The organism is Methanoculleus horonobensis (assembly GCF_001602375.1).
Taxonomy (GTDB): Archaea; Halobacteriota; Methanomicrobia; order Methanomicrobiales; family Methanoculleaceae; genus Methanoculleus; species Methanoculleus horonobensis.
Map to the genome: position 1 here is coordinate 1 of NZ_BCNY01000007.1, position 55,377 is coordinate 55,377.

57 protein-coding genes (1 of these 57 only partly in view) are annotated in these 55,377 nt (G+C 63.4%); 26 read left to right on the plus strand and 31 right to left on the minus strand.

What is annotated here, in order from left to right; genetic code table 11:
* Positions 1-199 precede the first annotated feature (199 nt).
* On the plus strand, positions 200-1,078 hold the full coding sequence (locus MCUHO_RS00545) for a S16 family serine protease (RefSeq protein WP_235808103.1): 879 nt from the start codon (positions 200-202) through the stop codon (positions 1,076-1,078).
* 43 nt (positions 1,079-1,121) lie between these two features.
* The gene (locus MCUHO_RS00550) at positions 1,122-1,733 is read left to right on the plus strand and encodes a hypothetical protein (protein ID WP_067072257.1); all 612 of its coding nucleotides are present in this window, start codon (positions 1,122-1,124) and stop codon (positions 1,731-1,733) included.
* Between the two features lie 530 nt (positions 1,734-2,263).
* Here the strand turns inward: MCUHO_RS00550 and mutL are convergent.
* Positions 2,264-4,021 carry a DNA mismatch repair endonuclease MutL gene (mutL, locus tag MCUHO_RS00555; protein WP_067072267.1) on the minus strand — a complete coding sequence of 586 codons (1,758 nt, stop codon included), beginning with the start codon at positions 4,019-4,021 and terminating at the stop codon, positions 2,264-2,266.
* Positions 4,018-6,639 (minus strand): DNA mismatch repair protein MutS, encoded by a 2,622-nt coding sequence (gene mutS / locus MCUHO_RS00560; RefSeq protein ID WP_067072269.1) that lies wholly within the window; start codon positions 6,637-6,639, stop codon positions 4,018-4,020. Before mutS ends, mutL begins: the two co-directional genes overlap by 4 nt.
* A 145-nt stretch (positions 6,640-6,784) precedes the next feature.
* Here mutS and MCUHO_RS00565 point away from each other — a divergent pair, with 145 nt between their 5' ends.
* The 7 genes from MCUHO_RS00565 (at position 6,785) to MCUHO_RS00595 (ending at position 12,980) form a co-directional block, all read left to right on the plus strand.
* Positions 6,785-8,038, plus strand: a complete 1,254-nt coding sequence (locus MCUHO_RS00565; protein WP_067072271.1) for a 3-isopropylmalate dehydratase large subunit — start codon at positions 6,785-6,787, stop codon at positions 8,036-8,038.
* A 3-nt stretch (positions 8,039-8,041) separates the two neighbouring features.
* On the plus strand, positions 8,042-8,533 hold the full coding sequence (locus MCUHO_RS00570) for a 3-isopropylmalate dehydratase small subunit (RefSeq protein ID WP_067072273.1): 492 nt from the start codon (positions 8,042-8,044) through the stop codon (positions 8,531-8,533).
* Positions 8,518-9,639, plus strand: coding sequence for an isocitrate/isopropylmalate dehydrogenase family protein (locus MCUHO_RS00575; RefSeq protein WP_067072275.1), 1,122 nt, complete (start codon positions 8,518-8,520; stop codon positions 9,637-9,639). The genes MCUHO_RS00570 and MCUHO_RS00575 overlap by 16 nt, the downstream gene beginning before the upstream one ends.
* 716 nt (positions 9,640-10,355) lie before the next feature.
* Positions 10,356-11,525: a nitrogenase component 1 gene (locus tag MCUHO_RS00580; RefSeq protein WP_067072277.1), complete on the plus strand. Its 1,170-nt coding sequence runs from the start codon at positions 10,356-10,358 to the stop codon at positions 11,523-11,525.
* 94 nt (positions 11,526-11,619) lie between these two features.
* Positions 11,620-11,829, plus strand: a complete 210-nt coding sequence (locus MCUHO_RS00585; protein ID WP_067072279.1) for a hypothetical protein — start codon at positions 11,620-11,622, stop codon at positions 11,827-11,829.
* Positions 11,830-11,897: 68 nt separating this feature from the next.
* Positions 11,898-12,377: a GNAT family N-acetyltransferase gene (locus MCUHO_RS00590; RefSeq protein ID WP_067072281.1), complete on the plus strand. Its 480-nt coding sequence runs from the start codon at positions 11,898-11,900 to the stop codon at positions 12,375-12,377.
* A 15-nt stretch (positions 12,378-12,392) separates the two neighbouring features.
* Positions 12,393-12,980: a PH domain-containing protein gene (locus MCUHO_RS00595; protein WP_067072284.1), complete on the plus strand. Its 588-nt coding sequence runs from the start codon at positions 12,393-12,395 to the stop codon at positions 12,978-12,980.
* Positions 12,981-13,007: 27 nt separating this feature from the next.
* On the opposite strand, the gene MCUHO_RS00600 is transcribed toward MCUHO_RS00595, so the two are convergent.
* The 3 genes from MCUHO_RS00600 to cfbC all read right to left on the minus strand — a co-directional run bounded on the left by MCUHO_RS00600 (position 13,008) and on the right by cfbC (position 15,404).
* Positions 13,008-13,481, minus strand: a complete 474-nt coding sequence (locus tag MCUHO_RS00600; protein WP_067072286.1) for a universal stress protein — start codon at positions 13,479-13,481, stop codon at positions 13,008-13,010.
* A gap of 77 nt (positions 13,482-13,558) precedes the next feature.
* Positions 13,559-14,626: a nitrogenase component 1 gene (locus MCUHO_RS00605; protein ID WP_067072288.1), complete on the minus strand. Its 1,068-nt coding sequence runs from the start codon at positions 14,624-14,626 to the stop codon at positions 13,559-13,561.
* Positions 14,586-15,404 carry a Ni-sirohydrochlorin a,c-diamide reductive cyclase ATP-dependent reductase subunit gene (gene cfbC, locus MCUHO_RS00610; RefSeq protein WP_067072290.1) on the minus strand — a complete coding sequence of 273 codons (819 nt, stop codon included), beginning with the start codon at positions 15,402-15,404 and terminating at the stop codon, positions 14,586-14,588. Before cfbC ends, MCUHO_RS00605 begins: the two co-directional genes overlap by 41 nt.
* 227 nt (positions 15,405-15,631) lie before the next feature.
* Here cfbC and MCUHO_RS00615 point away from each other — a divergent pair, with 227 nt between their 5' ends.
* Entirely contained in the window at positions 15,632-16,252 is a 621-nt protein-coding gene (locus MCUHO_RS00615; protein WP_067072292.1) for a hypothetical protein, read from the plus strand.
* 194 nt (positions 16,253-16,446) lie between these two features.
* Here the strand turns inward: MCUHO_RS00615 and MCUHO_RS00620 are convergent, their stop codons facing one another.
* From MCUHO_RS00620 to nfi, 4 genes are all read right to left on the minus strand, one after another.
* Positions 16,447-17,904 carry a TrkH family potassium uptake protein gene (locus tag MCUHO_RS00620; protein WP_067072294.1) on the minus strand — a complete coding sequence of 486 codons (1,458 nt, stop codon included), beginning with the start codon at positions 17,902-17,904 and terminating at the stop codon, positions 16,447-16,449.
* Positions 17,905-17,987: 83 nt separating this feature from the next.
* Positions 17,988-19,007 carry a phosphoribulokinase gene (locus MCUHO_RS00625; RefSeq protein WP_067072296.1) on the minus strand — a complete coding sequence of 340 codons (1,020 nt, stop codon included), beginning with the start codon at positions 19,005-19,007 and terminating at the stop codon, positions 17,988-17,990.
* A 101-nt stretch (positions 19,008-19,108) separates the two neighbouring features.
* Positions 19,109-20,299: an FprA family A-type flavoprotein gene (locus MCUHO_RS00630; RefSeq protein ID WP_067072298.1), complete on the minus strand. Its 1,191-nt coding sequence runs from the start codon at positions 20,297-20,299 to the stop codon at positions 19,109-19,111.
* 161 nt (positions 20,300-20,460) lie between these two features.
* Complete coding sequence (gene nfi, locus MCUHO_RS00635) at positions 20,461-21,177, minus strand: deoxyribonuclease V (protein ID WP_067072300.1); 717 nt, start codon at positions 21,175-21,177, stop codon at positions 20,461-20,463.
* Positions 21,178-21,349: 172 nt separating this feature from the next.
* Between nfi and MCUHO_RS00640 the strand changes: the two genes are divergently transcribed.
* Complete coding sequence (locus MCUHO_RS00640; protein ID WP_067072302.1) at positions 21,350-21,547, plus strand: rubredoxin; 198 nt, start codon at positions 21,350-21,352, stop codon at positions 21,545-21,547.
* Entirely contained in the window at positions 21,528-23,147 is a 1,620-nt protein-coding gene (locus MCUHO_RS00645; protein WP_067072305.1) for a thiamine pyrophosphate-binding protein, read from the plus strand. The genes MCUHO_RS00640 and MCUHO_RS00645 overlap by 20 nt, the downstream gene beginning before the upstream one ends.
* Positions 23,148-23,503: 356 nt before the next feature.
* On the opposite strand, the gene MCUHO_RS00650 is transcribed toward MCUHO_RS00645, so the two are convergent.
* From MCUHO_RS00650 to MCUHO_RS00670, 5 genes are all read right to left on the minus strand, one after another.
* Positions 23,504-24,247 carry an MIP/aquaporin family protein gene (locus MCUHO_RS00650; protein WP_067072307.1) on the minus strand — a complete coding sequence of 248 codons (744 nt, stop codon included), beginning with the start codon at positions 24,245-24,247 and terminating at the stop codon, positions 23,504-23,506.
* Between the two features lie 68 nt (positions 24,248-24,315).
* A complete protein-coding gene (locus MCUHO_RS00655) occupies positions 24,316-24,525 on the minus strand; it encodes a DUF2180 family protein (RefSeq protein ID WP_067072309.1) in 210 nt (69 codons plus the stop codon).
* 11 nt (positions 24,526-24,536) lie between these two features.
* Positions 24,537-26,036: a DUF2193 domain-containing protein gene (locus tag MCUHO_RS00660; RefSeq protein ID WP_067072311.1), complete on the minus strand. Its 1,500-nt coding sequence runs from the start codon at positions 26,034-26,036 to the stop codon at positions 24,537-24,539.
* A 397-nt stretch (positions 26,037-26,433) separates the two neighbouring features.
* Positions 26,434-27,435, minus strand: a complete 1,002-nt coding sequence (fen, locus tag MCUHO_RS00665) for a flap endonuclease-1 (protein ID WP_067072313.1) — start codon at positions 27,433-27,435, stop codon at positions 26,434-26,436.
* A gap of 49 nt (positions 27,436-27,484) precedes the next feature.
* Positions 27,485-27,799 carry a hypothetical protein gene (locus tag MCUHO_RS00670; protein ID WP_048113340.1) on the minus strand — a complete coding sequence of 105 codons (315 nt, stop codon included), beginning with the start codon at positions 27,797-27,799 and terminating at the stop codon, positions 27,485-27,487.
* Between the two features lie 57 nt (positions 27,800-27,856).
* On the opposite strand from MCUHO_RS00670, the gene MCUHO_RS00675 reads away from it, so the two are divergent.
* Positions 27,857-28,762 carry a presenilin family intramembrane aspartyl protease PSH gene (locus MCUHO_RS00675; protein WP_067072315.1) on the plus strand — a complete coding sequence of 302 codons (906 nt, stop codon included), beginning with the start codon at positions 27,857-27,859 and terminating at the stop codon, positions 28,760-28,762.
* Here MCUHO_RS00675 and MCUHO_RS00680 read toward each other — a convergent pair.
* Positions 28,701-29,681, minus strand: a complete 981-nt coding sequence (locus MCUHO_RS00680; RefSeq protein ID WP_067072317.1) for an NOG1 family protein — start codon at positions 29,679-29,681, stop codon at positions 28,701-28,703. The two genes, MCUHO_RS00675 and MCUHO_RS00680, sit on opposite strands and share 62 nt — an antisense overlap.
* Before the next feature lie 48 nt (positions 29,682-29,729).
* Here MCUHO_RS00680 and MCUHO_RS00685 point away from each other — a divergent pair, with 48 nt between their 5' ends.
* The 3 genes from MCUHO_RS00685 to MCUHO_RS00695 all read left to right on the plus strand — a co-directional run bounded on the left by MCUHO_RS00685 (position 29,730) and on the right by MCUHO_RS00695 (position 31,418).
* Positions 29,730-30,611, plus strand: a complete 882-nt coding sequence (locus MCUHO_RS00685) for a CBS domain-containing protein (RefSeq protein ID WP_067072319.1) — start codon at positions 29,730-29,732, stop codon at positions 30,609-30,611.
* 143 nt (positions 30,612-30,754) lie between these two features.
* The gene (locus MCUHO_RS00690) at positions 30,755-30,964 is read left to right on the plus strand and encodes a histone family protein (protein ID WP_011844756.1); all 210 of its coding nucleotides are present in this window, start codon (positions 30,755-30,757) and stop codon (positions 30,962-30,964) included.
* A gap of 202 nt (positions 30,965-31,166) precedes the next feature.
* Positions 31,167-31,418: a PRC-barrel domain-containing protein gene (locus tag MCUHO_RS00695; RefSeq protein WP_067072321.1), complete on the plus strand. Its 252-nt coding sequence runs from the start codon at positions 31,167-31,169 to the stop codon at positions 31,416-31,418.
* 513 nt (positions 31,419-31,931) lie between these two features.
* Here MCUHO_RS00695 and MCUHO_RS12490 read toward each other — a convergent pair.
* A complete protein-coding gene (locus tag MCUHO_RS12490) occupies positions 31,932-32,516 on the minus strand; it encodes a hypothetical protein (protein WP_153019967.1) in 585 nt (194 codons plus the stop codon).
* Positions 32,517-32,595: 79 nt separating this feature from the next.
* On the opposite strand from MCUHO_RS12490, the gene MCUHO_RS00705 reads away from it, so the two are divergent.
* Complete coding sequence (locus MCUHO_RS00705) at positions 32,596-33,348, plus strand: hypothetical protein (protein ID WP_067072323.1); 753 nt, start codon at positions 32,596-32,598, stop codon at positions 33,346-33,348.
* A 192-nt stretch (positions 33,349-33,540) separates the two neighbouring features.
* Here MCUHO_RS00705 and MCUHO_RS00710 read toward each other — a convergent pair whose 3' ends face one another.
* The 5 genes from MCUHO_RS00710 to MCUHO_RS00730 all read right to left on the minus strand — a co-directional run bounded on the left by MCUHO_RS00710 (position 33,541) and on the right by MCUHO_RS00730 (position 39,047).
* Complete coding sequence (locus MCUHO_RS00710) at positions 33,541-34,245, minus strand: phosphoglycolate phosphatase (RefSeq protein ID WP_067072325.1); 705 nt, start codon at positions 34,243-34,245, stop codon at positions 33,541-33,543.
* Positions 34,239-35,213: a DNA repair and recombination protein RadA gene (gene radA / locus MCUHO_RS00715; protein WP_067072327.1), complete on the minus strand. Its 975-nt coding sequence runs from the start codon at positions 35,211-35,213 to the stop codon at positions 34,239-34,241. The genes MCUHO_RS00710 and radA overlap by 7 nt, the downstream gene beginning before the upstream one ends.
* A gap of 99 nt (positions 35,214-35,312) precedes the next feature.
* Positions 35,313-36,602, minus strand: a complete 1,290-nt coding sequence (locus tag MCUHO_RS00720) for an OB-fold nucleic acid binding domain-containing protein (RefSeq protein WP_067072330.1) — start codon at positions 36,600-36,602, stop codon at positions 35,313-35,315.
* 7 nt (positions 36,603-36,609) lie between these two features.
* Entirely contained in the window at positions 36,610-37,902 is a 1,293-nt protein-coding gene (lysA, locus tag MCUHO_RS00725) for a diaminopimelate decarboxylase (RefSeq protein ID WP_067072332.1), read from the minus strand.
* Positions 37,899-39,047: an LL-diaminopimelate aminotransferase gene (locus MCUHO_RS00730; protein ID WP_067072334.1), complete on the minus strand. Its 1,149-nt coding sequence runs from the start codon at positions 39,045-39,047 to the stop codon at positions 37,899-37,901. Before MCUHO_RS00730 ends, lysA begins: the two co-directional genes overlap by 4 nt.
* Positions 39,048-39,160: 113 nt before the next feature.
* Between MCUHO_RS00730 and nifS the strand changes: the two genes are divergently transcribed.
* Genes nifS through MCUHO_RS00760 form a run of 6 tightly spaced genes read left to right on the plus strand, consistent with a single transcriptional unit; the run spans position 39,161 to position 42,625 of the window.
* A complete protein-coding gene (gene nifS, locus MCUHO_RS00735) occupies positions 39,161-40,363 on the plus strand; it encodes a cysteine desulfurase NifS (RefSeq protein ID WP_067072336.1) in 1,203 nt (400 codons plus the stop codon).
* Positions 40,363-40,806, plus strand: a complete 444-nt coding sequence (locus MCUHO_RS00740; protein ID WP_067072338.1) for an iron-sulfur cluster assembly scaffold protein — start codon at positions 40,363-40,365, stop codon at positions 40,804-40,806. Before nifS ends, MCUHO_RS00740 begins: the two co-directional genes overlap by 1 nt.
* A 25-nt stretch (positions 40,807-40,831) precedes the next feature.
* Positions 40,832-41,149, plus strand: coding sequence for a divalent-cation tolerance protein CutA (cutA, locus tag MCUHO_RS00745; protein ID WP_067072340.1), 318 nt, complete (start codon positions 40,832-40,834; stop codon positions 41,147-41,149).
* Complete coding sequence (fdhD, locus tag MCUHO_RS00750) at positions 41,149-41,898, plus strand: formate dehydrogenase accessory sulfurtransferase FdhD (protein ID WP_067072342.1); 750 nt, start codon at positions 41,149-41,151, stop codon at positions 41,896-41,898. Before cutA ends, fdhD begins: the two co-directional genes overlap by 1 nt.
* Positions 41,895-42,368, plus strand: coding sequence for a DUF1890 domain-containing protein (locus tag MCUHO_RS00755; RefSeq protein WP_067072343.1), 474 nt, complete (start codon positions 41,895-41,897; stop codon positions 42,366-42,368). The genes fdhD and MCUHO_RS00755 overlap by 4 nt, the downstream gene beginning before the upstream one ends.
* On the plus strand, positions 42,347-42,625 hold the full coding sequence (locus MCUHO_RS00760; RefSeq protein WP_067072345.1) for a DUF1894 domain-containing protein: 279 nt from the start codon (positions 42,347-42,349) through the stop codon (positions 42,623-42,625). Before MCUHO_RS00755 ends, MCUHO_RS00760 begins: the two co-directional genes overlap by 22 nt.
* 51 nt (positions 42,626-42,676) lie before the next feature.
* On the opposite strand, the gene MCUHO_RS00765 is transcribed toward MCUHO_RS00760, so the two are convergent.
* From MCUHO_RS00765 to MCUHO_RS13090, 3 genes are all read right to left on the minus strand, one after another.
* Positions 42,677-43,228 (minus strand): cache domain-containing protein, encoded by a 552-nt coding sequence (locus MCUHO_RS00765; protein WP_067072347.1) that lies wholly within the window; start codon positions 43,226-43,228, stop codon positions 42,677-42,679.
* A 111-nt stretch (positions 43,229-43,339) separates the two neighbouring features.
* Entirely contained in the window at positions 43,340-44,623 is a 1,284-nt protein-coding gene (locus MCUHO_RS13085; RefSeq protein WP_084385844.1) for a PGF-pre-PGF domain-containing protein, read from the minus strand.
* Entirely contained in the window at positions 44,530-45,273 is a 744-nt protein-coding gene (locus tag MCUHO_RS13090) for a kelch repeat-containing protein (protein ID WP_328585618.1), read from the minus strand. Before MCUHO_RS13090 ends, MCUHO_RS13085 begins: the two co-directional genes overlap by 94 nt.
* Positions 45,274-45,691: 418 nt before the next feature.
* Here MCUHO_RS13090 and MCUHO_RS00780 point away from each other — a divergent pair, with 418 nt between their 5' ends.
* Together MCUHO_RS00780 and MCUHO_RS00785 are read left to right on the plus strand one after the other, a co-directional pair.
* Complete coding sequence (locus MCUHO_RS00780; protein WP_067072353.1) at positions 45,692-47,680, plus strand: hybrid sensor histidine kinase/response regulator; 1,989 nt, start codon at positions 45,692-45,694, stop codon at positions 47,678-47,680.
* A 107-nt stretch (positions 47,681-47,787) separates the two neighbouring features.
* The gene (locus MCUHO_RS00785; RefSeq protein ID WP_067072355.1) at positions 47,788-48,273 is read left to right on the plus strand and encodes a TspO/MBR family protein; all 486 of its coding nucleotides are present in this window, start codon (positions 47,788-47,790) and stop codon (positions 48,271-48,273) included.
* Between the two features lie 118 nt (positions 48,274-48,391).
* Here the strand turns inward: MCUHO_RS00785 and MCUHO_RS00790 are convergent, their stop codons facing one another.
* The 7 genes from MCUHO_RS00790 to MCUHO_RS00820 form a co-directional block, all read right to left on the minus strand.
* Positions 48,392-48,994: a CDP-alcohol phosphatidyltransferase family protein gene (locus tag MCUHO_RS00790; RefSeq protein WP_067072358.1), complete on the minus strand. Its 603-nt coding sequence runs from the start codon at positions 48,992-48,994 to the stop codon at positions 48,392-48,394.
* The gene (locus MCUHO_RS00795) at positions 48,991-49,503 is read right to left on the minus strand and encodes an adenylate kinase family protein (protein WP_067072360.1); all 513 of its coding nucleotides are present in this window, start codon (positions 49,501-49,503) and stop codon (positions 48,991-48,993) included. The genes MCUHO_RS00790 and MCUHO_RS00795 overlap by 4 nt, the downstream gene beginning before the upstream one ends.
* Positions 49,500-50,558: a histidinol-phosphate transaminase gene (hisC, locus tag MCUHO_RS00800; RefSeq protein ID WP_067072363.1), complete on the minus strand. Its 1,059-nt coding sequence runs from the start codon at positions 50,556-50,558 to the stop codon at positions 49,500-49,502. The genes MCUHO_RS00795 and hisC overlap by 4 nt, the downstream gene beginning before the upstream one ends.
* Positions 50,542-51,666 carry an aspartate aminotransferase family protein gene (locus MCUHO_RS00805; RefSeq protein WP_067072365.1) on the minus strand — a complete coding sequence of 375 codons (1,125 nt, stop codon included), beginning with the start codon at positions 51,664-51,666 and terminating at the stop codon, positions 50,542-50,544. Before MCUHO_RS00805 ends, hisC begins: the two co-directional genes overlap by 17 nt.
* Positions 51,667-51,673: 7 nt before the next feature.
* Entirely contained in the window at positions 51,674-52,591 is a 918-nt protein-coding gene (gene guaA / locus MCUHO_RS00810) for a glutamine-hydrolyzing GMP synthase (protein WP_067072367.1), read from the minus strand.
* A gap of 9 nt (positions 52,592-52,600) precedes the next feature.
* Positions 52,601-54,190 carry a CTP synthase gene (locus MCUHO_RS00815; protein WP_067072376.1) on the minus strand — a complete coding sequence of 530 codons (1,590 nt, stop codon included), beginning with the start codon at positions 54,188-54,190 and terminating at the stop codon, positions 52,601-52,603.
* 137 nt (positions 54,191-54,327) lie between these two features.
* Positions 54,328-54,738, minus strand: coding sequence for a PaaI family thioesterase (locus tag MCUHO_RS00820; RefSeq protein ID WP_067072378.1), 411 nt, complete (start codon positions 54,736-54,738; stop codon positions 54,328-54,330).
* Positions 54,739-55,001: 263 nt separating this feature from the next.
* On the opposite strand from MCUHO_RS00820, the gene MCUHO_RS00825 reads away from it, so the two are divergent.
* Positions 55,002-55,377, plus strand: partial view of a hypothetical protein gene (locus MCUHO_RS00825; RefSeq protein WP_067072380.1) — the 5' end (the start) only. The gene runs 800 nt beyond the window's last position; the window shows 376 of its 1,176 coding nt (coding positions 1-376); the start codon lies at positions 55,002-55,004; its stop codon lies off the right edge, out of view.

Consider the following 55,377-nt stretch of genomic DNA (forward strand, 5'->3'; position numbering starts at 1 on the left):
GCGGTGCTCGAGCTCTGTTCCTTCGGAACGTCGCCACTCGCACCTTGCGGTGCTCGAGCTCTGTTCCTTCGGAACGTCGCCACTCGCACCTTGCGGTGCTCGAGCTCTGTTCCTTCGGAACGTCGCCACTCGCACCTTGCGGTGCTCCCGCTCCGTCTCTAACGAGCCGTCGCGGTCAGAAAATTATATATCCGGATGCATGGTATTCGGGCAGCATATGCGCATACGGGAGAAGACCCTGACGATTCTGCTCGTTCTGTCGCTTGTCGCGAACGTCTTCCTCCTGGCCGTCGCGCTCATGCCGGCGGACGACTTCTCCCCGGCGCTCTCCAAACCCGATTATGGTGAACCGCTCCCGACCACGACCGCCGCCCCTCTCCTCCCCGCGAAGGTTGTCGAGAACGGGAGTGCCGCCTCGATGCAGGTGCCGGTCATCCTCCAGAAGATCGAGGTCGACCGGGGCGGGCCGTTCTTTTATGAGGAGATGATCGAAGAGGGGGCGATGGTGAACGTCTCGGTCGAGGTCGTGCCCGGGAAAGGGCGGGTGCTCGTCCAGACGACGCCCCTGATGGGGATCGTCTTTCAGGACGCCGCGAACCTCGCGGTCGTCGTCGCCGCCAACCGATCCCGTGCGGATCTGACGCGGAGCGACATTATCTTCAGCATCCAGGGGCCGGAGGACATTTCCGAGATCGACGGCCCCAGTGCGGGGGCGCTGATGGCCGTCCTCCTCCTCTCGGTGCTGGAGGATTTTGCGCTCAACGAGAGCGTGACCGTGACGGGAACCATCGACGAGGAGGGGAGGATCGGCCCGGTCGGCGGGGTTCTCGAGAAGGCCGAGGCTGCTCGCCGCGGAGGGAAGACGCTTCTCATCATCTCGGACGAGAACGACCGGATTATCGAGTACCGGGAGGATACCCGATCGTTCGGCGGACTGAGGGTTGCGAGGCAGTTGCCGGTCATGGTGGATACGAAAGAGTATATCGAGGAGAACCTCGAGATCCGGGTGGAGTATGCAGATACCCTCGACGACCTGCTCGTCAGTCTTCGTGCCCCCGCACCCGGCCGGGCAGCCTGACTGAAGGGTATTTATCCTCTCCCGGGCTACATACCCGGATACTATGAGACCAGAGAGACTGCTGATCGCCGGGGTCTTCGTGGTTGCCCTGGCTGTTGTCCTGGCGGTCCTGCTGCCGGGGCTCTCCTCGCCGCAACCGCCCAATCCCGGCCCGACCCAACCTCCGACCCCGGTTCCGGCTCCTACCCCGACCCCGGCGCCCGTTCCCGGGAACGGCACCTACGTCAACACCACCTACGGGTATGCCGTCACCTGCCCGGAGGGGTGGTTCTACACCGAGTCCGGCGAGAGCGTCTGGTTCTCCTCGCCGGATAAGCACGAGGAGGTTCGCGTGAACACGAACCCGATCACGGCCCAGGGGGACGTCGATACGGAGAGTGTTCTCGAAGCGCTGAACGCGACCTACGTCGAGGATCTTCGCGCCGGGATCGGCGCCGAATGGGTATCGACGGAGAAGATCTCCCTTGACGGTGTCCCGGGATACGAGTCAGTCTTCTCCGTCCCCATCGTCGATGAAGACCGGTACACCTTCGTCGCCCGTTACGCCGTTAAAGACGGCGTCATTTACTCGGTCATGCACACGGTCTTCCCCCCCGGGTACGATGCTTACAACGCCGATGCGGCTCCGACGGCGGAGTCGTTCCGTTTCCTCTAATTTTTTTGCCGGACGCTGATCCGGAGAGATCGGTGAGGTTATCCCGGAATGCCTCTGCCGGGAGGCGCTACGCTCGCACTTCGAAGATCTCTGTCTTCTCGAACTCCGGCTCGAAAACAGTATCTGAAAAGAAGGTGGCGGGTAAATGGGTTGTCGAGAGGCAATCACCTTCGGCAGGACGTTTAGGGGTGTATCCCCGTCACCTCTTCTTCCCCGGCATGATATCGCGGATGACCGGAGGGGGAGGGCCATTGAAGCGAGAACATCGATCTACGATTCGATAGTCCGGCCGCATCTCAGGGCCTGTGCTGGTTCCCCTCTCTCATACGGAGGCGAATCTGCTGGACTGGTGTCATATAGTTCAATCCATTTCGTCTGCAGCGGAAGCCCGCTGCGACGTATAAGTATACTGATTTCCCAGGATAAATCCATTGTGATACGGAATTTTGGGTTTTTAGGTCTTTTAACCCCATCGATTTTGAAAAAGTGGGTTTTTTTTGGGTGTTTTTCATCACAACGGTCAGGTGATCTCATCCCCGCCTGAACATCCCGTCGAGTTTGCGTCTGTCGAACGCCACGACCGTCGGCCTCCCGTGCGGGCAGGTCCAGGGGGTCTTCGTCCGGGCGAGTTGCATGAGGAGACGTTTCTGCTGCTCGGGCGTGAGGCTGGCGCCGGCCTTCACCGCCCCACGGCATGCGACGATGCAGGTGACCGCCTCGCGCCGGTCGGGGCTCCTTCGCGACTCTTCGGCAAGGAGGTCGGCGATCGTCTCCCGGACCGTCCCGGGATCCTCGACCGCCCCGAGTGCGGCGGGCACCGCACGGACGGCGAAGGTGTCCCGGCCGAACTCCTCCACCACGAACCCGCCGTCCGCGAGGAGGGGGATCGCGTCACGGAGCGCGGCGGACTCCTTCGGGGGGAGCGAGAGGACGACCGGCATGATCAGTTCCTGCGACCCGGCCGCCGTATCGCGGTTCTCCGTGACCTGGTCGTAGAGAACCCGCTCGTGGGCTGCGTGCTGGTCGATGAGGTAGAGGGTGCCGTCGGTTCCCTCCGCCACGATGTAGGTCGCGGCCACCTGTCCGATCGGTTCCATCGCGGGGAGGAGGTTCTCTCCGCCTTTTGTCTCCGTCCGGCGGAGTTGCCTGTCGGAGAGGGTGAGTTCCCGGTGGCCGGCCGTGTAGGGCGCCCCGGCCTCGGCGACCGGCGGCGAGGACGGCGCCGGTTCGATCCCCTCCGGGACGATCTGCTGCTGCACCGGCTCGTCCGGGGTCTCGCGTGCGAGGTCGTGACCGGCGAGCGCCTCCTCGACGGCGGCCGCAATCGCCCCCGTGATCTCCCGCTCCCGGGAGAGACGAACCTCCCTTTTCGTCGGGTGGACGTTGACGTCCACAAGATTGGTGTCGATCGAAAGTTCGAGGAACGCCACCGGGTAACGGTCCTTCGGGAGGAGGGTGCCGTAGCCTTCCCGGACGGCGGCGGCGATCTGCCGGGAAGAGATGCTTCTCCCGTTGATGCTGACGGAGATCTGCGAGGGGCTTCCCCGGCTCTCCGACGGCCGGGAGATGTAGCCGCCGATACGGAGGAACGGCAGCCGTCCTTCGACGGGGACGAGCGACCGGGTGAGTTCGGCGCCGTAGAGCCCTGCGATGGTGTTTAAGATCCCGTCCGATCGCTGGGTCGCCATCCGCTCTTTCCCATTATGCACCACCCGGAAGGCGACCTCGCCGTGGGCGAGGGCGAGACTCTCCACGACCGCGTAGATGTGGGCGAGCTCGGTGTTCCTGCTTTTTAAGAACTTCCGGCGGGCGGGGGTGTTGTAGAAGAGGCGTTCCACCGCGATCGTCGTCCCCTCCGGTGCTCCAACCTCGCTCTTCTCCACGACCTCGCCGCCCCTGACGACGATCCGCGTCCCGGCGAGCGCTTCCCCTCCCCGGGGGCGGGTGACTATAGTCACCTCCGCGACGGCGGCGATGCTCGCGAGCGCCTCCCCCCGGAACCCGAGGGTTCGGACAGCACAGAGATCGGCGATATCCCGGATCTTGCTCGTCGCGTGGGGAGTGAACGCGAGGATCGCCTCCTCTCCGGTCATGCCCTCCCCGTTATCGGTCACCCGGATCTTCGTGATCCCCGTCATGTCCGAGGAGACGTCGAGAAGGATGCTCGTCGAACCCGCGTCGATCGCGTTCTCCAGAAGTTCTTTCACCACCGATGCCGGCCGCTCCACGACCTCGCCGGCGGCGATCTGGTTCACGGTGTCGGGGTCGAGGACGCGGATCTTCGTCATCGCTCACTCCTCTCCCCGTTCGCGATCCTCTGGAGCCTGTTGAGGGCGTTCAGTGCCTCGATTGGAGTCATCTCGTTGGGGTTCATCTCTTTTAATTCTCTGACCGCCGGGTTCTCCTCTACGACTCCCTCGCCGGGGTCGACGAGGAGCATCTGGGTGTAGCGGGGAGCCCGGACCCCGGCCGGGAACTCCCGCGTCGACGCTTCCTTCAGGAGTTCCATCGCCCGGTCGGTCACCTTCTTCGGGATCCCGGCAAGGTGGGCGACGTGGACACCGTAACTCCGGTCGGTCGCGCCGGGGATGATCTTACGGAGGAAGACGACGTCCTGCCCGGTATCCTTCACCGCGAAGTGGAAGTTCTTCACCCGTTTGAGCGATCCTTCAAGGTCGATCAGGTCGTGGAAGTGGGTTGCAAAGAGCGTCCTCGGCCCCGCGACCGCCTTCCCGTGCAGGAACTCCACCACCGCCCGGGCAATCGAGCACCCGTCGAGCGTGCTCGTTCCCCGCCCGATCTCGTCGAGGATGACGAGACTCTGCGCCGTCGCGTTGTTTAAGATGTTCGCGAGTTCCAGCATCTCGACCATGAACGTGGACTGTCCGGAGGCGAGGTCGTCGAACGCCCCTACCCGGGTGAAGACCCTGTCCACGATCCCGACGGTGGCGTGCCGGGCCGGGACGAAACTCCCCATCTGGGCCATGATGCAGCAGAGCGCCACCGCCCGCATGTAGGTGGACTTGCCCGCCATGTTCGCCCCGGTGATGATCGTGATCTGGTCGCCGGCGGAGTCGAGCTCCGTGTCGTTTGGGACGAACGGCACCGGGAGGTGCCGCTCCACCACCGGGTGGCGGCCGTCGCGGATGACGATCCGGCCGCTCTCCTCGATCGCCGGGCGGGTGTAGCCGTAGCGGGCGGCGACCTCGGCGAGCGCCGCATAGACATCGAGGAGCCCGACCGCCCGGGCGGTCGCCTGGAGGCCGGCGACCTCCGCCGTGAGCGTCCGGACGAGTTCGGTGTAGATCTCTGCTTCGAGCGCTCCGAGCCGCTCTTCGGCGGTCGCGATCATCGCCTCCTTCTCCCGGAGGTCGGGGATCGTGTAGCGCTCGCCGTTTGCGGTCGTCTGCCGCCGCTCGTACTCCGGCGGCACCAGGTGCAGGTTCGGTCTCGTCACCTCGATGTAGTACCCAAAGACCCGGTTGTAGCCGACCTTGAGGGATTTTATTCCGGTTCTCTCCCGCTCCTGCTGCTGGAACTCCGCGATCCAGTCCTTCCCGGACGTCGCGAGGTGCCGGAGTTCGTCGAGTTTGGCGTTGAACCCTTCCCGGATCATCCCGCCCGCCAGTGCGCGTGCCGGGGGGTCGTCGACGATCGCCCGGCCGACGAGGTCGACGACGTGAGCGTGATCGCTCATCGCGGCGAGGGCCTCGCGAACCAGGGCCGGTGCGCTGGGAGGAATGAGCGATTTTGCGTCCGGTATCGTACAGAGAGAGTCGCGGAGCGTCGCGAGATCTCTCGGTCCGGCGTTCCCGTAGGCGATCCTTCCCGCTATCCTTTCTGTGTCGGCGAAGTCGCCGAGGGTCGCGCGAAGCGCCTGCCTCTCGAGCGCGTGCTCGAAGAACCACTCAACCGCGTCGAGCCGCGCCTCGATGGCGGCCTTCCCGAGCAGGGGGGCGATCAGGAACGACCGCATCGTCCGGCTCCCCATCGATGTCTCCGTGGCGTCGAGCGCGGCAAGAAGGGTGTTTGCGTCGCCGACTCCCTGGATGGGCGCGGTGATCTCGAGGTTCCGGAGAGTGATCGCGTCGAGCGCCATATTCCCCGACGGCACCCGCGTCGAGAGCCCCGAGATGTGGGAGAGGGGTGACTGCTGCGTATCCTGAGCGTAACGGAGCGCCGCTCCGGCCGCGGCGATCGCGCCCGGCATCCCTGCGCACCCGTAGCCGTCGAGCGTCGTCGTCCCGAACTGCTTGCAAAGCTGCTCGCACGCCGCGTCGACCTCGAAGGCGTCGTCGCGGTAGCGGCTCACCGTCACCCCGAGGGCTTCGAGCCGGGTGGGGAGGCCGTCTGCGAGGCTCTCGGGGACGATCACTTCTGACGGGCGGTACCTGACCGTCTCCGAGACGATCTCGGCGTAATCGCGCCCGCCGCCCCCGGAAGAGACGAAGAACTCGCCGGTCGAGACGTCCAGGAACGCGAGGCCGAAGGTCTCTCTCCGGTCGGGGGCGACCGCCATCAGGTAGTGGGCGCCGGCCGAGGCGAGCATCGAGGAGTCGATAAGGGTTCCCGGGGTGATCACCCGGGTGACATCCCGCTTCACGATGCCTTTTGCGGTCTTCGGGTCCTCCACCTGGTCGCAGATCACCACCTTGTAGCCCCTGCCCACCAGGCGGGCGATGTAGCCTTCGGCGGCATGATGGGGGACGCCCGCGAGCGGCATCCGGTCGCCGTTCTTGTCCCTGCCCCGGGCCGTCAGGGTGATGTCGAGTTCGCGAGCCACCACGCCGGCATCTTCGCCGAAGGTCTCGTAGAAGTCGCCCATCCTGAAGAAGAGGATGGCGTCGGGGTACCGGGCTTTCGCTGAATAATACTGCCGCATTGCCGGGGTCGGTCCGTCGGTCATCGCTTCTCCTTATAGAATCCGCACGGGGCCACATAAGGGTACTGTCCCGGAAATCGGACGGAACTGGCCCCGATTAACTGCACCACTCCGGCGGCCCCGGACAAATTAAATACGTCCGGAACGCGTACCTGGAACACGATACTGTATGTCGGCGACTATCGCAGAAAAGATATTTTCGCAACGGTGCGGGAGACCCGTCCGCGCGGGAGAGGTTGTGATGGCACCCGTGGATGCAGCAATGATCCACGACATCACCGGCCCGCTTGCGGTCAGGGTCTTTCGCGAGATGGGTGGAGAGCGTGTATTCGATCCCGAGCGGATCATTATGCTCTTCGACCACCAGGTACCCGCCGACTCGATACCCGCCGCCGAGAACCACGTCTTTATGCGGCAGTTTGCTGAAGAGCAGGGGATCCACAACTACGACCTCCTCGAGGGCGTCTGCCACCAGGTCGTGATGGAGAAGGGACGGGCGGCGCCGGGTGAGATCATCGTCGGCACCGACTCCCATACCTGCACCTACGGTGCGGCGGGGGCGTTCGCGACCGGGATCGGTTCGACCGATATGGGGTTCGTCCTGAAGTTCGGGGCGCTCTACTTCCGGGTGCCCGAGAGCGTTCTGGTCGAGGTCGAGGGTGCGTTCGGCAAAAGAGTCGGAGCAAAAGACCTCATCCTCTCCCTCGCCGGCGACATCGGCGCCGACGGGGCGACCTACATGGCGCTCGAGTTCACCGGCCGGGCGATGCGCGAGATGAGCATGGCAGGCCGGATGACCTGCGCGAATATGGCGATAGAGATGGGGGCGAAGGCCGGGATCGTCCAGCCCGATGCGGCCACCTGGGACTACGTCGCCGCCCGCCGCGATATCGAGCCGTTCGACCTCGCGGGCGATGAAGACGCCGCATACGCGGAGCGTCGCCGCTACGACGTCACCGACCTCGCCCCGCAGGTCGCCGTCCCGCACAACGTCGACAACGTCGTGGATGTGACGAAGGTCGCGGGAACGAAGGTCGACCAGGTCTTCATCGGCTCCTGCACGAACGGCCGCTACGAGGACCTCTTCGAGGCGGCGGAGGTGATGGGGGACGCCGACCGGTTCGCCGACGGCGTAAGGGTGATCGTCATCCCGGCCTCGCGGACGGAGTACTTGAAGGCCCTCCGGGCGGGACTGATCGAGCGGTTCGTCGAGGCGGGAGCCCTTGTGGAAGCGCCGTGCTGCGGCCCCTGCATGGGCGGGGCGTTCGGCCTCCTCGCCCCCGGCGAGGTCTCGCTCTCGACGTCGAACCGGAACTTCCGGGGGAGACAGGGGAGCGCCCAGGCATTGGTCTACCTCTCCTCGCCGGCGACGGCGGCGGCGAGCGCCCTCTACGGCGAGATCACCGATCCGAGGGAGGTGTGAATCATGCGAGTCTGGAAGTTCGGCAACGATATCGATACGGATGCAATCATACCCGGGCGGTTCCTCACGATCTATGATCCGGCGGAGCTCGCGAAGCACGCGTTCGAGGGAACGAGGGACGAGTTCGCGAAAGAGGTGCGGGAGGGCGACGTCGTCGTCGGCGGCAGCAACTTCGGGTGCGGCTCCTCCCGCGAGCACGCGCCGCTCGCGCTCCTCGGCGCCGGGGTGAAGGTCGTCGTCGCGAAGTCCTTTGCGCGGATCTTCTACCGGAACGCCGTGAACACGGGTCTCCTGCCCCTGGTCTCTGCCGGGGCGGAGGGCATCCGTGACGGCGATGCCGTCACGGTGAACCTCGCCGACGGCTACATCGAGGCGAACGGCAAAAGGCTCCCCATCGAGCCGGTGCCTGGGTTCATGAAGGAGATCGTCGATGCCGGTGGCCTGGTGGCCTACGCGAAGAACCTGGACGAGGTGAAGAGATGCAGCACCGAGTAGCCGCAATCGGCGGGGATGGGATCGGCCCCGAGATCGTCGCGGCGGGGAGAGAGGTCATCGACGCCGCCGGCGAGCGCTACGGGTTCGATATCGCGTGGACAGACTTCGATATCGGGGCGGAGCGCTACCTTGCGACCGGCGACCTCCTGACCGAAGAGGATATCCGGGGACTCTCGAAGTTCAACGCGATCTATTTCGGGGCGATCGGCGACGACCGGGTGAAGCCCGGGATCCTCGAGAAGGGCATCCTGCTTGCGATCCGGTTCCACTTCGACCAGTTCATCAACCTCCGGCCGATCAAGCTCCTCGACGGCGTGGCAACGCCGCTCGCGAACAAGCGCCCGGAGGATATCGACTTCGTCGTCGTCCGGGAGAACACCGAGGACTTCTACGTCGGGATCGGTTCGCGGTTTGCGGGACGTCGCGAGCAGAAGGCCCTCGAGGTCGTCCGCGACATCTACAGCGTCAGGTTCGGCCTCGACGTCGAGACCGACGCCGACGAGCTCGCCTACCAGATCGGCGTCGTCACGCGAGAGGGTGCCGAGCGGGCGATCCGCTACGCCTTCGACCTCGCCGTGAAAAGAGAGAATAAGGTCACGTCGGTCGACAAGGCAAACGTCCTCTCCGATATCTACGGCCTCTGGCGGGACGTCTTCACCGACGTCGCCGCCGGCTACCCCGACGTCAAGACGGAGTTCAACTTCGTCGACGCCGTCACGATGTGGTTCGTCAAGAACCCCGAGTGGTTCGACGTCGTCGTCACCCCGAACATGTTCGGCGACATCATCACCGACCTCGGTGCCATGATCCAGGGCGGGCTCGGGCTCGCCCCCGGCGGAAACATCAACCCGAAGGGCACATCGATGTTCGAGCCGATCCACGGCTCCGCGCCGAAGTACCGCGGCCAGGACGTCGTGAACCCGCTCGCCACCGTCTGGGCGGGCTCGATGCTCCTCGACCACCTCGGCGAGCACGAGGCAGCGGCGGCGGTTCTCCGGGCGATCGAGAGGAGCATCCTCGACGGATACGTCACCCGGGACATGGGCGGCGCGAAGAAGACAAGCGAGGTCGGGCAGTATCTTGCCTCGCTCGTGAAGACGGTGTAGGGCCGCCGGCCTGTCGTCTCCTGTTTTTTTTTTGGCTTTGCTCAAGCCCCGCCTGCTTGCGCCAGACGTTTGCAACCCAGAGGAACTCTTGGGCACGACTTTCCACCGGGTTGCGCACTTGCGGTGCTCGTGCTCCGGATGTTGGTTGTGTCCATCGCATATCGCCATGACTGCCCCCGCCCCGAGGGGCGGGGTGCGACGGGCCATAGGGCCGGAGTTTGAGCACCGAAGGTGCGGAGTGCGACGGGCCATAGGGCCGGAGTTTGAGCACCGAAGGTGCGGAGTGCGACGGGCCATAGGGCCGGAGTTTGAGCACCGAAGGTGCGGAGTGCGACGGGCCATAGGGCCGGAGTTTGAGCACCGAAGGTGCGGAGTGCGGCACTCCGCTAGGAGTGGAGTTGAAGCACCGTCAGGTGCGATTGAGGAGCGCGAAGCGCGGGTGGGGTGGGGTTGATGGGATGTGCGGATTGTAGCGAGGTGGAGACAGGGGAGGGGGAGACCCCCTCCCCGTCAGCCCCACCCCCAGTGGCGATAGCCACCACGGTCCACTGCATGGGAACACGCTCGAAGAAAAAACTGATTCCAGGGACAAGCCTATTCTAGTATTAATTTCGCCAAGGTAGGGAGGATGACCCGAAAACGGTTTCAACAAAGGAAGCCATTTCCCTCAAGGTACTGTCTTTTATATCCCCGCACCGCCATGATCTTGTAGAACGATGCAGGAAGAGCAGCAGACACCGTGCGAGAACCCCCTCTGGCCGTGTGCGATGACCGGGGCGGTCGCCTGTCTTGCGGGATTCGAGGATATCGCCGTCATCGTCCACGGTTCGAGCGGGTGCTACTTCTACCCCGCGTCGCTCGTCGGGGTTCCCATCCACGGGACGTTCCTCGTCGAGAACGAGATCATCTTCGGGACGGAGTCCCGCCTCGCGGAGGTGCTCCGGGAGCTCGCCGGCCGCTACGCCCGGATAGCCGTGGTCAACACCTGTGTGCCCGCGATCATGGGGGAGGATATCGGCGACCTTGCCGATGAGGGGCAGATTATCGTCGTCGACAGTCCCGGGTTCCTCGGCGATCTCGAGGCCGGCTACCGCCGTGCGCTCGACACAATAGCGCCGGTGGTCGACCCCGACGTATTCGGCGTCAACATCGACGGCGTCTGCCGCACCGACCCCTTCTGCCGGGGGAACGCCCTCGAGGCGCGGCGCCTGCTCAGCCTTGCAGGCGTTCCCATCGCCACCACCTTCTGCCTCGACCGCTACGCCGCGACCCGCCGGGCGGCCCCGTTCACCGTCGAGACGAACCCGGATATTGCGAGCGGTGTCGGGACCGCCTGCGGCTCGCTCCTCGGCCTCGATGCGGTTCGCGAGACCTTCGAGCGGCTTGGCGCGGAGATCGACGGCGCTGATGTCCGTCCGGTCATGGATGAGATCGCGTGGGCCGATGCCCGGATCAGGAAGGCCTGCGAGAAGTACCTCCGGAGGTTCGACCCTCCCCGCGTGGCGATCGCCGGCGGCGATGCGTATGCCTCGTTTGCCGCCGACCTCCTCGACCGGTATCTCGGCGCCGAGATCGCCTGCGTCGCCGCCCGGAACGGTTCCGGTTCCTCCGGCGACGGCACCACCCGCACGACCGACTTCTCGGTCATCCGCGGGATGATCCTTGACGCCGAACCCGACCTGATCCTCGGCTCCTCCTACGAGGCGTCGATCGCTCCCGACGCCGCGTTCGTCGGGCTGACGCTGCCGCTCCGGGACAGGGTCGCTCTCTCTTCCCACGCGGTCGCCGGGGTGGAAGGGGCGCTCCGGCTGATGGAAGAGGTGCTCAACGCCTGCATCACCCGGAACCGGACAAACCGCGGCGATCCCTTCGCGCCTTCCCGGTGAGCAGCCATACCTGCCATAAGATATTTATCAACCGGCGGATACCGGGGAACCGGTTCGTCCGCAGGGCGGGCCGGTACGAGAGGGAGGTTTTGGCATGACACATCACGGCGGATACGGCGCCCACGATATGCTTCTCATAAAGATGTACGATCTCCTCGACGAGGACGAGATGCGGCAGTTGATGGTGCGGATGATCGACTCCCGCATCAAGATGAAGGAGCAGCACGTCGAACTGATGCAGTACAAGATCGAGACCTACCGGATGGCACGGGAGATGCTCGAGAAGGGCATAAAGAAGAAGTGAGCGCCGGGGGGGAGTCTTCCCCGCAGGGGATCGTCTCCTCTTTTTTACATCACGACATATATACCGGTATGGAACCAACGATCAGGGGCTACCTTGATACGGATTTCCCGGCGGTCTGCGGCCTCGAGCGGGAGAACAGCCCGAGAGGATGCAAGCCCGAGGTCTTCATCCGGCAGGCCGGCGTCCTCTTTGCCGATACCTTTCTCGTTACAGAATGCGGCGGAGAGATCGCCGGCTACACCATCGGGGCATTCGTCCAGCACCGGCAGACAACGGGATGGATCGTCCGACTGGTGGTGGCGGAGCGATACCGGCGCAGGGGGCTCGGGGAGAGTCTCGTTGCCGCCGTCATCGCCGGCCTCCGCGAGCGGGGAGCGTATGAGGTCTACCTCTCGGTCGCGCCGGGGAATCATGCTGCCCGGTCTCTCTACGCGAGGCACGGTTTTCTGGAGATGGATTTCTGCCCGGCCTACTTCGGCGAGGGAAGCGATCGCTGTATCCTCCGAAGAGATCTCACCGGCCGGGAAGATTTAATCTGCTCCGATTGAGAAGAATACGATAACATGTCCATCATCACTTTCCGCATAGGAGAATCGTTCAAACCGGTGCCGCAGTTCCGGTCTTACCTCTATGCGTCCCTGGTTCTGGCCGTCATCGTCTTCGTTCTGCCCTGGCTGGTTCCCATCATCATCTTCAGTCCGCTGCCGGTCGCTCTCGCCGTCGGCGTCCCGACGCTCGCCATCATCGTCTTCGTCGCCTACTGGATACCGCTCTACCACGAGAGCATCGTCTACCGGCTCACCGTCACCGAGGTGACCTGGCAGCGTGGGGTCTGGTTCCGGCAGACGGGGATCGTCCCCTACAACCGGATCACGAACGTCGATATCTCCCAGGGACCCCTGATGCGGTTCTTCTCCTTCTCGGCGGTCAGGGTGCAGACCGCGGGCTACTCCGCCCAGGCGCAGGCGGAGATCGTCATCAACGGGATAGCGGATCCGAAGGATCTCCAGGAGAAGATCATGAACTTCGTGCGGACGACCGGGCCGGTCGCCGCGACCGGAGGCGAGCCCGAAGGGGCGCCGGCTGCCGATGCGGTGGTGGAGGAACTCCGGGCGATCCGGCGGCTGCTCGAATCCCGGCAGGAGCGGTAAAACTTTTTTGATACAGGGGGGTGGGGGCTATCTCCCACCGATCGTCTCCCGCTTGATGACCAGGACCGGCTGGCGGGCGTTCTTGATCACGTACTCCGAGACCGTCCCGAGCAGGCGGTCGCGGATGTTCGACCGGCCGTGGGAACCGATGACGATGAGCGAGGCCCCTTCCGCATCGGCTGCGGCCACGATCGCCTCTCCCGGATTGCCGGCGGGCGTCCGGACGGTCACCTTCACGCCCTGCCTCTCGAGCGCCCGGCGGGTGTCGATGATCCGGTGCTGGATCTCTTCTCGCAGTTCCTTCTGCGTCTCGGTCTCCCGATCGGGCACGGTTCCGAGGAACCCCTGTCCGCCCGAAGCGATCAGGGTGATCTCCTTTGAGTCGATGACGTGGACGAGAACCACTTCTCTGGTTCCCGCCTCGTGCAGCACGGGGATGTAGTCCAGCACCTTCATGGAAGGCGCTGAAAAGTCCGTTGGAAACAGGATGCGTTCGAACATACTCTGGCACTCTCTCCGGTGAGACCATATCTATGGAGGAGGTATAAAAGAGATCGTGCGTGGGCGGGCTCCGCCCCTCACCGCCGCTGCTTCTCCCGGATCAGCACCCGCCACCGGTGCAGCATCCGCCGGAGGCCGGCGGTTCCGACGGGTGCCGGGTAGGGGAGCGAAATGGGAACTCCGTCCGGGTCGACGGAGAGATCGAGGGCTTCGGCGCACTCGGTGCAGATGGCCTCCGCACCCGGATCGCTCCTGAGCATGGGGTGGGAGGACTGGAAGCATACCCGGCTCCCGGCGATATCGTCGAACCGGGAGAGCATCTCTGCCTGGTGGGCCTGTTCCTCCTCGACGGCGGCGGTGGCGTCGACGCCGCAGATCCGGCCGATCTCTTCGAGGAACCGGCACGTCCCGGTAAGGCCCGCCGGGAACGAGTCCACGTACGGCGTGCCGAGCCTCTGTTCGAGGTCTTCGCCGACCGGCCGGAGCGCCGGTTCCCGGAGGATGTTGACGGCGGCCGAGCCGAGCCGCCCGACATCCCCTGTCCCGATCCCCCGCACGAACCGGAGGTTGACCGGTATGCCGAGCCGGGAGAGAAGGCGCACGATCTCGGCCGCGTTCTCCTCGACGCCGTACTCCAGGTTCTTCTCGCCGATCAGGTTTGCCGAGAGGGTTTTTTCGTCCGCAGGACCGGCGAGCGATGCGACGGAGGAGAGGGCGTTCCTCACCCCCGTCTCGAAGACCCCCCCGAGGAACCCGGCGGTCGGTACGGGGATGACCGGGATGCCCCGGCGTTTTGCGCAGATCGCTGCGACGTCGTCTCCGATCGTCTCGACGATGCATGTCGAGAGGACGAAGACGGAGGCGGGCGAGAGGGAGAGCGCCTGTGCGATCGTCTCCTCCAGCGCGTCTTCGCCCCCGAAGATGATGCCGTTCTCCGTTAAGCGGGTCGAGAGCAGGCGGGGGACTTCGAGCCGGTCGTTCGAGAGGTGGGTGGCGTGCAGGAGGGAGAAGTTGTGGTGGGTGCATCCTGCCGGGCCGTGGATGACAGAGACGGCGTCCCGTACTTCCGTGAGCACCGAGAGCGCCCCGGTCAGGGTACACCCCTCAAACCTGGACGAATTCGAGGGCGAAGGATTCGAGTTCATCCATCTCGAGGGGTGTGGGGATGCTCGTCGTCTCGTTTCCGTAGACCGTGCGTGCGAGTTCCTGGTAGACCGCCGCCTGGTCGGACTCGGGGGCATACTCAACGACCGTCTGCTTCTGCAGTTCCGCGACCTGGACGATCCTCGAGCGGGGGATGTAGGCGATGAGCCGGGAGTTGATCCGGCGGGCGAACTCCTCCACGAGTTCCCGCTCGCCCTCGATGTTCTTTGCGTTGCAGATGACGCCCCCGAGCGTGCACCTGCTCCGCACCCGGCGCGAGAGGCGTGCTATGGCTTTTGCGATGTTGTTTGCCGCGTAAATGGACATCAACTCGCCGGAGGTGACCAGGTAGACCTCCTGGGCGTACCCCTCGCGCATCGGCATCGCGAACCCGCCGCAGACGACGTCGCCGAGGACGTCGTAGACGATCACGTCGCCCTTGAGGGCTTCAAGGCGTTCGAGGAGCTGGAACGTCGCGATGATCCCCCGGCCGGCGCACCCGATCCCGGGCTCGGGCCCTCCCGCCTCCACGCAGCGCACCCCGTGAAAGCCCCGGTAGACCACGTCGTCGACGGTGATCGTCTCGTCTCCGCGCTCCCTGATGAGGTCGAGAACCGTCGGGATCCAGGTTCCGTGCATCAGCATGCGAGTGCTGTCGTGCTTCGGATCGCAGCCGATCTGCAGGATATCGAGCCCCTCCCCCGCGAGTGCTGCCGATAGGTTCGCTGCAGTGGTGGATTTGCCGATTCCCCCCTTCCCGTAGAGGGCGATCTGTTTCATTGGATCTACTATGCGCTTGCATGGGTAATTAGGTGTCGGATGCAGTTCCTGCAATGGAAGTATATATCCTTTGCTGCATTCCGGGCGCCGTCTCCTGGAGACTCTTCTCCCGAACAATTCGTTCTCAAGAATCTTTTTAATATTCCAACATTTATAATTCGTTTTTTAAAATCAGAAAAGTATATAATGAGCAGTTTGAAACTCTTTGTTACGCAGAGGGAAAAAGCATGGACTCAAGATTCCGATCAAGGTTGGTTGCGGCGACAATCCTCATTGCCGTTGTCTGTTCGGTCTTCTCGGTGAGCCCGGTTGCTGGTTTCCGTCTGGAGAACAGGGATGGGAGCGGCACCGAAGCGGCGTTAGCGGAGGCCCTGGTGCTGCAGCAGAGCACCAAAATACGAGAAGAGTTTATGGAGAACCTCACCGTCTACATCGACAGCAGGAGCGAAGTCTTCAGGCGGGGAGGGGTATCCGGGGATGTGAGCGGGGTCTACGTCCCCGGGGAGAACGCTGTCTACATCCGGTCGGACAGGGATCCGGCGCGAGCCGATGAGGTCTTTGTCCAGCAGGTGGGCTACCGCGTCTACCACACGATGGGGTTTGGCGAGAGCAAGGCGTTTGCGGCGCTTGCCGAAAACCCGGGCACCTACCTGGCCCGGATCACCGCACCCGCCGGTGAGGAGAGGGAGGCGGCGATCTTCGCTGAGGCCTTCATGCTCTACCACACCTCCCCGGGGGTTCTGAAGAAGTACGCCCCTGAGGTTCACACCTACATGGACCTGCTCGTCAAGAACGGCGGGGACCGGGCCGCGGTGGACGACCTGTTCCTTCATTACCAGCCGGAGTAACCGGCCGGTTCTTTTTTTTACGATCCGGGAGAGCCGGGCCGGTTGACCTGGCGGCAAGGTCCATGTCTGCAGGTCTTGTGTCGGGTGCCGAAATCAGTGAAGTACTGATCGCACAGGCGTTTCACACCATTTTAGAACCAACAAAAACAGGGCCACCCCGGGCTCCGGTTGCCTCCCTCCCGGCAGCGACCCCCTCAATCGGCTCTCTTGAAGAGGCCCATGACGAGCATGATCACCGGAATGATCTCGAGACGCCCGATCCACATGATCAGGATGAAGAGGAGTTTTGCCGGATCGGCCATATCGGGCGAGACGAACCCCGTGGAGATGCCGTTGTTGCACATCGCGGTGGCGACCTCGAAGATCACGTTGCTCGAATCGAACGACGTCGGCTGCAGGTGCATCACCAGTATCGTGGCGACGAAGATGATCAGGAAGTAGAGCATGATCGTCAGCATGTTTCGCGAGACCTCGAGGTCGGCGATGTTCTTCGGGATCACCCTGCCGTCGTACTTGAACGGCACGAGCACCTTTCCGGAGACGAACATCCGCCGGAACCACCAGACCAGGCTCTGGAACCCGAGGACTACCCGGGAGAGTTTGATACCGCCGGCGGTGCTCCCCGACGACCCGCCGATCACGATCAGCATCGCGAGGAAGAGGACGGTCACGCTTGCCCACTCGTTCGGGGAGGCAACCTGGAACCCGGTACTGGTGACCGCCGCGGTGGCCATGAAGAGTGCCTGACGGACGGCCGTCGGGAGGTCGGTCGTGCTGAGCGTGACGAGATCCCAGGCGATCACGACGATCCCGAGCGCGATGAGCATGAAGAGGAGACGTGCCTGCTGGTCGCCGAAGAACCGCATGTCTTTCTGGCGGTAGAGGAGGTAGTAGAGTTTGAACGGCAGGGCGCCGGCGATCATGACCGGGACGATGAGGACTTCGAGCAGCGGATTGTTGTAGAACGGGATCCCTCCCGAGTGGACGGAGAACCCGCCGGTTGCGATGGCGACGAGGGCGATGTTCACCGCGTCCCAGACCGGTATCCCCGAGAGCAGGATGAGGCCGATCGCACCGGCGGTCAGCGCCAGGTAGATCTTCCACATCTCGAACCCCGTCGCGACGACGCTCGGCATCAGCGCTTCCGAGCGGCCTTCTGACCGGTAGAGGCGGAACTGGGTCAGCCCGGTTCTCGAGGCCATCGCGACGGTGAAAGCGACGATCCCGATGCCCCCGAGCCATTGCATCAGCGACCGCCAGAAGAGAAGTGTCCGGGGCATCTCTTCGACCGACCGCATCACCGTCAGGCCGGTGTCCGTCCACCCGGACATCGCCTCGAAGACGGCATCGAGGTACGGGACACCGAGTCCGAGGCAGAACGGGAGTGCGCTCACCAGCGCGATGATCAGCCAGATCAGGGCGACCGCCATGAGGGCGGCGGATAGGGGCGCCTCGCGATCCTCCCGGGGCACCCGGAGAAGAAGCACCCCGAGGATAAAGAGGACGATCGGGACGGAGGCCATGGGCAGGATCATCTCCCACTCGCGGTAGATCACCGCCACGACAAGAGGCAGCGTCGTGGCGACGCTCATGTACTTGAAGATGCTGCCGATGTCCTGTGCGATGATCGAGAACAGCTCGATCCTATCCATCGTTACACGTTCTCCGGGCGCTCTTATCTATTTTCTCCTGTGCGGCCGTTCGACTTATCTGGGTCGCATTGGTTCTAGAATCCCTATCGGCTGCATCTGAACCCGTTGTTTCCGGCCGCGGCCTCTCCGGCATCGGCCGCTCCCGGTGCGCTCTCGATGAAGATGCGCCGGTTGATGATCCGCCAGGCGAGGATGAGCTGGGCCATATCCCCGGCCGTCAGGTAGTCGCTGTTCTGGCTGAGATCAATCGGCTCCACCTGCGTCTGGAGTTCGATGTTGTGCTCCAGTTTTTTCGCGACGGCATCGTTCAGTTCCCCGTCGAACGTGAGCGCCCCCATCGCCTTCCCTCCGACGTCCTCGGTGGTGAACTCGACCATGAAGTCGCGCTCGGAGAGTGAGAGGAGGCCGAAGAGGTCGATCGAGAGGTCGACGTCATCGATGCTCTTATCAAGCCTGCTCTGGCAGAGGGTGACGCGGTAGACGTTGCGTTCCTCGCTCACGTCCCTGCCGTACTTCGAGAAGGCGATCCGGATGACCGCATCCGCAAACAGGCATTGCGGTGCGACGTACCGCTCGTAGTCGGGTTTGCGCTCCTCCATCTCCCGGAGGACGGTCTCGGTGGCGTAGCCTCGCCGCTCCACGTCGCGTTTGATCTTCCAGGCACGCTTGACGTCGGGGTCCGGGTCGACGTAGAGTTTGAAGTCTATCAGGTCGCGAAGCGTCCCGGTGATGAACGGGTGCAGCCCTTCGAGGATCAGGATCTTCGTGGGATTGAAGGGCACCGGGGGATCGAACTCCCCGTTGTCGTGGTTGTAGACCGGTTTCTCGATCGCCCGCCCTGCCTTCAGTTCGGCAAGGTGCTCTTCTAAGAGGTCGAACCGGTTCGCCTCGGGGACGAGCGGGGTTATCCCGAGGACTTTGCGTTCCCGGCGGTCGTATTTGTGGTAATCGTCGATGGTGATGGTGGAGACGAGGTCGTCCCCGAAGATCTCCCGGATCGCCCGGGTGAAGGTGGTCTTTCCGGACCCGCTGTCTCCCGCGACGCCGATAACGAAGACGTAGGGCGACTCGGCAATGACTCTCTTGAAGTCGGACGGAGGCATAATGCAGCTCGAAGGTTGGTCGGTATTCTGGCGTGTTAAGATTTCGGTGCAGGGCGACCCGGCCCGGGAACGGGTCGGCAGCCGTGAAAATGATGGAGAGCCTAGGGGGAGAGGATCCCCGCCTCCCTGTGTTTCTTTGCGATCTCGTCGGCGAGCCGGTCGAGCGCCGCGAAGTCCTCCTCCTTCGGGAGGCCTTTGACGTAGACCGGGTCGAGGAACTCGACCTTGAGCCGGCCGAGCATCTCCACGATGGTCTCGACCGTCTTTCCGCCCCAGCCGTACGACCCGATCACCGTCGCGTAACGGGTCTTGGGGCGGAGGAGGTTTGCGAGGTAGGTGGCGTAGACCGCCTGCGGGTGCGGGCCGAAGATGACCGTCGGCGCCCCGATCACGACCGTCGCCGCGTCCACGAGCGCCTTTGCGAGGTCGCCGGTGTCGGTCTTCGGAAGGTTGAACGGCTGAACCTCGATGCCGCGCTCCATCAGGGCGTCGACGAAGTGTTTGACCATAGTCTCGGTGCTTCCGTGCATGGAGACGTACGGGAGCACCACGGTGTTCGTCACGGCATCGCCCGTCCAGTCCCGGTAGGCGTCGACGATGAACGCCGGATAATCGTAGACCGGGCCGTGGCTCGGTGCGATCCGGTCGATATCGCGCGTCGCGAGTTTTGCAAGGTGCGCCTTGATGCTCGAGCGGAACGGCATCATGATCTCGGCGTAGTAACGTTTCGCGGACTCGTAGATCACACCCTCGTCGGGGACGTAGAGGGTACTCGTCGCGTAGTGCGAACCGAAGAGGTCGCAGGAGAAGAGGATCCGGTCCTCCTTGAGGTAGGTCAGCATCGTCTCCGGCCAGTGAACCCAGGGAGCGATGATGAACTCGAACGTCCTCCCCCCGAGGTCGAGCGTATCACCGTCGCCGATGACGACGAACCGATCCTCGGGGACATGGAGGAGGTCGACCAGGAAGTCGCGGCACTTCTGGTTCGTCACCACCTTCGCGTCGCCGAACCGTTCGAGCATTGCCGGTATCGAGCCCGAGTGATCCTGCTCTGCGTGGCTGGAGACGATGTAATCGATCGAGTCGACCCCGATTGACTCCAGGTTTCTCACGAGTTCTGCGGTCTTTGTCGGGTCGACGGTGTCGATCAGCGCGGTCTTCTCGCTGCCCCGCACCAGATAACTGTTGTAGGTGGTGCCGTCGGGGAGCGGGATCAGTTCGTCGAAGAGCCGGCGGTCCCAGTCGATGGCGCCGACGGCGAAGACACCCGGCACGATCTCGCGTGCGGCCATTACTCCTTCGCCTCCGTCTGGTGTGTTCCGGCTGGCATACGGTTTATCAAGGTATCCGACATGCTTCGTCCTCCTCCATAGGTTCTCGACCGTCCCGGTGAAGCCCTGCGGCGCCGGTCGGCAGACGTTTCTCCGGCGCGAACGCTGATAACGATTTCGCTCTACCTCACCGGGGTGGAGAGGGTGGTCTGTCTCCCCTCGCCGCTTCCCTCCCGCCGGACTTCGTTTGCAAAGAGGTGTGCCTGCCGTGTCGGTTCCGGGAGCCGGTAGCCCCGTGCGGCCGAGAGGACGAGGTCGACTGCGGCCGAGAGATCGATCCGGTGGCCCACTGAGACGTAGACGGGTTTCACCCGATCTTTCGTCCGCACCGCCATCCCGATCGTCTCGCCGTCGCGGAGTATCGGGGCGGTCGATCCCTTCTCTGCCGCGGGCTCGGCCGCCGTGCCGACGAGGAGGCTCTTTGCGACACCGACGGTGGGGCGGTTCAGGAGGATGCCCATGTGGCTCGCGATGCCGAGCCCCCGGGGGTGGGCAATCCCCTGCCCGTCGAAGAATATGACGTCCGGCTCGGAGGTGAGTCTCCGGAACGCCTCGAGGAGGGCGGGGCCTTCCCGGAAGGTCAGGAGGCCGGGGATGTAGGGGAATGTCGTCACGGCGGTGGCGGAGACCCGCTCGACGACGGTGAGATCGGGGAAACTGAGGGCGACGGCGACCGCGTGGATGACGTCCGAACCCTTCGCGTAGGAGGCGTCGACGCCGACCACGAGGGAGACCGCCCCGGGATCGCCGGAACGGCGAACCTGCTCCCGGAGCCTCTCCTGGAGGCGGATCGCCTCCGCCGGCGTCAGGTCGAAGGGATGGGTCTCTCTGATCTCCATGGTCGTTTCCCGTTGCACGGAGGTAGGTGGTATCGTATACCCGCTATTATATGCTTGGGGCAGGGGGTACTCCGCAGGTGACGATCGCCCGCGGAGATCCCCGGCCGGCGAGGCTTTTTTATACGTGAAGATGGGGTACGGCACGGAGTGTCACTCTCGGAGCGTGGATGATATGGCACGATGGGTCTGCAGTGTCTGTGATTACGAGTATGTTGAGGAGGCGGGAGACCCGGCTACCGGGATGCCGCCGGGAACGCCCTTCGAAGATCTCCCCGGCGACTGGCGGTGCTCCCGCTGCAGCGCGGGAAAGGAGGCGTTCGTGCGGGCCGGCGAGGAAGAGGTGGAGATGAATGACGAAGACTACCTCTGAAGGAGCCGCCATGACCGTGGCCGACGTGCTGGTCTCGGAACTCGCGGCCTGGGGGATCACCCTCTACTTCGGCATCCCCGGCTCATCGTCGCTCCCGCTCGTGGACGCGGTCCGGAGGAATCCGGACGCACGCTACATCGTCGTCCGGCACGAGCAGACCGCGGCCCTCGCAGCCTCGGCCTACAACAAGTTCACGGGAAAGGTCGCCGTCTGCCTGACTATCGCCGGGCCGGGGGCGACGAACCTCGCCACCGGCCTCTATGACGCGAAAGAGGATCGGGCGAGCGTGCTCTCCCTGAATGGGCAGGTGCAGGCGCAGTACGCCGGCCCCGGCGGCGTCCAGGAGATCGACCAGGACGCGTTCTTCCGCCCGATCGCGGTCTTCAACAACACCGTCGCCGACCCGTCGACGGCGGTCAAACTCCTCACCCGGGCGCTCCGGTACGCGATCGTCGGCCGCGGCGTCGCCCAGCTCTCTCTTCCGAACGATATCCAGAGGGAGCCGCTCGAACCGGCCTACTGCGAACGCGAGACCTGCCTCGCGGAAGTCACGACGGCCCCGACCGGCGAGGCCGTCCGTGCGGCGGCGGAGGCGATCGACGGCGCGGAGCGGCCGGTCATCCTCGCGGGCTTCGGCGCCATGCGTGCGGCGGAAGCGGTCATCGAGCTTGCGGAGACGATCCGGGCGCCTATCGTCACCACCTTCAGGGCGAAGGGCATCCTCCCCGACGAGAACGAGTGGGTTGCCGGGATACACGGGCCGCTCGGGACGCCGCACGCCCGGACGCTCGTCGAGGAGTCCGACCTCGTGATCGCCTGCGGGGCGAGTTTCTCCGACTTCACCGGGATCCCCAATGAGAAGCGGGCCGTTCACATCGATATCGATCCGCTTCAGCTCGGCAAGCACCCGCTCGCGGCAGGGGTCTATGGCGACTGCGCCGTTGCCATACCCCTGATCCGGGAACGGGTCCGGCCGCGGGAGGATACGGGGGCCGGGGAGTGGCTTATGGAACGGAAGCGGGAGTGGTTCAGCCACCTCGACCGGGAGGCCGACCCGGAGGCGGTTCCGATCCGGCCGCCCTACATCATGAAAGTCCTCTCCGAGACCCTTCCGGAGGACGCCCTCATCTCCCTCGACGTCGGGGAGAACCAGTGGTGGTTCGGGAGGAGTTTCCGGATGAAGCGGCAGCGGTTCGCGATGTCGGGCTACCTCGGGACGATGGGGTTCGGGCTTCCCGGGGCGATTGCGGCGAAACTGGCCTACCCCGATGCGACCGTCGTCTGCATCACCGGGGACGGGGGGTTCTCGATGGTCATGGCCGACTTCGTCACGGCGGTCAGGTACGACCTTCCCATCGTCGTCGCGGTCTTGAACAACCACCAGCTTGCGATGATCCGGGAGGAGCAGCGGGAGGCGAACTATCCGCCCTACGGCGTTGAACTCACGAATCCCGACTTCGCGGCGTATGCGGAGGCCTGCGGCGGCGCCGGGATACGGGTGGCCCGGCCGCAGGATCTCGCGGATGCCGTTCTCCGGGCGGTGCGGATGGACAGGCCCGTCGTCGTCGATATCGAGACCGATCCTGTGCGCTTTGAGTAAGCCCGGGCGCTCCTCGCTCCTCACCGGGCCCCGGTGAGATGCGAGACGCCGTTCACCCGAAATCTATAAGTATCCTGCAACTGTATGAAAAGCCGAGGGTAGATGTGAACATCCCGGCCATGGCCGCGCAGCCTGCGAGGGCCCTGCCGGGCAAGCGCGGATCTCCGGATGTCGATCCGGGTGGGAGCATCGGTATACCGTTCTTCGCTCCACGCTGAGGGTCCCCGGGAGCCTGTTAATCGAACGGGCGCTCGGGGTAAACTTGCGGCGAACCGGATCCGCTCCGGTTCACCGTTCTTCCGGCCGATAGTCTGCTGGACTCTTTTGGTGCTTCAAAAAGAGAAGGTTGAGCCGGATCACTCGTCGGAGAGATAGTCGTAGAGGAACGCGGCGAGCACCGCACCGACGATGGGGCCGATGATGTAGATCGGGAAGAACTCCCAGAGGCTCTGGCCGGCAAGCAGCCAGTCCCCGAGGAAGGGGCCGAACGTACGGGCGGGGTTCAGCGACGCGCCGGTCAGGTTCCCGATCGTCGTGATGATCCCCGCGACCGTGAGACCCACCACAAGCCCGGCAAAGCCCGGCGTGGCCCGTTCGTCGACGGCGGCGCCCATGATGACGAGCATCAGAAGGAACGTCCCGACCGCTTCGATGACGATCGCCTGCAGGTAGCCGATACCGGGGAAAGGGGCCGTTGCCCCGAGCCCACCGATGGCTACGGCGTCCGGGCCGACGGTCCAGGCGAAGAGGAGGCTTGCTGCCGCGGCGCCGACGAGCTGGGCGGCGATGTACGGGACGACGTCGCGGCCGGGGAGCCGGCGGGTTGCAAAGAGGGCTATCGTCACTGCCGGGTTGATGTGGCAGCCCGATATCCGCCCGAACGCATAGATAGATCCGGCGATGGCGATACCGAAGGCAAGCCCGATGGCGAGCCAGTCGCCGAGGCCACCGAGCACCCCGATCCCTATGTTGAAGGGGGTCGCCGGGGTGGTTCCTGCGGCAAGCATCAGCGTGACGGCCGCGGCGCCGGCACCGAAGAAGACGAGGATGAATGTCCCGACGGCTTCGGCGACGCATCGTTTTCCAAGAGATATGGTCATGGTTTCACCAGTACGTAGGATACTCCTTTTAATGAACCTTAGCCCAAAAAAAGGAGTTGTGTGTGCTTTTATTTCGGATACAGGGCGTTATAGCACGCGGGGCAGAGGATCCGCGGCAGCGGGGCCTTCACGCGCTTGCTGGGGAGCGGGTAGCCGCCCTCCCAGACGTCGACATCCTTCCTGATGGCGTGCTCCATGCAGAGCCCCATTCCGCAGACGATGCAGATCGCCACCGCCTCGCTATCCTTCCCCTCGAGGGCACAGTAGTAACACTTCATGGCCGTCCCTTCTATACCGCCTCTTTCCACTGGCAGTAGCGCTGCCTCTGGTCGACAAGGCTCGTCGTGGCGCAGTTCTTACAGGCCCGCACCGGCGCGGCGGCGGTCGCCTTCTCGAGCGCGATGATGTTTGTCATCATCGTCGCGGTCACGGGTTCGCTCGTCAGGAGGCACGGGTAGTCGGCAAGGCGCATCAGGGCGGAGAACCGGACGGTTATGGCACAGGCCGGGTAGGCGTACCACTGCGGGTTCATCAGCACCTCGTTTTCGTGGATGGGCGAGAGGTCGACCGGATACTTGCCGACCATCGGGGTCAGGGTCTCGTCGGCGCCGTTCCGCATCTTCCGCGCTTTGTCAATGAGCTTCCACCCGCGGTAGATCATGTCCATGAAGTCGCAGTTGTGGAGTTCGGCCGCCGCTCCCCGGGCCGGGTAGCAGACGACGTAGTTGTGGAACCGCTTCGTGAGGAGGTCGACGACCATCGGGGCGTTGAGGGCGTCGAGCTCGAGGATGTACTCGGTGGCGGCGGCGGACGCGCCGGTCGCGACCGAGAGGACGTCCCAGTAACTCTTGTAGGCGTCGAGCGAGTTTTGTAGCGACGACTCCATCACTCCGGTGACCGCCTCGATCGTCGCCATCACGACGTCGTCCTTGCACATGTTGAAGGTCGACTGCGCGATGTGGTGCGAGACATCGCCGACGCTGTAGGCGGGAACCGTCAGGATGTTCGCGTAGTGGACGCCGTCATCGACGGCGGCTCGAACCGTCGGCTCCATCCGCCGCCGGTACTCGGCCATGTACTTCCGCGGGTCGAACGACGACATCCCGGCGGCATCCATCAGTTCCGCCTGGGCCTCCATCGGGTCGCGGTAGATCCTCTGCATGATCTCGACCTCTTTCGCCGTCGCCTCGCCGGGGGTGGCGCCGCCTTCGAGGGCGTGGGCGAAGACCTCCCCGAACCCGTAGGAGGTGTTCATCCCCCACGATTTGGCGGCGAGGATCGCCCGCTTGTGCTCGACCGGGATATCGGTCTTTTTGAGCACCTGGTTCACCACATTGCTCGTGCTGCCCGGGATCAGTGCGAAGTCGACGACACAGGTGGGGCCGTAGAACCCGCCGTAGCGCCGCACCGCCTCGATGCCGATCGTGGCCTCGGCAGCCGCGATTGCCTTCGTGAAAGCATCGACACTCTTTGCGAATGCCTCGTCCTGGCTTTTGAGGATATCGAGCACCACGGGTGTCTGGTAGTGCTCGACGAAGGGATCGTCTTCGGGGCGGACGGTTGTCGTGAGGCTCTGGAGGATCTCGGCATGTGAGATGACCGAGTTCTTGTGCAGGTCGATGACCGCCTGGCTCTGGTCGCCGATCGCCGTCATCTTCCGCACCGCATCGACGTAGGGTTTCGTGTCGCTGAGGGCGAATTTCTGGCCGCGCTTTGCTTTTACCGTCTCCACGTCCGCCCTCTGGGCGGCCATGGCCTCGTTTATCATCTTCTCGTAGATTTCTTTCATATCAGATCACCTGGTGATATCCTGCTGTCGGCTGAACCGGACAGCATGGTTCAGGAAGCGACTCCTGCGGCGCCCTCGTGAGGGTCGCCGCGTCCGGCGAAACGATACCGGGCTACGGAGATGGCGGAGGTCGGTGTGATCCCGCAACGAGCTGAATGAAGGGGGAACGGCAGCAAAGAGCGGCCGGTGAAACGCTTGAACGGTGGTTGGCGGGTAGAGAGAACCACTCCGGCGACTGCAGTCTCCGTATTGCTCCGATGGTTCGGTATGGGTTCTTCAGTCGGCGTATTGGGTTGCTCTTACATATATCTGTTGTGTCGCCTGCCCGGGGGTGTATCCGGGAGAAAATAGGGTGTTTTTTGATCTCCAGGGCTCGTTTTGTGGTTTTTATCGGGGCTCAGAACCAGGCGTCGAGCGTCTTCTGTGTCGCCTTCACCGAGACCTTGGCGAGAGCGCTCCTGACCCGCTCCTCGGAGAAGTCGTAGCGGCCACAGAGCATCTCCACGACGCCCTCGACGTCCGGCGTCCTCCACTCGAGGGTGTAGTCGTCGGTGATCGGCGGGTCGAGGAAGAACTCCCGGACAGGAGCGGGATCGAAGTCGGGCTGTTTCTCGGCGATCACTCCCTCGAACTCGCCGTTCCGAACGATCTTTAAGGCCGTCTTGCCGCCGACGCCCCGGATGCCCGGGTTGAAGTCCGTGCCGACCAGGATGCCGATCTCGACGAGCTGCTCTCTCGTGACGCCGAGACGGTCGAGGAGGGAGGGGAGGACGATCCGTTCGGGGTTCACCGTGATCGTCCGGCCCCTGGTCTTTCGCCGCCCGCTGACGGTGAGGTTTCGCACCAGCACCGGGGAGCCGAAGAGGAGCGAGTCGTAGTCCTGGGAGACCGCGTAGGTGACCTTCCCCTGCCGCGCCATGTAAGCCGCCTGCGCTTCGCCCTCGCTCGGCGCCTGGATCCAGGGGATGCCGAGCAGGTCGAGGAGTTCTCGGGACGACGCGATGGTGTGGCTGTCGATGCGGGCGGATGCGCTCGCCTGCTTGTAGGCCTCCTCCATGTCGCCCTCCCGGAGCGCCGTCTTCCAGGCCTCGTCTGCCCTGGCGCGATGTTCGCGCCGCTCGTTGATCGTCTCCTGCTTGAACTCCGGCGGCTTCCCGTCGAAGACAAAGACCGGGCGGATACCCTTCTCCAGGAAGTTTACCGTCCGAAAGAGGATGCCGGAGAGGTGCGAGGTGACCCGGCCCGCACCGTTCATCAGCGGAGTTCCGTCCGGCTGCCGGATGATGGAGAGGAACTGGTAGAGTGCGTTATGGGCGTCCAATGCGGCGATGCCGGATAGATCGTCCCACGTCAACGTCTCTTTACTGTCTGCCAGGATATCCCGGATAGCAACGCCCATGCTTACCTAGTCATGAGAGGGGGATATGCCATTAAGATGGCGATCCGGTTCACCGGTACATCCGCCGGGAGAGGCCGTCGACGATCTCCTCGATGTGGCTCACCGTGTTGTCGTATCTGGCGGTCATCGTCTTTCCCATCTCCTCCATATTCACACGCATGGTGCGCTCCCGCTGCACGACGCTCTGTTCAAGGCTCACGATCTTTATGCCGAGAGAGATGAGCAGTCCTCCGAGGGAGAGCATCATGAATGTCGCAGCAACCGCTATGACGAGGTCCTGCCAGAACCGCATCACCAGCACGACGGTGGAGACCACCATCACGATGGTGAGAACGATATCGCCAATGAGTTCGCGAATCTCCATAATTTAAAGTGATAAGGATGCATTAATTAACCTACCTATAGTGAGTGGAGTTTTGTGATGCAGATACGCGACTGGCTACCCCTTCTCGGAATGGCCCTGATGCTTTTACTTGTCCAGATCATCGCCATCATCCTCGTCATGCCCATGCAGGCGGCGGGGCTTGTTGCGTTTGAAGATCCCGAATCGGTGGCGAATCCCCTGATCTTCATAGGGATGCTGCTCGCCTTCACGCTGGTTCTGCTCTTCCTGCTCCGGACAGGCGGCCGACGGTTCATCGCCGTCTTTATCGGGTTTGCCCTCTTCATGACGTTTCTCTACATATTCGGTGCGCTCTCCCTCCTTCTCTTTGGGGCCACGACCGCTGCCGTGGCCGGAACGCTCATCGGCGCCGTAGCGGCGACTGCGCTCCTCTACCTCTATCCGGAGTGGTATGTCATCGACATCCTCGGCGTTCTGATCTCTGCCGGGGTTGCGTCCATCTTCGGGATCTCACTCGCCGTCGTGCCGGTGCTCGTGCTGCTCGTGCTGCTTGCGATCTACGACGCCATATCGGTCTACCGGACAAAGCACATGATCACCCTCGCCGAAGGCGTCCTCGAGACGAAGGCGCCCATCCTGGTCGTGGTCCCGAAGAGAGCGGATTACTCGTTCAGAAAAGAGGGGCTCAACATCGGTAAGGGGGAGGAGCGCGGCGCGTTCGTCATGGGCATGGGCGACCTCATCATGCCCTCTATCCTTGTCGCGTCGTCGCACGCCTTCGTGGGCGCGCCCGCGGTCATCTGGCTCCTCTCCGCCCCGACACTCGGCGCGATGGTGGGATCGCTTGCAGGACTCGCGGTGCTCCTCTACTTCGTCAACAAGGGTAACCCCCAGGCGGGTCTCCCGCCGTTAAACGGCGGGGCTATTCTTGGGTTTCTGGTTGGGGCGGCTCTCGCAGGCTCGTTTTCGTGGCTTCCTTTCTGAATGCGAGCAAAAGACCGAGCACCTCCTCCACTCCCTCTCCCGTGAGCGTGGACATAGCCGGGTAGCCCTCGAGCCCCCGGATATCCGCCTTGTTTGCAACCGCTACCACCGGGACGTCGACGAGCCGGTGTACCTCCTCGAGGAGCCTGTTCTGATCGTCGAGCGAGTAGCCGCAGTGTTCGCTTGCGTCCAGGATGAAGAGGACGACATCGGCCGTGTTGATGATGGCGCTGACCGCCTGCCGCTCGATGGGGTTCCTCTCCTCTGCCGGGCGCTCGAGGACGCCGGGGGTATCGATGAACTGGATCCGGTCGCGCTTGCCGATCTCCCGGTGGCCGACGACGATCCCCTTGGTGGTGAACGGGTAGGCGGCGATCTCGGGTTCCGCCGTGGAGACAAGCCGGATGAACGAGGATTTCCCCACGTTCGGGAATCCTGCCACCACCACGGTGAAGTCGTCGTCGTTCACGTGCGGGAGTTTCCGCAGGATGTTCCGGGCCTCGTTTAAGTATACGAGATCGTCTTCCACCTGGTGAACGATCGAGGCTATGCGGGCGACGGCCTGCCGCCGTTTTGGGGGTGTGTCTACTCCGGATCGCATGCTGCGGGCGTAACCGGAGCCGATGACCCAGGTCTGGTCGGCCGCCCAGTTGACGGCGCCGAGGGATCGTTTCAGCCGGTCGAGCGAGACCAGGATGTCGGCCGCCTCCTGGTAAAAGGGCGAGAGGCGCTCGAAGCTCGGAAACGAGCTGACCACACTCTTTAATTTGTCGTGGATGGCTTTCGCGACCGCTCTTACGAACTCCTCGTTCGCGGTATCGACGTTGGTCTTCAGCTTCTTCTTGGCTGCCGCCCTGCGAAGACTGCGGTCGAGCACTTCGTCCGCCGTAGGAACGGTCGGGATGGTTTCGAATTCCACGTTACGCACAACCTAATGTATTTAAACAACGTATAATGACTGATAATTATGGAGCTCTCTCCGATTCAGAAGGATATCCTGATAACTTTGATTACCCTATACCATCAGTCTTCCCACTCTATAAAAGGTGAGGAGATCGCAGAGGTGCTGAAGCGCAACCCCGGAACCGTCCGCAACCAGATGCAGGCCTTGAAAGCTCTCGGGCTGGTCGACGGCGTTCCCGGCCCGAAAGGAGGATACAGCCCGACCGCAGGAGCATACAGGGAGCTGAATCTCGGGGACCTCGAGCACCAGTCCGAGGTGCCGATCTACCGCGACGGCGAGAGGGTGGGAGGCGTCCGGGTCACGGAGCTCGGGTTCACCACTCTCTGCCACCCGGACCTCTGCCAGGCGATGATCCGGATCATCGGGAGCGTGAAACTCTTCCGGATCGGGGATATGGTCTCGATCGGCCCCACCCCGGTGAATAAACTCCTCGTCCGCGGCGAGGTCTTCGGGATGGATGAGAACCTGCAGGCGCTTCTCATCAGCGTCTCCGAGATGATATCCCTCCCCAAACAGTCGATCAAGCACTATATGAGCGCTCCGCTCCTGACCCTGCCGTTCACCGCCACCCTCCGCGACGCCGCGCACCTCTTCAATACCCACCATATCCACGGCGCGCCGGTGCTGAAGGAAGGCGGCGACCTCGCGGGCATCATAACGCTGAGCGATCTCGCTCGCGCCCTGGACGAGGGCCAGACGCTGGATTCGCCCGTCGCTGAGGTCATGACGACCGATGTGGTCGAGGCGCCGTCGTCGATCCGGCTCTACGAGCTCGTGGGCCGGTTCAAGGAACGGGAGATCGGGAGGTTGATTGTGGTCGAGGACGGCAAGCCCGTCGGGATCGTTACCCAGACCGATATAATTCGGGTCTTTCCCTCACTTTGATCCCCTCCCCGTTCGGAATTTCGTGCTTCAACCCCTCAGGAGACGGATAAGTATTTATATGAGAATACCTATGGTGCTTCTGTAAAACGAGTTCTGTGTGTGAGTGCATTTCACAGAACTCAATGAAAAGGGGGAAATGGATCATGACTGATATACCTCTGGCACCTGTTGGCAGAATCGTAAAGAAATCCGGCGCGGAACGTGTGAGTTCCGATGCCAATGAAGAACTCGCGAAACTGATGGAGCAGTATGCTTCACGGATCGCGAAAGAAGCGATCAAGCTGGCGGGCCACGCGGGCAGGAAGACGGTTAAAGCAACTGACGTCCGGATGGCGGCCGAGACCGTAAAGTAACCCTAAAAATCTCTTTTTGGAGCGGCATTATGCCCGGAGTTCCGGTATGCACCTCTCCGGTAACGAATGTGCGCTATACCGTACTCTCTTCGGCCGTGGGCAGCGGCGGTGCATGCACTCCCGACAATAATCTGCAACGCTCTTTTCCGTGGTTTTACGGCCTTTAGAAGATTTAAATAGTACAAACGCCCCACGGTTTTACATGAGCAAAACCTTCTGCCGTTCCCTTGCCAAGAAGAAAGTGATGAGTAACGATGGCATGCTCATCGGGATCATCAAGAATATCATCGTCGATCTCAACACGGGGCAGGTTGTCGACCTGCTCGTCAAACCGGACGAGACGTTCAAGACCGAGGGCTACAGGACGGATGGGGACAAGATGCTCGTGCCGTTCGAGTCGGTGAAGGACATAAAAGATTACGTCGTTGTCGACCGCTACCTGTTGAAGAGATAAGGATAATACTTTTTTGTGGCCACGCCCGGGCGCGGTAACGATACTGGTTTAGGCACCTACGGGTCTTTCGGCCCGTCAAAGGTTCATGCCACCGACTGCATCGAGACTCACATCGGGACGTTAACGATGACGATTCTGTCCTGAGCCCGGGGCTCGGGTTTTGGTTTCTGTATTGGCGGAGATAGGCCCGGCTTCACAGAATGAACCGGGCACGGTCAGGGTTGCAGACCCTGGTCGCGCCACATTTTTTGGAGAGAAGGCGGCAGGGCAGCCCTGTACATCAGGACTCAACTCCCCTGTATCGTGCGTGGTTGATCGGTCTCTGTAGCGAATTGCTCCTCGTTCTGGTTCGGTGACTGCTCGCAAACATATATATCCACAAGCATGTATTCACAGCCAAATATATACGTGGCTGAATTTGTGGAAACACGAGCCAAATGGGGTTATAATCATGAAACAATCAGAAATCGTCGTTGGAATCGTTATCACTCTCGCTCTGGCTGTAGGCATTGTTTACGCCGCTGGCGGGTTTGAAACCGGGGGATTGAACACTTCGACGGAGATGAATTCTGTTATCGTGAAAGACGCGATTGTCTCGCGGACTATTGATAACACGACGAATGGAGCCGAGAATAAGACAATTAGAACCGCGAGTGAACCGGGACCGGGAATCGTGAATACAATTATCGGGATATTTTCAAATGTGGTTGAAACAAGCAGTTCTGGCGGTTCGGCACGGTCTTCGTCATCATCTGAAGGAAGTAGCAGCAGTAGCAGTTCTTCTGGAGGAGCACCGGTTACTCCAATGGCAACGGAGACGCCCTGTCCGACGACCGAGCCAACAACGACCTCAACGGTGAAGGTGACCGCAACCCCGACTACGAATGAGACGGCGACTCCCACCCCAACTACGAGCCCAACCGCAACCCCGACCCCAACACCCACTGCGACCACAACACCCGTTCCTGCGGCGACCACGGAGCCTGCACTGGATTCTACACCAACGGTATCCCCGACGATTGACCCGACACCGACGCCAACGCCGACAACGGAGGTTACTATCGAGACCTGGACGGGAACGGCGGGCGTTGCCCGCACCTATTATTACATCGTCGATCATGCTACAGAAACAACAAGTGTCATCGTTGAATCGGAGTTTCCCCCGGAATTAGCCGGTATGATGAGCATGGAACTGCACGACTACGTTTACTACTTCAGCAACGTTGAACTGAAAAACATCTATTTACACTTCTATAACCGGAACGCCGGGCCGAACGGTGAGAATTACGGTGGCCCGACCATCGAAACCCGCTTTGGTTACTATGATTGGCTTATGGAATGGGATTACCCGCTCACGGAGTCAGTAATTCTCATTTACTCGGAGGATGTCCCGGTGTATGTGATAAGCACGGTGGATTTCAGCCAATACTCATTTATGAGAAACTCCTATACGGGCGAATATGACTACATCCCACGGAAATACTATGCCAAGAAAGCGGTAATGCCGGAGAAGCAGCCCGGTATACCAAGGTATTATGATCTCCCGGTTTCTGCGCCAATACGGCTGTTTCGCGAAGGAATGCCTGATAATCCCTATTTGCCGGCCACACCGGCGCCCACCGAAGAAACCACGCCTACACCTGCTCCCGAAGCGACCATGACTCCACTCCCGCTGTATACGGCTCCAACGCCCACAGAGCCTGCCTCAAATGTCATTCCAACGCCGATCTCCTGGGGCGAAGATCCTGAGCGGGTAGCGATAACCACTCCGCCACCTGAGCCGTGGGGTGGAGTTGTGACCGTTGAGCCGACTGAGATCCCGGCTGGGATCCCCACACTGGAACGTTATACCCCATCTGGAGAGAATTCGGTGATCCCTACGCTGGAACCCGTTGAAATGGAAGATCCTGCCTCTATTCCGCAAGAATGACTGAAGGCATCATGACAACTTCCTATCTTTTTCTCATAGTCACACATTACGCAGGAATATGGATTGAGATGCCCTGAGGTTGCAATCCGGCTGTATGGCAGCCCCTGGCAAAATCACCGATATGGTGCTGCGGTGGATACAGTCCTGATCTTCAATCAAAAACGATCAACGCCGGCCGGACTAATTTTGCCTTTACCGTACCTCAAGATCATCAAAGTACTTTTTTACCGCTTCCACGAACCCGTCCCCGTAGGCTTCTTCGGTGACCCGGTCCGCCGCCGATCGGGTCCGGGCAGGGGCGTTTGCAACAGCGACGCCGAAGCCCGCGGCTTCGAGCATCTCGGTGTCGTTCTCGGAGTCGCCGATGGCCATCATCTCCGAGGGGGAAAGCCCCATCTCGCGGGCAAGTTCCACGAGCGCCGTTCCTTTGTTGACGCCGGGGGTCTGGAGATGGATTGCAAACCCGGTATCGAGCACCTGGACGGAGAAGTCGTGGTCGCGAATGACTGCTCTTGCCTCGTCGGGGTCGATATTCCGGGCGAAGGCAACGTCGGCGAACCGGTACTGCGCACTGTAGAGTTCGAGTTCGATGCCCCTCCCGGCAAAATAGTCTTTGAGAACCTCGAATGCCGCGAGGCAGGCGTTCTTGTCGCCGGGGATGCGGAGGGTGCCTGAAAACCCCCTCCGGTAGACGCCGCCGTTCTCGCCGATGATCGTCCCGTCCGTCCCGACCATCTTGCAGAGACCGTCCATGAAGCAGACGGTGTTGCCGCTCGCGAGCACCACTTCGATCCCGGCGTCGACGAGGGTTCGGACGGCCTCGACGGCGGCGGTGTTGATCCGCCGCCGCCGGTCGGTGATGGTGCCGTCGACGTCCGTTACGAGCGCCTTCAGCACGGCTTGAGCCCTGCCTGCTCGACCATGAACGCCGCCTCGCCCTCGGGGAGGTTCGGGCTGTCCACGAGACGGGCGACTCTCTTGCCGCCCTTGCTTTTTCTGAGGTAGAGCCGGAAGGTTGCCGTGTGGCCGACGATGTTGCCGCCGATCGGTTTCGTGGGGTCGCCGAAGAGGACGCCGGGGTTCGACATCACCTGGTTGGTCACCAGGCCGACGGCGTTGTGGTCGTCGATCAACTTCAGGAGGTCGTGCATGTGCCGGTTCAGTTTCTGCTGCCGTGGGGCAAGGGTGCCCCGTCCCGCATACTCCGAACGGAAGAGCGACGTCAACGAGTCGATGACGAAGAGCCTGACCGGGTAGTCGGAGTTCCGCAGGTCGTTTGAAAGTTCCCGTGCGGTATCGAGGAGGAGCATCTGGTGGTCGGAGCTGTGCGCCCGCGCGACGTGGATCCGTTCGAGGACCTCGTCGATATCCCCGATCTCCGCCTCTTCGGGGAGGCCGTTCAGCATCTGTTCGATCCGCTCCGGCCGGAAGGTGTTCTCGGTGTCTACGTAGATGACCCCGCCGGCGAGGCCGCCGAGTTCTTCGGGGAGCTGGGCGTTGACGGCCATCTGGTGGACGAGCTGGCTCTTACCCGACCCGAACTCACCGTAAACCTCCGTTATTGCCTGCGTCTCGAGGCCGCCGCCGACCAGTTCGTCGAACTCGGGCACCAGCGTCTTCAGTTTCTTGATATCCTTCCTCTTATCGAGGATATCCCTGCCTGTCTTGAAACCGCCGATATCCGCCATCTTCCGTGCGGCGAGGATCACCTTCTTTGCGGTGGCCTCGCCGATCTCTGCCGCCTCGGCGAGATCCGACGTGGTGGCCGTCGCAACGCTCTCGACGGTTCCGTATCCGGCTTCGCGGAGCTTGTCGGCAGTGGTCGCTCCGACGCCGGGTAAATCTTCAAGATCAATCTCTGACATCTTATTCCTCACTTGATCTCTAGGTGTGTTTGCTATGCTACACTAGAGTCTCTAGCCGGAGAGATAAAGGTCGCTTGCCGTGCGGGGTGAAAGTGAAGATCAGGATCGGGGTTGCCCGGAGAACCGATCCAGGCGGCGTTGCAGGTCGTCGGGATCGGGTTGTACTGCCTTGAGACTGCTCGGGCTGATCACGCCCCTGTGCACCGTGCCACGCGCGCGCACGATGTATCCGACGGGCAGCGGTTCACGGAGGAGGTAGCAGGCGTCGCCGGTGTCGAGGGCGGTTCCCTGCCGGGTGGGGACGACTGTTCCCGTCACCTCGATCTCCTCCTCCTCCTCGGCGAGGACGACGAGTGCGCTCCCCCACGAGAGGTGCACCTCAAGATCGCCGTACCGCCCCCGCCGTGCGGTCGCGTTGTAGGCCAGGAGCCGGTCGCCGGGCACCAGGTGTTCGTCCGCCTTCTCGCCCCAGACGACGATCGGAACCTCGCCGGTCGGATCGGCGATGACCAGGTTCCTGACCGAGGACTGCCGCCCGTTCCGCGTGACGAACGAGTGGGGGGGCTGGACGGAGCGAACCGTCCCGGCAAGCGAGTACGTCCCGCCCTCCTCGACCTCGGCGATGGTGTTCATGGGGAGATCGATCTCGGTGTCGGAGTGGATCACGGAGGCGGATTCGCCGAGGCTGTACTCGATCCCCCGGTCGCTCTCGCGGGCGACCGCCCCGCGGATGACGACGTTCTCTCCCGGCTCCACCCCGAGGAGGACGTCCGGCGCCCAGGCGACGAGCCGGAAGACGCCGTCCTCGTTCCCGATCACTGCTTCGACCATCTCACCGGGTGTTCCGTCGCGACGGGTGAACGTCCGGGGGCTCTCGATCGAGAGCAGTCTGACCTCGAGATCCCCTGCCGGTCCGGGCCCTCCGGAAGTCGCGGTCTCCTCGCAGGTTATCTCGCACGCCGCCTCCTGTACCGCGACGGCGGTGACGTCGGGGACCTTTCCTTTGCCCTTCGGCCGGCCGAGGATCTCGAGGACGTCGCCCGCCTCTATCTCCGCGACCGCGGCGGCCTTCTCGTCCCAGAGAGTCAGCCTGGCCCTCCCGGTCTCGTCGCCCACCGTCACGTTCGCGACGATCCCGGGAGTGCCGTCGGGCCGCTCGAACTCCCGCGGCTCCTCGATGGAGAGCACCTTCGCAAAGAAGCACGCGAGGCTCGGGGCCGCCGCGAGGTCGCGGATACGGATGTGCGCCCGTCCGAGATCCCTGACGACCAGCATCGCCGCCGTCCGTTCGTCCAGGAGGTCGCCCGACTCCGCCACCTTCTCCTCCACCTGCCGCTCGAACTCCTCCTTTCCGAGGAGGTCATCGACCAGGAGGTAGTGGAACTTCACGGTGATCTCATTCCTGCCAGGGCACCGTCACCATGGGGGCGGTCAGGTCGTCGATCGTCTCCGCCCGGCGCATCAGGGCAGCCTTCTCGCCCGCGAGGAGCACCTCGGCGCACCGGGGGCGGCTGTTGTACTGCGACGACATCGCAAACCCGTATGCCCCGGCGTCCAGCACCGCGATGAGATCGCCTGCTTCGAGATCGGGGAGCATCCGGTCTTTCGCGAGGATGTCGCCGGTCTCGCAGATCGGCCCCGTGACGGAGTACTTCTGCACGGCGGGCGCATCGGCCTTGTTCGCCGCAACGACCTCGTGGTAGGAGTCATACATCGTCGGCCGGATGAGGAGATTGAACCCGGCGTCAACGTTCGCAAACGCCGCATGAGCGGTCTTGACGGAGTTGACCCGTGTCAGAAGAAGCGTCGAGTCGGCGACGAGCCACCGGCCGGGCTCGACCCAGAGTTCGGGCTCGATCCCGAGGTCTTTGATGCCGCGGAGGAAGACCGGCATGACTGCTCCCGCGTACTCCTCCGGCGTCGGGGCGCGATCGGTCTCCCGACGGTAGGGGATGCCGAGGCCGCCTCCGATGTCGATGAACTTCGGCTCAACGCCGATATCGATCAGGTCCCGGGCGACGTCGATCAGCACCCCGACCTCGCGGGCGAACGGCTCTACGGCGAGGATCTGCGAGCCGATGTGGCAGTGGATCCCGACCGGGTTTACGTGTTCGAGCGCGAGCGCTTCCCTGTAGGCATCCAGGATCTGCCCGGCAGGGATGCCGAACTTGCTTGTGGCAAGCCCCGTCGCGATCTTCGGGTGGGTGGGGACTTCGATCGCCGGGTTGACCCGGAAGGCGATATCGACGGTCTTGCCCGCTTCGCCGGCCGCGCGGTCGAGCTGCCGGAGTTCGTCGGGCGAGTCCACGGAGACGCGGATGCCTTTCTCGACCGCGAGGGCGAGGTCGGCGGAGGTCTTCGAGCTCCCGTTGAAGAGGAGCGACTCCGGGCGCATCCCGGCGGCAAGGGCGAGCGCGACCTCACCTGCGGAGAAGACGTCGGCCCCGGCGCCCATGGATGCGAGCGTCTTGAAGACCGCGAGGTTGCCGTTCGCCTTCGCGGCGTAGAGGGTGCGGATTTTGGGGTAATGGGCGGTGAGTGCGCCGGAGAGACGCCCGAAGTTCTCGCGGATCCTATCCTCGCTCGTGACGTAGAGCGGGGTGCCGAACCGTTCCGCGAGATCCACCGTGTCGTGCTCCCCGATCCGGAGACGGCTGTCCCTGACCGAGAGGTGAGAGGGGAGGATCACAGGCCAATCCCCCGCATCCGCTCTACGGCCTCGTCGATCCGGTCGATCGACCGGGTGATCGCGAACCGGACGAACCCTTCGCCGTTCCTGCCGAACCCGACGCCGGGGGTCGCGACGATGCCCGCCTGATCGAGGAGTTTCGCGGAGAACGCCATGCAGTCGTCGACCGGCGCCCAGACATAGAAGGTCGCCTTCGGCGCCTTGACGTCGAGCCCGATCTCGGTGAGACCCTTCACGAGAACGTCACGCCGCTCCTGGTAGATCGAGCAGGCCTCCGTGACACAGTCCTGGGGGCCGGTCAGCGCCGCTATCGCGGCGTGCTGGATGGCGTCGAAGGCGCCCGAGTCGACGTTGGTCTTGACCCGGCCGAGCCCTGCGACGATCTCGGGGTTGCCGCAGGCCATCCCGATCCGCCACCCGGTCATGTTGTAGGTCTTCGAGAGCGAGTGCATCTCGACCCCGACCTCCATCGCGCCGTCGACCTCGAGGAACGAGGGTGCCTTGTAGCCGTCGAAGGTGATCTCGGAGTAGGCGTTGTCGTGGACGACGACGATGTTATGCTCCCGCGCGAACTCGACGACCTCCTCGAAGAACGAGAGGGGGGCTATGGCCGCGGTGGGGTTGTTCGGGTAGTTGATAAACATCAACTTCGCCTGCTTCACGACGTCGGCGGGGATATCCTCGAGCACCGGGAGGAAGTCGTTCTCGGCGCGGATGGGCAGCTCGTGGACTTTCCCTTCGGCAAAGAGCGTCGAGGTCTTGTAGACCGGGTAGCCCGGGTCGGCCGCGAGGACGACTTCGCCGGGGTTGACGAAGGCCTCGGCGATGTGCGCGATGCCTTCTTTCGAGCCGATGAGCGCGAGGGTCTCCTTCTTCGCATCGAGGTCGACCCCGAACCGCGTCCGGTACCACTCCGCCACCGCCTCGCGGTAGGCGAGCATGCCGGTGTAGGAGGGGTAGTGGTGGTTCTTCGGGTCGCGGGCTGCGGCGCAGAGAGCCTCCACGATATGCGGGGGGGTGGGGAGGTCGGGGTCGCCGACCCCGAGGTCGATGACGTCGACACCCTGACGCCGCTTTTCCTCTTTCATCTCGTCGATGCGTGCAAAAAGGTAGGGGGGGAGGTGATCCATGCGTCTCGAATACATCATCAGGTATTGCGCACGGGACCCTATTTATTTTCTCACTCATATTTCCGGGCCCCCGGCCGCCCCGCGACCGGTAACGCTGATACGCTCCCGGAGCCAACGATGTACCGGACATGAACGACCTGGAAGAGCGTCCCGTGTATATGGATCATGCGGCGACGACATTCATGAAGCCCGAGGTCGTCGCGGCGATGGTTCCGTACTTCTCGGAGCACTTCGGCAACCCCTCGTCCCTCTACCGGTTCTCCAGCGAGTCCCGGAGCGGCGTCGAGGGTGCGCGGGGGCAGGTTGCGGCGGCCGTCGGCGCGAGCGCCGGCGAGATCTTCTTCACCGCGAGCGGCACGGAGGCCGACAACTGGGCGATCAAAGGAGTCGCTCTCGCGAACCGTGAGCGGGGCAACCATATCGTCACCTCCGCGATCGAGCACCACGCCGTCCTCCACACCTGCGAGTGGCTGGAGCGGCAGGGGTTCTCGGTCACCTACCTCCCGGTCGATGAGTTCGGGCGGGTGGAGCCGGCGGCGGTCGAAGCGGCGATCACGGATGAGACGATCCTCGTCTCGGTGATGACCGCGAACAACGAGATCGGGACAGTCCAGCCGGTCGCGGAGATCGGCAGGATAGCGCACGACCACGGCGTTCTCTTCCATACCGACGCCGTCCAGGCGATCGGGGCGGTGCCGATCGACGTCGAGGCGATGAGTATCGACCTCCTCTCGCTCTCCGGGCACAAGTTCTACGGTCCGAAGGGGACGGGAGCGCTCTACATCCGGCGGGGAACCCGGGTCGAGACCCTGATCCACGGCGGCGGGCAGGAGTGGGGCCGTCGGGCCGGGACCGAGAACGTCCCCGGCATCGTCGGGCTCGGGCGGGCGATCGAACTTGCGACCGCCGATATCGAGGGGCACAACCGCCGGATTGGTGCGATGCGCGACCGGCTGGTCAGCGGCATCCTCGACGCAATCCCGGACTCGCGGCTGAACGGCCACCCGACCGAGCGCCTCCCGAACAACGCGAACTTCAGTTTCCGCTACGTCGAGGGGGAGTCGATCCTCCTGCTCCTCGACGGACGCGGGATCTGCGCCTCCACGGGAAGCGCCTGCTCCTCGGGCTCGTCGGAACCGTCGCACGTCCTGCTCGCGACGGGGCTTCCCCGCGAGGAGGCGCACGGGTCGCTCCGGCTGACGCTCGGCGATGCGAACACGGAAGACGATGTCGATTATCTCCTTGAGGTGCTGCCGGAGGTGATCGGGCGGCTGCGGCGTATATCGCCGCTGACGCCGCCCACCACTCCCCGGGTACCGGAGGCCGAATGATGTATACCGAGAAAGTGATTGAAGAGTTCACGAACCCCGAGAACGTGGGCGAACTGGCCGACGCAGACGCCGTCGGCGAGGCGGGGAGCCCGACCTGCGGGGATATCATGAAGATCTACCTGAAAGTCGAGGGCGACCTGATCGTTGACGCCCGGTTCCAGACCTTCGGGTGCGCGGCGGCGATCGCCTCGAGTTCGATGGCAACCCGGATGATCCTGGGGATGACCCTCACAGAGGCATGGAACCTCTCGAACGCCGACGTGGTGGACGCCCTCGGCGGCCTCCCGGAACCGAAGGTGCACTGCTCGCTCCTCGCCCGCGACGCCATCCGGGCGGCTATAGACGACTTCCAGACCCGTCGCGGGCTCGAGCCCCTGGAGAGGGGATCCGGCTGCTGCTGCTCCGAGGAGGGCGGCTGCGGTTCCTGCCCCGGGAACGATTAAATAAGGGCGGGGGTGAAGGTAAACCATGGTTCTCCCGGAATTTGTCGTGGCCCTCTGCACCGCCCCCGCCGGCGAAGCGGAAGACCTCGCAAGAGCGCTTGTCGATGCACGCCTCGCCGCATGCGTGAACGTTGCCGACGTGCAGTCCTGCTTCCGGTGGGAAGGCGCGGTCACGAGCGAGGCCGAGCGGCTTCTTGTCGTGAAGACGCAGCACCGCCTGCTCGATCCGCTCATGGAACGGATCAGGGAACTCCATAGTTACGAGACCCCCGAGATCATCGCCCTCCCCATCGTCGGCGGCTACGCCCCGTACCTCGACTGGGTACGGGAGGAGACGGCCTGATGGAGATCGTCTGCCGTGCCGGCATCCAGGTGACAGGTGACGGCGCGCGCGAGGTTCATGACGACATCATCGTCGAGGACCGCGTCCGGCTCTTCCTGAACGGGGAGCTCCTGACGACCCTGGTGGCGAGCCGCGACCGTCTCGACGAACTCGGTGCCGGGTTCGTCATCAGCGAGGGACTCGTCGATGAGGTCGATTCGGTGAACGTCTCGGGAAACGACGTCCACATCACCGCCCCGGCCCGGAGGGATGTCGAGCTCGCGACGGAGTCGTCCGGGGGCTCCTGCGCGCTCTGCGAGCCGAGATCGGTCGAGTCGTCGATCACCACCACGGTGGAGACGATCCGTGCGGTCACGGCATCGATCGAGTCCGAGGTCTGGCGGAAGACCGGGGCAGTCCACTGCTCGGTTCTCTTCTGCAACGGCGAGTTCGTCACCCGGGCCTGCGATGTCGGGAGGCACAACACCGTCGACAAGGTCGTGGGCCATGCGGCCCTCCGCGGGCTCGACCGGTCGACCTGCATCCTCGGGTGCACGGGGAGACAGCCGGCGGGGATGGTGGCGAAGGCTGCGAACGCTGGCATCCCGATCGTCGTCTCCCGCGCTGCATCGACCGACCGCGGCATCCTGACGGCGAAGGAGGCGGGCCTCACCCTGGTCTGCTTCTCGCGGGGGGAGCGGTTCACCATCTATACGCACCCCGAACGGGTGCCTGAAGTCCTTGAAGAACTGGGGAAGACTCAAAAATGACGGAGAACGACGAAAAAACCGCGCTGATCCTGCTCGGGTGCCCGCAGGTCCCCGTCCAGACGAGCATGGCGCTCTACCTGATCCACGGGTTAAAGGAGCACGGTATCCGGCCGGTGATCGCCGGGACGGTGGCCGCGCGAAAACTGATGGAGGTCGCCGACCCGGGCCGGCACTACCTGGAGGAGATGACCGACCTCGACGATGCGATCGACGAGATCACGGGGAAGCAGCGGGACTTCGACCTCTGCTTCGTCTTCATCCACAACGATTCCGGGATCGCCTATGCGGGGACGATGGCCTACATATCGAGAGCACGGCTGTATACGCTCATCTTCGGGGAGCACGCGGAAGAACTCGCCGGCGAGATCGAGTTCCCCTGCGAGGTCGTCGCGGCGAAGGCCGTCCACAACCCGATGCCGCTGAAGCGCAAACTCGACGAGGTGATGCAATGGGCTGTCTCGAAGCGCTGAAACCCGAGGTCATTCTCTCGCAGGCATCCTTCAAGGAGGCGCGGGAGTACATCAAGAAGAACGTCCGGGAGTACCATGAGGTCGAGCCGGGCTACAAGATCCATGATGTCCATATCATCGGTGTGCCGCCGCTCTATGTCGGCATCGAGGGAGAGAACCTGATCTTCCCCTACACCAAGCCCTGCCACGGGACGTTCGTGGTGAAGGTCGCCGGCGGCGAGGAGATCGCACGGCTGCGGGCGCGGAAGGGGAAATAATCCTTTCTCATTTATCGGGGCACGCAAAAGCGGCGGGTGTTGTCGGGAATATTAACTCTGTGCCTGGCTGTTTTCCGTGACCTGCTCTGCCGGCCCCGTGTAGATTCCGGAGCCGAGCCACCAGTCCTCGTCCACCTTCATCACGTATCCCAGTTTTGATTCGACCGTCCGGTTGTGTGCGGGGTTGACATAGTAGAACCGGACGAACCCGGAGCCGTTCTCCGCCGCGTCGATGAACTGCCGGGTGTAGGGGTTGCCGAAGGCGTCGAGCTCGTCCATCCGGTTCACGCCGATCTTGTCGGGGTCGAACGGGTGGGCGAGGGCGACGTTGTTGAAGTCGTAGGCATAGATGTAGAGTTCACCCCTGACGAACGACCCGTTCGGGTCGGAGAACTCGGCGAGGGCCTTTTCTTTGCCGTTGACTCTCGCGTACTCGACCGCGCTCTCGACGAAGGCGACGAGCGTTTCATTGGAGGTGTAGTTGGGTTCGGGGCTTCCCGGCGTCGAGGCGTTGCTATCCGGCTCGCTCTGCGTGCATCCGGCGGCCATGAGGAGCAGGCCGAGGACGCAGAGGCACAGGAATGAGGTTGGCGAGATTCTCATGCCATTGATTCGGTTTTCCTTCTCATAAAATAGTCTATTGCATGATAGAGACTCCTGGGAATCCCTCAGAAAAATGGAGGGGCGATCTGCCCCGTCTCATCGATCCCGGAGTCAATCGTATTTCTGGAAGAGCGCCGGGTTCTGCCGTATGATCCACCAGCGGCGAACCAGGTAGCCGGCCCCGGCGAGCACCAGGACGATCCCGGCGACAAGGGCGACCGTTCCGAGCGGGAACTCAGGCGCCGCCCCGCCGGCCGGAGCGCCCGTGGTCTCTGTCGCGGTGGGTTCTGCGACCGCACGCGCAGTGGTCTGTGCCGCTGTCGGGGTCGTCACGGCCTCGGCCTGCTCGACCCCGCTGATCGCAAAGAGCGAGAACCCGGGGGTCGCCGCCCTGAAGGTGACCGTCGTCCCGGCGGCATCCACGACCCACGTCGGGAGGGCCTCCCATGCCGTGCCGTTGTAGTGGTACATCACGATCTCACCCGGGGTGAACCCGTGCTCCGCGAGCCACGTCTGCGGGACGGAGAAGGTGATGTTCGCGCCGGTGATCGTCTCGAATCGGGCCGGCACCAGGTCGACGTACTGGTAAACAATGGGCGGCGCCGGGGGAATCCCGGCTCCCGGGGAGGACTGCTTCCAGCCGGTGATGATGAACGTCTTGAGCCCGGTTCCGGTGACGGCGACCTTGCTCACGGCGGAGTCGCCGCCCACGTTATAGCCGCCGTCCGGCCCGGCCGTCGAGCCGCCGCCACCACCGCCGCCGCTGTAGACCGGCCTGCTGGTCGGGGTCGGTGCAGGTGCGGCCGTGACCATGATGTAGTCGATCCGTTGTGTGCTGTCGTAGCCGTCGGCGTTGAACGCCTGCAGCGTTGGCGAATAGGTGCCCGGAGCGGTATAGGTGTGTGTGGGGTTCTGGAGCGACGATCCGGCGGGCTGGAGCTGCCAGGTGTCGTTCAGGCGGTTGGTGCCGTTATTACCGCCCATGATTACGATGCTGCCGTCCGGCAGCGCGACGCTGGTGTGGGCGTGTCTCGCCGTCCATAGGTCCCCCGGGTCTTGCGGAGTGATATTCGTCCAGTGAGCGCCGCCATCGATCGACCGCCAGACGTCATTCATAGGAGTGATGGGGGAGTCCGAGCCACCCATGAGCACGATGCTGCCATCCGGGAGCGCGACGCTGGTGTGCATGTCCCTTGCCGTCCACCCGGAACTCCCGTTCACCTCCGTCCAGGTTGCTCCGCCATCGGTCGACCGCCACACGTCGTTCCGGAAGCCAACGCTGTCATCCATCCCGCCCATGACTACAATGCTTCCGTCCGGCAGTGCGACGCTGCTGTGCCCGAGCCGTGCCGACCACCCGGCATCGCCCCGGGTGTGGCGGTCTGGTTCGTCCATGTGGCTCCACCATCGGTCGACTGCCAGGTGTCGTTCAGCCAGCCACGACTATCCCAGCCGCCCATGAGCACGATGCTTCCATCCGGCAGTGCGACGCTGGTGTGGCCCCATCTTGCCGTCCATAGGTCCCCCGGGTCTTGGGGAGTGATATTCGTCCAGGTTGCGCCGCCATCCGTTGACCGCCAGGTGTCGTTGAAATAGGTGGTGCCGTTATAACCGCCCATGAGCACGATGCTCCCGTTCGGCAGTGCGACGCTGGTATGCATCTGTCTTGCCGTCCACCCGGCACTCGCGTTCACTTCCGTCCAGGTTGCACCGCCATCGGTCGACCGCCAGGTGTCGTTCAGCCGGCCGCTCTCATCCTCGCCGCCCATGAGCACGATGCTTCCGTCCGGCATCGCGACGCTGGTATGCATCTGTCTTGCCGACCACCCGGCATCGGCCCCGGGTGTGGCGGTCTGGTTCGTCCACGGCTCATCATACGTCTCGTCGCCGAAGAACCACGCCCACCCGGTCGGACCCCCGGTCGAGGCGTCGGTGAAGGCGACGGTCAGGGGTGCGGTGCCGGACGTCGGGATGCCGCTGAACGCCGCGTCAGGTGCGGCAGCACTTGCGGTGCCGACAAGCAGCAAAAGAGTTATAGTAATCAAGTAAAACATCGCCAGAGATACTTTCTTCGGGCAATCACACATTTGTGGATGAACAGTTCATTAAGGCATAAGCATTGCGTTTTCTTATAGGCGATCTTCTGAAGGCTCTGGCGGAATATCCGGCTCCGGGACGATCGTTGCCGCCGTACCCCTCCCCCACTCGAGTATCCTCTCCCGGAGCACGGGGAGCCGACTCCCGACCCCTACGGCATCCACACTCAAAGAATGAGGTATAAATTCCCCGAAGGCAGTACTACAGTAGTGAGAACCCGGCCGCGTGCGGTCAGACCCCTGCGAGGGGAGCGGCGAGCAGCCCCGCGCCGGGATGTCCCCGGATGCGGCGGCAGCCGTTCCCGGCCGGATTACCCGAGTTTACGACCGGTACCGGGGGTGCCGGGCCCTGCATACGAGTGAGACCATGAGCGAATCGTTGAGAGTGATCTTGATCGGGGAGAATCCCGGCGACGCCCCGGATATCCGGGAGATGCTTGGAGGGTGCGGGCGCGAGGTTGAATTGCTGTACTGCGAGCGCCCCGAAGACGGGCTTACTCCCGTGCTGGAAGGCGGGGTCGGGGTGGTCCTCCTCGACCTCGACTTCCCGGACGGCCGGGGAATGGGAATCTTCGACCGCCTGCGCCGGACGGCCCCCGACGTCCCGGTCATCGTGCTCACCGCGGCGGGAGAAGACCCCGCCGCGCTCCACGCGATGCAGAACGGCGCGCAGGATTACCTGGTCAAGGAAAAGACCGACGGGGAACTGCTCTGCCGGGCTGTGCGGTACGCAGAGGAACGGACGCGGGTGGAGGCCGCGCTCCGGCACTCGGAGACGATGTACCGGAGGCTCGTCGAGAACCTCAACGAGGGCGTCATCGCCGTCGACGAGACCGGTTACATCACCTTCGCAAACCCCCGCATGGGGGAGATCCTCGGCTGCCCCGCGGAACGCCTGGTCGGCTCGCCGGTCGCCGGGTTCTTCGACGCTCCCGGCCGGGCGGGCTTTGCTCCCGCGAATCCCTTCTGCCGGGAGACCGATGAGAGGCAGGAGTTCGAACTGGATCTCCTCCACTGCGACGGCGGACACGTCCACGCGCTCGTGGTCACGTCGCCGGTCACCGACGAGTCAGGCAGGTTCCGGGGCTCGATCGCCGGTATCATGGATATCACCGAGCGCAAGCGCGCCGAAGAGGAACTCCGGATCCGGAACGAGCACCTCACGATGCTCAACCAGGTCATCGGCGTCACGGCCGCCTCCCTCTCTCTTGCCGGGCTCCTGGAGGAGTCGCTCGAGAAGACGCTCGAACTGATGAGGCTCGACGTCGGCATCGTCTACATGCTCGACTCCGAACGAAAACGGGCGCTGCTGCAGCACCAGAACGGACTCCCCGGAAAGGCCCTGGCCCGGCACCGCCTGATCAAGGTCCACCACTGGCCGTTCAACTTCATCTTCATCGCCGGCCAGCCCCGCTACATCGAGCAGCAGGCCGACCCGAGCTCCATCGAGATGAGCATACTCCGGGAACTCGAGGTCTCCGCGCTCGCCTGCATCCCCCTCGTCGCGGAATCGGTCGTCGTCGGCGCGGTATACGCCGGCAGCCGGACGAAGACGTCCTTCTCCCGGGATGAGAGGGAACTTCTCGAGACGATAGGCCAGGAGATCGGGTCGGGGATCCTGAAAGGGATGCTGCACAAGAAACTCGAGGCGGCCAACCGGGAGGCGAACCTCTACCTCGACATCATGACGCACGACATCAAGAACGCCGAGAACGTCTCGAACCTCTACACTGACCTCCTCCTCGAGATACTGGAAGGAGAGGCCGCGCTCTACGCGAGAAAGATCCGGAGCAGCATCGAGAGGAGCGCCGAGATCCTCGGCAACGTCACCACGATCCGCCGCATCCACCACGACTCGCCCGACGCCGGGCAGATCGACCTCGCCACCGTCATCAGGGAGGGGGTCGCCGCCTTCCCCGACGTCGCGATCGAGGTTGCAGGGGGCACCTCCGCCCGGGTCTGGGCTGACGACCTGCTCTGTGAGGTCTTCACGAACCTCATCCGGAACGCCGTCAAGTTCGGCGGCGGGGACGTCCGGATCGCCATCCGCGTGGAGGATTACGATGGCGAGAGCGTGCTGGTCTCGGTCGAGGATACCGGGCCGGGGATACCCGATCCCATGAAGGAGTCGATCTTTCACCGGTTTGAGCGGGGATGGGTCGGGGGATACGGCGACGGCCTCGGCCTCTTCATCGTCCGGACGCTGGTGGAGAGGTACGGCGGCACCATCCGGGTGGAGGATCGGGTGGAGGGGCGGCCGGATCTCGGTACGGCGTTCCGGTTCACCCTCCGCGAGGTTCTCCCCGCCGGTGACGACGAGGGCGATGACTTCCCGGACGAAGAGGACTGCGAGTAAAATTTCGTGTTGAGATCGGTGCGCCGTCGGCGTTTCGTCGGAGCCCGGGCTGACGATTGCTACCGGGATCAAAAGGCTTAAGAACGCGGAAAACATCATTCCCCATCGTGACACCAACCTACGTCCGAATCATCCAGTTCGTCGTGGCGGTAGGGGTCAGTCTCGCAGCCGGGTGGATCGGTTCGATCTTCACGATGTCGGCGATCTCCACCTGGTATGCCGGTCTTGTAAAACCCGAATTGAATCCACCGTCATGGGTCTTCGGCCCTGTCTGGACGGTGCTCTACATCCTCATGGGCATCGCGCTCTATCTGGTCTGGAGCAAGGGATGGGGGCACAAGAACGTGCAGGTCGCGACGGCAATCTTCGGCGTGCAACTGGTCTTGAACGTCCTCTGGTCGTATCTCTTCTTCGGGATACAGGCCCCGTTCCTGGCGTTTGTCGAGATCGTCATCCTCTGGATCGCAATCCTCATGACGATTGCCGCCTTCTACCGCGTCTCGGTCCCCGCGGCGATCCTGCTCGTCCCTTACTTCCTCTGGGTGAGTTTCGCGGCCTACCTCAACTACGGCATCTACGTCCTCAACCCATAGAGGACGCGCTCATCCGGATCGTCGGGTGCAAAGGCAGGTTCGCGCCGATGCACCTGCACCCCCCGGAGAGTGGCAGCCGTGCTCCCGCGTGGAGACACAAAAAGAATCGAGAGAATTTTTACTGCTTTTCTATCTGCCGCCAGACATGGGCGAACCGCTGGAACGCGGTATAGTGCCCCAGGAAACCGAATATGACGAGGAGCCACCCGAGGTAGTTCAGGCCGTAGACCTCTCCCGGTATCAGCACCGTGAGGGCGCCTGCGATGATGATCAGCACCAGCCGATCCGCCCGGCCGAGGATCCCGCCGTAGAACCTCCCCACCCCGACGGCCTGCGCCTGGGTGCCGAGGTAGGAGGACATCAGCACGCCGGTCAGCGCGAAGACGCCGATCTGCCAGGGTGCGGCCCCGCCTGCAAATATCCCGGTGATGATGAATATATCGGCGTAGCGGTCGATGACGTGGTCGAGGAAGTCCCCGCGGATGCCGGCGATCCCCATATCGCGTGCGAGCGCCCCGTCGAGGGCGTCGAAGACGGCGTTGAACGCGACCATGATGGTGCCGAAGACGACTCCCCCGGCATAGAAGGCGATACCCGCAAGCGCCGAGACGAGGAACGACGCAATCGTCAGCGCGTTCGGGGTGACTCCGATCCTGCGCATCAGGTTCACCACGGGCTGGATGATCCCCTGCACATGCGGCCGGAACTGGTCGAGCGTCATCTCCCGACCTCCAGGTAGTCCGACCAGTCGATGGAGCCGTAGGACGGCGAGAGTTCTCCCCGGACGAACCGCTCGATCCGGTCGGCACAGTCGCCGACGGCAAGATCGGTCGTGTCCACTTCGAGAACGTGCTCGTCCGGATGCTCCTCGAGCGTCTCGACCAGGATGACGTCGAGCGCCTCCGCCTCGACGTTCTCCGCGACCTTCTCCTCCGGGTAGTCCCTCGGGGCGAGGCGCGCGGCGAGGACGTCCGGCCGGCACCGGAGCACCACCACCCGGTCGCAGGGGAGGAGGTGGGCGAGGTGGCCTTCGACAAACCCGTCGACGGGCTCGAACTCCTCCACCCACCGGTCGACATCCACCACCAGCGTCTGGCGGCGAGAGTCCTCTTCGATGACGTAGGGGCGCACCGTATCCGTCAGCCGGACGACCGTATGGCCGCGCCGTTCGAGTTCGGCCGCGATGGATGTCTTCCCGGTTCCCGGCGTGCCGGTGATGCCCGTCATCATATCTTCTTTACCGCCTCGAGGAATCGAATGTTCTCCCAGTCTTCACCGATGCTGACCCTGATGAAATGATCCCCGAGTCCGGGGAAACTGGTGCAGGATCGGACGAGGACGCCCTTCGCCGCGAGGCGTTCCGTTGCCTCGTCCCCGGTCCGGGGGTCGACGTCGATCATGACAAAGTTTGCGTCCGAGGGGTATACCCTGAACGGTATCTCTTCGGCGAACCGCCGCCGCCACTCGCGGACGTGGTCACGGGTCTCCCTCACCCGGCCGGTCTCGGCGAGCGCTCCCGCTGCCGCGGCCGCCGAGACCGAGTTCAGCGCGAACGGGGTTGCCGCCCTCTGGTAGAACGGCTCAAGCCAGGCGGGGACGAACGCGTAGCCGATCCGGAGCCCTGCAAGAGCGAAGATCTTCGACATCGTCCGCCCGATGACCAGGTTCTCGTACCGCCGCACGAGAGGCCGGTAGTCGATATCCGCAAAATCGACGTAGGCGTTGTCGAGGAAGAGCAGTCCGTCCATTCCTTCCAGGATTGCCTCGACATCCTCCGGCGGAACCGAGTTCCCCGTGGGGTTGTTCGGAGTGCAGAGGAAGGCGAGTTTTGCCCCCCGCGAGGCTTCAATGAACGCTGCCGGATCGACCGAGAAGTCGTCTCTCCGGGGGACATTCACGACCCGCGCACCGTGCGCCGCGGCCGCGATCCCGTAGAACGAGAAGGTCGGGGTCGAGACGGCCACCTTCTCGCCGGGCTCGACGACCGTCCGGATCACCGTCTCGATGACGCCGTCCATCCCCGCGCCGGTCACGAACCGGTAGTCGCCGTGGTAGCGGCGGAGGGCTTCGACGAGCGCAGATGCCCGCTCGTCCGGGTAGCGGTTAGTCTCCCGGAGAGCAGTTGCTGCCGCCTCCAGTACGTCGGCCGAGGCCGGCCGGGGGTTCTCGTTGCTCGCGAGACGGGCCACCCGGTCGAAGCCGTGCTCCCGTGCGACGTCGTCGGCCTTCTTCGCGTAGGAGTAGCCGCCCGCACCTGTATAACACGCTCTAATCAAGCGCCGCATTGATCACACCGAGAGCACAGTCGATCTCGTTGTCCGTGATCACGAGCGGCGGGATCAGCCGGAGGTTCCCATCGGCGGCGCAGTTCACGAGCACCCCGTTTGCGGCGCAGGTCTGCTGGACCTCCGCGCACCGATCGCCGATCGACATACCGATGATCAGGCCGCGGCCACGGGGGTTGTGGCGCGCGAGGCCCTTCTTGAACCGCTCGCCCTTCCGGGTCACGTCGGGGAGGATCTCCTCGATGACGCCGATCGTCGCGAGCGCCGTCGCGCAGGCGAGCGGGCCGCCGGCAAAGGTGCTCCCGTGCTCGCCCTTCTTGAACTCGAGCCCCTCGCGGGCGACGAGCGCGCCGATGGGGAATCCGCTCGCAAGCCCTTTTGCGGTCGTGACGATGTCGGGAAGAATACCCGCGTGCTGGAAGGCGAACCACTTCCCGGTCCGGCCCATCCCGGTCTGCACCTCGTCGACGATCATCAGCGCGCCGGTATCGTCGCAGATATCCCGGACGCCCCGGAGGAACTCGTCGGGCGGTATCAGGACGCCTGCTTCGCCCTGGATCGGCTCGACGAAGACCCCGGCGGTATCCTTATTGACGGCTTTTGCGAGCGCGTCGAGGTCGCCGTAGTCGACGAAGGTGCAGGGGGTCGAGAGCGGTTCGAACGGCTCCCTTATGGCAGGTTTGTGGGTGACGGCGAGCGACCCGCAGGTCCGGCCGTGGAACCCGTGGGTGAACGCGACGAAGTTCTTCCGTCCCGTCCGGACACGGGCGAGTTTTATCGCGCCGTCGTTCGCCTCCGCGCCGGAGTTCGAGAAGAACGCCTTCGAAAGCCCCGTGATCCCGACGAGTTTCTCCGCGAGTTCTGCCTGGTTCGGGATGTAGTAGAGGTTCGAGCAGTGGATCAGCTCTTTTGCCTGGTTGCAGAGCGCCTCCACTACCAACGGGTGGCAGTGGCCGGTGCTGCAGACCGCGATACCTGCCACGCAGTCGAGGTATTGCCGTCCCCGGTCGTCCCAGACGCGCGATCCCGCGCCGCGGACGATCTTCATCGTCCGGCTAAACGCGGGCATATAGTAGCGTGCATCAAGCACGCGTGAATCTTCTGCCATGATTATCTCACTCGTATTCGATCGTCGCCGGGGGTTTGGGGGTGACGTCGTAGACGACCCGGGCGACGCCGGGGATCTCGGCGGTGATCCGGGTTGCCATCCGCGAGAGCGTCTCGTAGGGGAGGAGCAGCGGGTCGGCGGTCATCCCGTCCCGTGACCCGACGGCCCGGACGGCGACGATCCAGCCGTGGAGCCGGACGTCTCCCTTGACCCCGGTTCCAAGGCCGATCAGCGCCGCGAAGCACTGCCAGGGGTGGTACTCCTCCACCAGGCACTCCTCGACGATGGCGTTCGCCTCGCGGACGATCGCGATCTTCTCCTTCGTCACCTCGCCGAGCACCCGGACGGCGAGCCCCGGGCCCGGGAAGGGCATCCGGTGCTGGATCTCCGCCGGGAGCCCGAGCCCGCCGGCGACCTCGCGGACCTCGTCCTTGTAGAGGTCGGCAAGCGGTTCGATGACGCCCTTAAACTTGATATCGAGGGGCATGCCGCCGACGTTGTGGTGGCTCTTGATGCCCCCCTCGCTCTCGATGCGGTCGGGGTATATCGTCCCCTGCAGGAGCATCGTCGCTCCCGTCCGCTTCGCTTCCCGCTCGAAGATCCTGATGAACTTCTCACCGATGGCCTTGCGCTTCTCTTCGGGGTCGACAATGCCCGCGAGAGCCTCGAAGAACTCGTCCGCAGCATCCACGACGCGGAGGTTCGCGTCGGCAAAGAGCGACCGAATCCGTCCGGTCTCTCCCTTCCGCATGAGGCCTGTGTCCACGTATATCGGGACGAGGCGGTCGCCTATCGCGCGGGTCGCGAGCGCCGCGCAGACCGACGAGTCCACGCCGCCGGAGAGTGCCATCACGACCTTTTCTTCGCCGGCAGCATCGCGTATCTCGCCGACTGCCCGGTCGATAAACTTCTCGACGTTTACCATGCTCTCATTTCACCTGATCTCTGATCTTGATTTATTCTTCTTGCATGCCTCTACAAAGCCGATGTAGGGTGGGGAGGGGTTTGTCGGGCTCGATTTGAACTCGGGGTGGAACTGCGTCGCGAGGTAGAAGGGGTGATCCGGGATCTCGCAGACCTCCATCCGCGGCCCGCAGGTCCCCGAGAAGACAAGCCCGGCGCCTTTGAGATCGGCGATGAACTCCGGGTTCACCTCGTAGCGGTGGCGGTGTCGTTCCACGATTGCCGTCTTGCCGTAAAGACCGGCAACATTCGTCCCTTCCTTGAGAGTGACGTCGCAGTTCCCGAGGCGCATCGTGCCCCCGAGGTCGCTGACGTCCTCCTGCTCGGGGAGGATGGCGATGACGTGCGTCCCCTCTCCCATCTCCTCGCTCGTGGCGTTCTCGATGCCGAGAACATGCCGGGCATACTCGATCACCGAGAGCTGGAACCCGAGGCAGAGGCCGAGGTAGGGCTTGTTGTTCTCGCGGGCATACTGGATCGCCCGGATCTTCCCCTCGATGCCGCGCTTCCCGAACCCGCCCGGGATCAGGATGCCGTCGACGTCGGCGAGATCACGGGGCTCGAACGTCTCCGCGTCCAGCCAGCGGATGTTCACCTCGGTGGAGAGCGCTCTCCCGGCATGCTTGAGCGACTCCTTGATGGACATGTAAACGTCCTCGATCCCGTACTTGCTGACGATGGCGACCGTCACCCGGTTCGTATACTCCTGCGAGACGACCCGGTACCACGCGGTATCCGGTTCCCGGTTCTCGAGGGAGAGGTAACTGCAGACGACGTCCGCGAGCCCTTCCTTCTCCAGTTCCATCGGGATCTGGTAGATGTCCGGGGCGTCCTTTGCGGAGACGACGGCTTTTACCGGGACATCGGTGAAGGTGGATATCTTCTTCTTCGTCTGCGGCCCGATCACGTCGCTGCTCCTCGCGACGATGATGTCGGGCTGCAGCCCGAGTTCACGGAGCGCCTTCACCGAGTGCTGCGTGGGTTTGGTCTTGAAGTCCCCCATCGTGTCCATCGGGACCAGGGTGACATGCACGAGGAGCATATCCTCCGGTGCGAGTTCGCCGTGCATCTGCCGGACGGCCTCGAGAAACGGCATGCTCTCGATATCGCCGACAGTCCCGCCGACCTCGACCATGCAGATGTCCGCAACCCTGCCGCCGTTTGCCTCCTCATTGGCCGCGCGGCTGATGCAGTGCCTGATCTCGTCGGTGATGTGGGGGATGATCTGGACGGTCGCGCCGAGGAAATCCCCGCGCCGCTCCTTCTCGATGACGTTCCGGTAGACCTTGCCCGTCGTGATGTTGTGGATCGATTTCAGGTTGATGTCTAAGAACCGCTCGTAGTTGCCCAGGTCGAGGTCGACTTCCCCTCCGTCGGAGAGGACGAAGACTTCACCGTGCTGGGCGGGGTTCATGGTGCCGGCGTCGATGTTCAGGTACGGATCGATCTTCACCGCCGTTACCAGGTAGCCGCGGTTTTTCAAGAGGCGGCCGATGGATGCGGTGGTGATGCCTTTTCCGAGCCCGCTCATGACGCCGCCGGTTACAACGATATACTTCAAGCTCTCGTTCCCCTCCGGTTGTGCCGGATGCTCTATCTTATGTATGTGATCTCGGGTATTGAGAATGTATTGTTCCGGCGGTCCCGGGGGAATCCCCGCGGGCGCAAAGAGGGCTTCGCCGGACGGGCGTTTCGGCGTTATCCCTCGATGACTGCGAACGATGTCGATGTCCGGGAAAGAAGCGCATCGTCCGCCGCGTTCCTGACCTCTCCGTCTGCAAACGCCACCCGGCGGCCTTTGCGGACGACCCTCCCGGTGGCGACGATCGTCCCCGTGCTGACACCCTTTATGAAACTGGTGTGCTCGTCGATCGTGGCGATCCTCTCGTTCTCGGAGAGAAGGGTATAGAGTGCAAGCGCAATCGCCTCGTCGGCGAGCGCCACGTAGACCCCGCCCTGGAGCCACCCGGCGCCGTTTAGCATATCCGGCCGGACCTCCATGCTGAGGCGGGCGCGCCCGTCGCCGTACTCGTCCACATCTATCCCCATCAGTTTGAAGAAAGGATTCGCGTCCCTGCCTACCCGTTTCAGTTCGTCAATGTAGCCCACGCGACCACACCTCCCTCCCGGAGGATTTGGGGCCAATCGGGATAAACGTTATGAGTACCAGTGCCGGATACGAGATCCGGTGCGTTTAACCTCCCGTTTTTCCGGCGGCAGGATCCGCTGCCGCGTCACTGTCCTGAGATGCCCTTTTTAGAAGAGGTCATCCTTTCGCGCGGCATATAGTGGATCGATTGACCTCTCCCGGCCTGGGTGGGCCGGAGAAGATATAACAACAAATATCTCTTCGCCTCTCCACCAATAGTGGTATGGAAGAAGCGTGGCAGCCCGAAGCGCTCCGCAACAGGCGACTCGAGCAGCTCCGGGCTACCATGGATGATTATATCGCGAAGAATACCGGACAGGTCGAGGGGAACCTCCCGGTCTTCTTCGGTCACGTCGCCGCCACGCTCGACAAGACGTTTCCCGAGCTCGACGACAGGACATATGACGACTTCATCGATGCGACCGCATCCGCACTTCTCAACGTCACGCGCGAGGCTCCTACCCCGGAGTTTCTCGAGAAGGTTCTGCGGCACGCCATGGGGAACAAGCGGCGTCGAAAGGGACGGGCAACACTCGACGTGATTGTGGGCCTGAAGTTGATCGACTCCGGCAACTACTACCAGGCGATCGAGTATCTTA

What these genes read in the sequence shown, in the direction of transcription:
- fen (WP_067072313.1), bottom strand. Translation starts at nt 27,435, where the DNA reads ATGGGCGTTGCTATCCGGGATATCCTGGCAGACAGTAAAGAGACGTTG.
- MCUHO_RS00650 (WP_067072307.1), bottom strand. Translation starts at nt 24,247, where the DNA reads ATGACCATATCTCTTGGAAAACGATGCGTCGCCGAAGCCGTCGGGACA.
- cfbC (WP_067072290.1), bottom strand. Translation starts at nt 15,404, where the DNA reads ATGAAACAGATCGCCCTCTACGGGAAGGGGGGAATCGGCAAATCCACC.
- mutS (WP_067072269.1), bottom strand. Translation starts at nt 6,639, where the DNA reads ATGACCGACGGACCGACCCCGGCAATGCGGCAGTATTATTCAGCGAAA.
- MCUHO_RS00600 (WP_067072286.1), bottom strand. Translation starts at nt 13,481, where the DNA reads ATGTTCGAACGCATCCTGTTTCCAACGGACTTTTCAGCGCCTTCCATG.
- MCUHO_RS00755 (WP_067072343.1), top strand. Translation starts at nt 41,895, where the DNA reads ATGACGGAGAACGACGAAAAAACCGCGCTGATCCTGCTCGGGTGCCCG.
- MCUHO_RS00615 (WP_067072292.1), top strand. Translation starts at nt 15,632, where the DNA reads ATGGACTCAAGATTCCGATCAAGGTTGGTTGCGGCGACAATCCTCATT.
- MCUHO_RS00605 (WP_067072288.1), bottom strand. Translation starts at nt 14,626, where the DNA reads ATGAACTCGAATCCTTCGCCCTCGAATTCGTCCAGGTTTGAGGGGTGT.
- MCUHO_RS00595 (WP_067072284.1), top strand. Translation starts at nt 12,393, where the DNA reads ATGTCCATCATCACTTTCCGCATAGGAGAATCGTTCAAACCGGTGCCG.
- guaA (WP_067072367.1), bottom strand. Translation starts at nt 52,591, where the DNA reads ATGGTAAACGTCGAGAAGTTTATCGACCGGGCAGTCGGCGAGATACGC.
- MCUHO_RS00805 (WP_067072365.1), bottom strand. Translation starts at nt 51,666, where the DNA reads ATGGCAGAAGATTCACGCGTGCTTGATGCACGCTACTATATGCCCGCG.
- MCUHO_RS00550 (WP_067072257.1), top strand. Translation starts at nt 1,122, where the DNA reads ATGAGACCAGAGAGACTGCTGATCGCCGGGGTCTTCGTGGTTGCCCTG.
- MCUHO_RS00565 (WP_067072271.1), top strand. Translation starts at nt 6,785, where the DNA reads ATGTCGGCGACTATCGCAGAAAAGATATTTTCGCAACGGTGCGGGAGA.
- mutL (WP_067072267.1), bottom strand. Translation starts at nt 4,021, where the DNA reads ATGACGAAGATCCGCGTCCTCGACCCCGACACCGTGAACCAGATCGCC.
- MCUHO_RS00660 (WP_067072311.1), bottom strand. Translation starts at nt 26,036, where the DNA reads ATGAAAGAAATCTACGAGAAGATGATAAACGAGGCCATGGCCGCCCAG.
- radA (WP_067072327.1), bottom strand. Translation starts at nt 35,213, where the DNA reads ATGTCAGAGATTGATCTTGAAGATTTACCCGGCGTCGGAGCGACCACT.
- MCUHO_RS00780 (WP_067072353.1), top strand. Translation starts at nt 45,692, where the DNA reads ATGAGCGAATCGTTGAGAGTGATCTTGATCGGGGAGAATCCCGGCGAC.
- MCUHO_RS13085 (WP_084385844.1), bottom strand. Translation starts at nt 44,623, where the DNA reads ATGGACGAACCAGACCGCCACACCCGGGGCGATGCCGGGTGGTCGGCA.
- nifS (WP_067072336.1), top strand. Translation starts at nt 39,161, where the DNA reads ATGAACGACCTGGAAGAGCGTCCCGTGTATATGGATCATGCGGCGACG.
- MCUHO_RS00570 (WP_067072273.1), top strand. Translation starts at nt 8,042, where the DNA reads ATGCGAGTCTGGAAGTTCGGCAACGATATCGATACGGATGCAATCATA.
- fdhD (WP_067072342.1), top strand. Translation starts at nt 41,149, where the DNA reads ATGGAGATCGTCTGCCGTGCCGGCATCCAGGTGACAGGTGACGGCGCG.
- MCUHO_RS00575 (WP_067072275.1), top strand. Translation starts at nt 8,518, where the DNA reads ATGCAGCACCGAGTAGCCGCAATCGGCGGGGATGGGATCGGCCCCGAG.
- MCUHO_RS00545 (WP_235808103.1), top strand. Translation starts at nt 200, where the DNA reads ATGGTATTCGGGCAGCATATGCGCATACGGGAGAAGACCCTGACGATT.
- MCUHO_RS00730 (WP_067072334.1), bottom strand. Translation starts at nt 39,047, where the DNA reads ATGTATTCGAGACGCATGGATCACCTCCCCCCCTACCTTTTTGCACGC.
- MCUHO_RS00765 (WP_067072347.1), bottom strand. Translation starts at nt 43,228, where the DNA reads ATGAGAATCTCGCCAACCTCATTCCTGTGCCTCTGCGTCCTCGGCCTG.
- MCUHO_RS00580 (WP_067072277.1), top strand. Translation starts at nt 10,356, where the DNA reads ATGCAGGAAGAGCAGCAGACACCGTGCGAGAACCCCCTCTGGCCGTGT.
- MCUHO_RS00645 (WP_067072305.1), top strand. Translation starts at nt 21,528, where the DNA reads ATGACGAAGACTACCTCTGAAGGAGCCGCCATGACCGTGGCCGACGTG.
- MCUHO_RS00670 (WP_048113340.1), bottom strand. Translation starts at nt 27,799, where the DNA reads ATGGAGATTCGCGAACTCATTGGCGATATCGTTCTCACCATCGTGATG.
- nfi (WP_067072300.1), bottom strand. Translation starts at nt 21,177, where the DNA reads ATGGAGATCAGAGAGACCCATCCCTTCGACCTGACGCCGGCGGAGGCG.
- MCUHO_RS00655 (WP_067072309.1), bottom strand. Translation starts at nt 24,525, where the DNA reads ATGAAGTGTTACTACTGTGCCCTCGAGGGGAAGGATAGCGAGGCGGTG.
- hisC (WP_067072363.1), bottom strand. Translation starts at nt 50,558, where the DNA reads ATGCGGCGCTTGATTAGAGCGTGTTATACAGGTGCGGGCGGCTACTCC.
- MCUHO_RS00625 (WP_067072296.1), bottom strand. Translation starts at nt 19,007, where the DNA reads ATGCCTCCGTCCGACTTCAAGAGAGTCATTGCCGAGTCGCCCTACGTC.
- MCUHO_RS00695 (WP_067072321.1), top strand. Translation starts at nt 31,167, where the DNA reads ATGAGCAAAACCTTCTGCCGTTCCCTTGCCAAGAAGAAAGTGATGAGT.
- MCUHO_RS00705 (WP_067072323.1), top strand. Translation starts at nt 32,596, where the DNA reads ATGATGAGCATGGAACTGCACGACTACGTTTACTACTTCAGCAACGTT.
- MCUHO_RS00690 (WP_011844756.1), top strand. Translation starts at nt 30,755, where the DNA reads ATGACTGATATACCTCTGGCACCTGTTGGCAGAATCGTAAAGAAATCC.
- MCUHO_RS00790 (WP_067072358.1), bottom strand. Translation starts at nt 48,994, where the DNA reads ATGACGCTCGACCAGTTCCGGCCGCATGTGCAGGGGATCATCCAGCCC.
- cutA (WP_067072340.1), top strand. Translation starts at nt 40,832, where the DNA reads ATGGTTCTCCCGGAATTTGTCGTGGCCCTCTGCACCGCCCCCGCCGGC.
- MCUHO_RS00620 (WP_067072294.1), bottom strand. Translation starts at nt 17,904, where the DNA reads ATGGATAGGATCGAGCTGTTCTCGATCATCGCACAGGACATCGGCAGC.
- MCUHO_RS00590 (WP_067072281.1), top strand. Translation starts at nt 11,898, where the DNA reads ATGGAACCAACGATCAGGGGCTACCTTGATACGGATTTCCCGGCGGTC.
- MCUHO_RS00740 (WP_067072338.1), top strand. Translation starts at nt 40,363, where the DNA reads ATGTATACCGAGAAAGTGATTGAAGAGTTCACGAACCCCGAGAACGTG.
- MCUHO_RS00795 (WP_067072360.1), bottom strand. Translation starts at nt 49,503, where the DNA reads ATGATGACGGGCATCACCGGCACGCCGGGAACCGGGAAGACATCCATC.
- MCUHO_RS00630 (WP_067072298.1), bottom strand. Translation starts at nt 20,299, where the DNA reads ATGGCCGCACGCGAGATCGTGCCGGGTGTCTTCGCCGTCGGCGCCATC.
- MCUHO_RS00675 (WP_067072315.1), top strand. Translation starts at nt 27,857, where the DNA reads ATGCAGATACGCGACTGGCTACCCCTTCTCGGAATGGCCCTGATGCTT.
- MCUHO_RS00685 (WP_067072319.1), top strand. Translation starts at nt 29,730, where the DNA reads ATGGAGCTCTCTCCGATTCAGAAGGATATCCTGATAACTTTGATTACC.
- MCUHO_RS00760 (WP_067072345.1), top strand. Translation starts at nt 42,347, where the DNA reads ATGGGCTGTCTCGAAGCGCTGAAACCCGAGGTCATTCTCTCGCAGGCA.
- MCUHO_RS00640 (WP_067072302.1), top strand. Translation starts at nt 21,350, where the DNA reads ATGGCACGATGGGTCTGCAGTGTCTGTGATTACGAGTATGTTGAGGAG.
- MCUHO_RS00585 (WP_067072279.1), top strand. Translation starts at nt 11,620, where the DNA reads ATGACACATCACGGCGGATACGGCGCCCACGATATGCTTCTCATAAAG.